The 52983-nt window shown below is 63.5% G+C and carries 68 protein-coding genes and 2 pseudogenes; 53 read left to right on the forward strand and 17 right to left on the reverse strand.

What is annotated here, in order from left to right:
- The 5 genes and pseudogenes from ACSC1W_RS05935 to ACSC1W_RS05955 all read left to right on the forward strand — a co-directional run.
- Positions 1-219, forward strand: a pseudogene (locus tag ACSC1W_RS05935) (hypothetical protein); the annotation flags it as partial.
- A 45-nt stretch (positions 220-264) separates the two neighbouring features.
- Positions 265-363, forward strand: a pseudogene (locus ACSC1W_RS05940) (hypothetical protein); the annotation flags it as partial.
- Positions 364-831, forward strand: coding sequence for a hypothetical protein (locus tag ACSC1W_RS05945; RefSeq protein ID WP_435347685.1), 468 nt, complete (start codon positions 364-366; stop codon positions 829-831).
- Entirely contained in the window at positions 815-2173 is a 1359-nt protein-coding gene (locus tag ACSC1W_RS05950; RefSeq protein WP_435346017.1) for a terminase large subunit domain-containing protein, read from the forward strand. Before ACSC1W_RS05945 ends, ACSC1W_RS05950 begins: the two co-directional genes overlap by 17 nt.
- Positions 2170-4080, forward strand: a complete 1911-nt coding sequence (locus tag ACSC1W_RS05955) for a phage portal protein (protein WP_435346018.1) — start codon at positions 2170-2172, stop codon at positions 4078-4080. The genes ACSC1W_RS05950 and ACSC1W_RS05955 overlap by 4 nt, the downstream gene beginning before the upstream one ends.
- Before the next feature lie 19 nt (positions 4081-4099).
- Here ACSC1W_RS05955 and ACSC1W_RS05960 read toward each other — a convergent pair whose 3' ends face one another.
- A complete protein-coding gene (locus ACSC1W_RS05960) occupies positions 4100-4306 on the reverse strand; it encodes a DUF7534 family protein (RefSeq protein WP_435346019.1) in 207 nt (68 codons plus the stop codon).
- A 168-nt stretch (positions 4307-4474) separates the two neighbouring features.
- Here ACSC1W_RS05960 and ACSC1W_RS05965 point away from each other — a divergent pair, with 168 nt between their 5' ends.
- The 17 genes from ACSC1W_RS05965 (at position 4475) to ACSC1W_RS06045 (ending at position 19059) form a co-directional block, all read left to right on the forward strand.
- Complete coding sequence (locus ACSC1W_RS05965; RefSeq protein WP_435346020.1) at positions 4475-4618, forward strand: hypothetical protein; 144 nt, start codon at positions 4475-4477, stop codon at positions 4616-4618.
- 3 nt (positions 4619-4621) lie between these two features.
- Positions 4622-6133, forward strand: coding sequence for an XkdF-like putative serine protease domain-containing protein (locus ACSC1W_RS05970; RefSeq protein WP_435346021.1), 1512 nt, complete (start codon positions 4622-4624; stop codon positions 6131-6133).
- Between the two features lie 15 nt (positions 6134-6148).
- Positions 6149-7201: a hypothetical protein gene (locus tag ACSC1W_RS05975; RefSeq protein ID WP_435346022.1), complete on the forward strand. Its 1053-nt coding sequence runs from the start codon at positions 6149-6151 to the stop codon at positions 7199-7201.
- Between the two features lie 6 nt (positions 7202-7207).
- The gene (locus ACSC1W_RS05980; protein WP_435346023.1) at positions 7208-7564 is read left to right on the forward strand and encodes a hypothetical protein; all 357 of its coding nucleotides are present in this window, start codon (positions 7208-7210) and stop codon (positions 7562-7564) included.
- Positions 7565-7570: 6 nt separating this feature from the next.
- On the forward strand, positions 7571-7942 hold the full coding sequence (locus ACSC1W_RS05985) for a hypothetical protein (protein ID WP_435346024.1): 372 nt from the start codon (positions 7571-7573) through the stop codon (positions 7940-7942).
- A 3-nt stretch (positions 7943-7945) separates the two neighbouring features.
- Positions 7946-8254, forward strand: coding sequence for a hypothetical protein (locus ACSC1W_RS05990; protein WP_435346025.1), 309 nt, complete (start codon positions 7946-7948; stop codon positions 8252-8254).
- Positions 8255-8260: 6 nt separating this feature from the next.
- Positions 8261-9112, forward strand: a complete 852-nt coding sequence (locus tag ACSC1W_RS05995) for a hypothetical protein (protein ID WP_435346026.1) — start codon at positions 8261-8263, stop codon at positions 9110-9112.
- The gene (locus ACSC1W_RS06000) at positions 9109-9582 is read left to right on the forward strand and encodes a hypothetical protein (protein ID WP_435346027.1); all 474 of its coding nucleotides are present in this window, start codon (positions 9109-9111) and stop codon (positions 9580-9582) included. The genes ACSC1W_RS05995 and ACSC1W_RS06000 overlap by 4 nt, the downstream gene beginning before the upstream one ends.
- On the forward strand, positions 9582-10124 hold the full coding sequence (locus ACSC1W_RS06005) for a hypothetical protein (RefSeq protein ID WP_435346028.1): 543 nt from the start codon (positions 9582-9584) through the stop codon (positions 10122-10124). The genes ACSC1W_RS06000 and ACSC1W_RS06005 overlap by 1 nt, the downstream gene beginning before the upstream one ends.
- Before the next feature lie 18 nt (positions 10125-10142).
- Positions 10143-10682, forward strand: a complete 540-nt coding sequence (locus ACSC1W_RS06010) for a hypothetical protein (RefSeq protein ID WP_435346029.1) — start codon at positions 10143-10145, stop codon at positions 10680-10682.
- A 113-nt stretch (positions 10683-10795) separates the two neighbouring features.
- The gene (locus ACSC1W_RS06015; RefSeq protein WP_435346030.1) at positions 10796-11962 is read left to right on the forward strand and encodes a hypothetical protein; all 1167 of its coding nucleotides are present in this window, start codon (positions 10796-10798) and stop codon (positions 11960-11962) included.
- A 90-nt stretch (positions 11963-12052) separates the two neighbouring features.
- On the forward strand, positions 12053-12952 hold the full coding sequence (locus tag ACSC1W_RS06020; protein WP_435346031.1) for a phage tail tube protein: 900 nt from the start codon (positions 12053-12055) through the stop codon (positions 12950-12952).
- Positions 12953-12955: 3 nt separating this feature from the next.
- Complete coding sequence (locus tag ACSC1W_RS06025) at positions 12956-13570, forward strand: hypothetical protein (protein ID WP_435346032.1); 615 nt, start codon at positions 12956-12958, stop codon at positions 13568-13570.
- 23 nt (positions 13571-13593) lie between these two features.
- Positions 13594-14724: a hypothetical protein gene (locus ACSC1W_RS06030; protein WP_435346033.1), complete on the forward strand. Its 1131-nt coding sequence runs from the start codon at positions 13594-13596 to the stop codon at positions 14722-14724.
- A gap of 3 nt (positions 14725-14727) precedes the next feature.
- Positions 14728-17172, forward strand: coding sequence for a fibronectin type III domain-containing protein (locus tag ACSC1W_RS06035; RefSeq protein WP_435346034.1), 2445 nt, complete (start codon positions 14728-14730; stop codon positions 17170-17172).
- A gap of 88 nt (positions 17173-17260) precedes the next feature.
- A complete protein-coding gene (locus ACSC1W_RS06040; protein WP_435346035.1) occupies positions 17261-18679 on the forward strand; it encodes a Kelch repeat-containing protein in 1419 nt (472 codons plus the stop codon).
- A 29-nt stretch (positions 18680-18708) separates the two neighbouring features.
- Positions 18709-19059 (forward strand): hypothetical protein, encoded by a 351-nt coding sequence (locus ACSC1W_RS06045; RefSeq protein WP_435346036.1) that lies wholly within the window; start codon positions 18709-18711, stop codon positions 19057-19059.
- A gap of 13 nt (positions 19060-19072) precedes the next feature.
- On the opposite strand, the gene ACSC1W_RS06050 is transcribed toward ACSC1W_RS06045, so the two are convergent.
- Positions 19073-20869 (reverse strand): hypothetical protein, encoded by a 1797-nt coding sequence (locus tag ACSC1W_RS06050; protein WP_435346037.1) that lies wholly within the window; start codon positions 20867-20869, stop codon positions 19073-19075.
- A gap of 43 nt (positions 20870-20912) precedes the next feature.
- Here ACSC1W_RS06050 and ACSC1W_RS06055 point away from each other — a divergent pair, with 43 nt between their 5' ends.
- Positions 20913-21095 carry a hypothetical protein gene (locus ACSC1W_RS06055; protein WP_435346038.1) on the forward strand — a complete coding sequence of 61 codons (183 nt, stop codon included), beginning with the start codon at positions 20913-20915 and terminating at the stop codon, positions 21093-21095.
- A gap of 46 nt (positions 21096-21141) precedes the next feature.
- On the opposite strand, the gene ACSC1W_RS06060 is transcribed toward ACSC1W_RS06055, so the two are convergent.
- The 4 genes from ACSC1W_RS06060 to ACSC1W_RS06075 form a co-directional block, all read right to left on the reverse strand.
- The gene (locus ACSC1W_RS06060) at positions 21142-21468 is read right to left on the reverse strand and encodes an HD domain-containing protein (protein WP_435347666.1); all 327 of its coding nucleotides are present in this window, start codon (positions 21466-21468) and stop codon (positions 21142-21144) included.
- Position 21469: 1 nt separating this feature from the next.
- Positions 21470-21964: a hypothetical protein gene (locus ACSC1W_RS06065; RefSeq protein ID WP_435346039.1), complete on the reverse strand. Its 495-nt coding sequence runs from the start codon at positions 21962-21964 to the stop codon at positions 21470-21472.
- Positions 21961-22209: a hypothetical protein gene (locus ACSC1W_RS06070; protein WP_435346040.1), complete on the reverse strand. Its 249-nt coding sequence runs from the start codon at positions 22207-22209 to the stop codon at positions 21961-21963. The genes ACSC1W_RS06065 and ACSC1W_RS06070 overlap by 4 nt, the downstream gene beginning before the upstream one ends.
- Before the next feature lie 135 nt (positions 22210-22344).
- The gene (locus ACSC1W_RS06075; protein ID WP_435346041.1) at positions 22345-22947 is read right to left on the reverse strand and encodes a DUF3267 domain-containing protein; all 603 of its coding nucleotides are present in this window, start codon (positions 22945-22947) and stop codon (positions 22345-22347) included.
- A gap of 105 nt (positions 22948-23052) precedes the next feature.
- On the opposite strand from ACSC1W_RS06075, the gene ACSC1W_RS06080 reads away from it, so the two are divergent.
- Positions 23053-23544, forward strand: coding sequence for a hypothetical protein (locus ACSC1W_RS06080; RefSeq protein ID WP_435346042.1), 492 nt, complete (start codon positions 23053-23055; stop codon positions 23542-23544).
- 146 nt (positions 23545-23690) lie between these two features.
- On the opposite strand, the gene ACSC1W_RS06085 is transcribed toward ACSC1W_RS06080, so the two are convergent.
- Positions 23691-24500, reverse strand: coding sequence for a hypothetical protein (locus ACSC1W_RS06085; RefSeq protein ID WP_435346043.1), 810 nt, complete (start codon positions 24498-24500; stop codon positions 23691-23693).
- A gap of 529 nt (positions 24501-25029) precedes the next feature.
- Here ACSC1W_RS06085 and ACSC1W_RS06090 point away from each other — a divergent pair.
- The gene (locus ACSC1W_RS06090) at positions 25030-25449 is read left to right on the forward strand and encodes a type IV pilin domain-containing protein (RefSeq protein WP_435346044.1); all 420 of its coding nucleotides are present in this window, start codon (positions 25030-25032) and stop codon (positions 25447-25449) included.
- A 2-nt stretch (positions 25450-25451) separates the two neighbouring features.
- Positions 25452-25949, forward strand: coding sequence for a type IV pilin domain-containing protein (locus ACSC1W_RS06095; RefSeq protein ID WP_435346045.1), 498 nt, complete (start codon positions 25452-25454; stop codon positions 25947-25949).
- 88 nt (positions 25950-26037) lie between these two features.
- Here the strand turns inward: ACSC1W_RS06095 and ACSC1W_RS06100 are convergent, their stop codons facing one another.
- Entirely contained in the window at positions 26038-26286 is a 249-nt protein-coding gene (locus ACSC1W_RS06100) for an ArsR family transcriptional regulator (RefSeq protein WP_435346046.1), read from the reverse strand.
- A gap of 284 nt (positions 26287-26570) precedes the next feature.
- Here ACSC1W_RS06100 and ACSC1W_RS06105 point away from each other — a divergent pair, with 284 nt between their 5' ends.
- From ACSC1W_RS06105 to ACSC1W_RS06145, 9 genes are all read left to right on the forward strand, one after another.
- Positions 26571-26762: a hypothetical protein gene (locus tag ACSC1W_RS06105; RefSeq protein ID WP_435346047.1), complete on the forward strand. Its 192-nt coding sequence runs from the start codon at positions 26571-26573 to the stop codon at positions 26760-26762.
- On the forward strand, positions 26762-26944 hold the full coding sequence (locus tag ACSC1W_RS06110) for a hypothetical protein (RefSeq protein WP_435346048.1): 183 nt from the start codon (positions 26762-26764) through the stop codon (positions 26942-26944). Before ACSC1W_RS06105 ends, ACSC1W_RS06110 begins: the two co-directional genes overlap by 1 nt.
- The gene (locus tag ACSC1W_RS06115; protein ID WP_435346049.1) at positions 26941-27183 is read left to right on the forward strand and encodes a hypothetical protein; all 243 of its coding nucleotides are present in this window, start codon (positions 26941-26943) and stop codon (positions 27181-27183) included. Before ACSC1W_RS06110 ends, ACSC1W_RS06115 begins: the two co-directional genes overlap by 4 nt.
- Positions 27180-27515: a hypothetical protein gene (locus tag ACSC1W_RS06120; RefSeq protein ID WP_435346050.1), complete on the forward strand. Its 336-nt coding sequence runs from the start codon at positions 27180-27182 to the stop codon at positions 27513-27515. The genes ACSC1W_RS06115 and ACSC1W_RS06120 overlap by 4 nt, the downstream gene beginning before the upstream one ends.
- The gene (locus tag ACSC1W_RS06125) at positions 27512-27697 is read left to right on the forward strand and encodes a hypothetical protein (RefSeq protein WP_435346051.1); all 186 of its coding nucleotides are present in this window, start codon (positions 27512-27514) and stop codon (positions 27695-27697) included. Before ACSC1W_RS06120 ends, ACSC1W_RS06125 begins: the two co-directional genes overlap by 4 nt.
- A gap of 242 nt (positions 27698-27939) precedes the next feature.
- Positions 27940-28851, forward strand: coding sequence for a hypothetical protein (locus ACSC1W_RS06130; RefSeq protein WP_435346052.1), 912 nt, complete (start codon positions 27940-27942; stop codon positions 28849-28851).
- 188 nt (positions 28852-29039) lie between these two features.
- Positions 29040-30095, forward strand: coding sequence for a Cdc6/Cdc18 family protein (locus tag ACSC1W_RS06135; protein WP_435346053.1), 1056 nt, complete (start codon positions 29040-29042; stop codon positions 30093-30095).
- Positions 30096-30466: 371 nt separating this feature from the next.
- Entirely contained in the window at positions 30467-31042 is a 576-nt protein-coding gene (locus ACSC1W_RS06140) for a hypothetical protein (RefSeq protein ID WP_435346054.1), read from the forward strand.
- A gap of 53 nt (positions 31043-31095) precedes the next feature.
- The gene (locus ACSC1W_RS06145; RefSeq protein ID WP_435346055.1) at positions 31096-31350 is read left to right on the forward strand and encodes a hypothetical protein; all 255 of its coding nucleotides are present in this window, start codon (positions 31096-31098) and stop codon (positions 31348-31350) included.
- 12 nt (positions 31351-31362) lie between these two features.
- Here the strand turns inward: ACSC1W_RS06145 and ACSC1W_RS06150 are convergent, their stop codons facing one another.
- A complete protein-coding gene (locus tag ACSC1W_RS06150; RefSeq protein ID WP_492764719.1) occupies positions 31363-31677 on the reverse strand; it encodes a hypothetical protein in 315 nt (104 codons plus the stop codon).
- A gap of 467 nt (positions 31678-32144) precedes the next feature.
- Between ACSC1W_RS06150 and ACSC1W_RS06155 the strand changes: the two genes are divergently transcribed.
- From ACSC1W_RS06155 to ACSC1W_RS06190, 8 genes are read left to right on the forward strand one after another with little or no spacing between them, the layout of a single operon-like run.
- On the forward strand, positions 32145-32543 hold the full coding sequence (locus tag ACSC1W_RS06155; RefSeq protein WP_435346057.1) for a DUF7344 domain-containing protein: 399 nt from the start codon (positions 32145-32147) through the stop codon (positions 32541-32543).
- Entirely contained in the window at positions 32543-32887 is a 345-nt protein-coding gene (locus tag ACSC1W_RS06160; RefSeq protein ID WP_435346058.1) for a hypothetical protein, read from the forward strand. Before ACSC1W_RS06155 ends, ACSC1W_RS06160 begins: the two co-directional genes overlap by 1 nt.
- Positions 32887-33228, forward strand: a complete 342-nt coding sequence (locus ACSC1W_RS06165) for a hypothetical protein (protein WP_435346059.1) — start codon at positions 32887-32889, stop codon at positions 33226-33228. Before ACSC1W_RS06160 ends, ACSC1W_RS06165 begins: the two co-directional genes overlap by 1 nt.
- Positions 33228-33437 carry a hypothetical protein gene (locus ACSC1W_RS06170; RefSeq protein WP_435346060.1) on the forward strand — a complete coding sequence of 70 codons (210 nt, stop codon included), beginning with the start codon at positions 33228-33230 and terminating at the stop codon, positions 33435-33437. The genes ACSC1W_RS06165 and ACSC1W_RS06170 overlap by 1 nt, the downstream gene beginning before the upstream one ends.
- Positions 33438-33439: 2 nt before the next feature.
- The gene (locus tag ACSC1W_RS06175) at positions 33440-34042 is read left to right on the forward strand and encodes a hypothetical protein (RefSeq protein WP_435346061.1); all 603 of its coding nucleotides are present in this window, start codon (positions 33440-33442) and stop codon (positions 34040-34042) included.
- A complete protein-coding gene (locus tag ACSC1W_RS06180; RefSeq protein ID WP_435346062.1) occupies positions 34039-34227 on the forward strand; it encodes a hypothetical protein in 189 nt (62 codons plus the stop codon). Before ACSC1W_RS06175 ends, ACSC1W_RS06180 begins: the two co-directional genes overlap by 4 nt.
- Positions 34224-34481: a hypothetical protein gene (locus ACSC1W_RS06185; RefSeq protein ID WP_435346063.1), complete on the forward strand. Its 258-nt coding sequence runs from the start codon at positions 34224-34226 to the stop codon at positions 34479-34481. The genes ACSC1W_RS06180 and ACSC1W_RS06185 overlap by 4 nt, the downstream gene beginning before the upstream one ends.
- On the forward strand, positions 34478-34642 hold the full coding sequence (locus tag ACSC1W_RS06190; RefSeq protein ID WP_435346064.1) for a hypothetical protein: 165 nt from the start codon (positions 34478-34480) through the stop codon (positions 34640-34642). The genes ACSC1W_RS06185 and ACSC1W_RS06190 overlap by 4 nt, the downstream gene beginning before the upstream one ends.
- A 1-nt stretch (position 34643) precedes the next feature.
- On the opposite strand, the gene ACSC1W_RS06195 is transcribed toward ACSC1W_RS06190, so the two are convergent.
- Positions 34644-35966: a site-specific integrase gene (locus ACSC1W_RS06195; RefSeq protein WP_435346065.1), complete on the reverse strand. Its 1323-nt coding sequence runs from the start codon at positions 35964-35966 to the stop codon at positions 34644-34646.
- Positions 35967-36250: 284 nt separating this feature from the next.
- Here ACSC1W_RS06195 and ACSC1W_RS06200 point away from each other — a divergent pair, with 284 nt between their 5' ends.
- From ACSC1W_RS06200 to ACSC1W_RS06210, 3 genes are all read left to right on the forward strand, one after another.
- Positions 36251-36910 carry a SatD family protein gene (locus tag ACSC1W_RS06200; RefSeq protein ID WP_435346066.1) on the forward strand — a complete coding sequence of 220 codons (660 nt, stop codon included), beginning with the start codon at positions 36251-36253 and terminating at the stop codon, positions 36908-36910.
- On the forward strand, positions 36907-37665 hold the full coding sequence (locus ACSC1W_RS06205) for a DUF3307 domain-containing protein (RefSeq protein WP_435346067.1): 759 nt from the start codon (positions 36907-36909) through the stop codon (positions 37663-37665). Before ACSC1W_RS06200 ends, ACSC1W_RS06205 begins: the two co-directional genes overlap by 4 nt.
- A 188-nt stretch (positions 37666-37853) precedes the next feature.
- Positions 37854-38591, forward strand: coding sequence for an ATP-grasp domain-containing protein (locus tag ACSC1W_RS06210; protein ID WP_435346068.1), 738 nt, complete (start codon positions 37854-37856; stop codon positions 38589-38591).
- A 34-nt stretch (positions 38592-38625) separates the two neighbouring features.
- Here ACSC1W_RS06210 and ACSC1W_RS06215 read toward each other — a convergent pair whose 3' ends face one another.
- The 3 genes from ACSC1W_RS06215 to ACSC1W_RS06225 all read right to left on the reverse strand — a co-directional run bounded on the left by ACSC1W_RS06215 (position 38626) and on the right by ACSC1W_RS06225 (position 40609).
- On the reverse strand, positions 38626-39342 hold the full coding sequence (locus ACSC1W_RS06215) for a hypothetical protein (RefSeq protein WP_435346069.1): 717 nt from the start codon (positions 39340-39342) through the stop codon (positions 38626-38628).
- Positions 39343-39470: 128 nt separating this feature from the next.
- The gene (locus tag ACSC1W_RS06220; RefSeq protein ID WP_435346070.1) at positions 39471-39728 is read right to left on the reverse strand and encodes a hypothetical protein; all 258 of its coding nucleotides are present in this window, start codon (positions 39726-39728) and stop codon (positions 39471-39473) included.
- Positions 39729-39841: 113 nt separating this feature from the next.
- Positions 39842-40609: a hypothetical protein gene (locus ACSC1W_RS06225; RefSeq protein ID WP_435346071.1), complete on the reverse strand. Its 768-nt coding sequence runs from the start codon at positions 40607-40609 to the stop codon at positions 39842-39844.
- A gap of 613 nt (positions 40610-41222) precedes the next feature.
- On the opposite strand from ACSC1W_RS06225, the gene ACSC1W_RS06230 reads away from it, so the two are divergent.
- From ACSC1W_RS06230 to ACSC1W_RS06240, 3 genes are all read left to right on the forward strand, one after another.
- Entirely contained in the window at positions 41223-41543 is a 321-nt protein-coding gene (locus ACSC1W_RS06230; RefSeq protein ID WP_435346072.1) for a hypothetical protein, read from the forward strand.
- 141 nt (positions 41544-41684) lie between these two features.
- A complete protein-coding gene (locus ACSC1W_RS06235) occupies positions 41685-41921 on the forward strand; it encodes an eS26 family ribosomal protein (protein ID WP_435346073.1) in 237 nt (78 codons plus the stop codon).
- A gap of 99 nt (positions 41922-42020) precedes the next feature.
- Positions 42021-44468 carry an amino acid permease gene (locus ACSC1W_RS06240; RefSeq protein WP_435346074.1) on the forward strand — a complete coding sequence of 816 codons (2448 nt, stop codon included), beginning with the start codon at positions 42021-42023 and terminating at the stop codon, positions 44466-44468.
- On the opposite strand, the gene ACSC1W_RS06245 is transcribed toward ACSC1W_RS06240, so the two are convergent.
- The 3 genes from ACSC1W_RS06245 to ACSC1W_RS06255 all read right to left on the reverse strand — a co-directional run bounded on the left by ACSC1W_RS06245 (position 44465) and on the right by ACSC1W_RS06255 (position 47658).
- Positions 44465-46705: an amino acid permease gene (locus ACSC1W_RS06245; RefSeq protein WP_435346075.1), complete on the reverse strand. Its 2241-nt coding sequence runs from the start codon at positions 46703-46705 to the stop codon at positions 44465-44467. The two genes, ACSC1W_RS06240 and ACSC1W_RS06245, sit on opposite strands and share 4 nt — an antisense overlap.
- A complete protein-coding gene (locus tag ACSC1W_RS06250) occupies positions 46702-47133 on the reverse strand; it encodes a universal stress protein (protein ID WP_435346076.1) in 432 nt (143 codons plus the stop codon). Before ACSC1W_RS06250 ends, ACSC1W_RS06245 begins: the two co-directional genes overlap by 4 nt.
- A 126-nt stretch (positions 47134-47259) precedes the next feature.
- A complete protein-coding gene (locus tag ACSC1W_RS06255; protein WP_435346077.1) occupies positions 47260-47658 on the reverse strand; it encodes a DUF7975 family protein in 399 nt (132 codons plus the stop codon).
- 110 nt (positions 47659-47768) lie between these two features.
- On the opposite strand from ACSC1W_RS06255, the gene gcvT reads away from it, so the two are divergent.
- The 4 genes from gcvT (at position 47769) to gcvPB (ending at position 52270) form a co-directional block, all read left to right on the forward strand.
- A complete protein-coding gene (gene gcvT / locus ACSC1W_RS06260; RefSeq protein WP_435346078.1) occupies positions 47769-48872 on the forward strand; it encodes a glycine cleavage system aminomethyltransferase GcvT in 1104 nt (367 codons plus the stop codon).
- A complete protein-coding gene (gene gcvH, locus ACSC1W_RS06265; RefSeq protein WP_435346079.1) occupies positions 48869-49252 on the forward strand; it encodes a glycine cleavage system protein GcvH in 384 nt (127 codons plus the stop codon). The genes gcvT and gcvH overlap by 4 nt, the downstream gene beginning before the upstream one ends.
- A gap of 259 nt (positions 49253-49511) precedes the next feature.
- Positions 49512-50852 carry an aminomethyl-transferring glycine dehydrogenase subunit GcvPA gene (gene gcvPA, locus ACSC1W_RS06270; RefSeq protein ID WP_435346080.1) on the forward strand — a complete coding sequence of 447 codons (1341 nt, stop codon included), beginning with the start codon at positions 49512-49514 and terminating at the stop codon, positions 50850-50852.
- The gene (gene gcvPB, locus ACSC1W_RS06275; RefSeq protein WP_435346081.1) at positions 50849-52270 is read left to right on the forward strand and encodes an aminomethyl-transferring glycine dehydrogenase subunit GcvPB; all 1422 of its coding nucleotides are present in this window, start codon (positions 50849-50851) and stop codon (positions 52268-52270) included. The genes gcvPA and gcvPB overlap by 4 nt, the downstream gene beginning before the upstream one ends.
- A gap of 45 nt (positions 52271-52315) precedes the next feature.
- Here the strand turns inward: gcvPB and sod are convergent, their stop codons facing one another.
- Positions 52316-52918: a superoxide dismutase [Mn] gene (sod, locus tag ACSC1W_RS06280; RefSeq protein WP_435346082.1), complete on the reverse strand. Its 603-nt coding sequence runs from the start codon at positions 52916-52918 to the stop codon at positions 52316-52318.
- Positions 52919-52983: the final 65 nt, after the last annotated feature.

Genomic DNA, 52983 nt, shown 5'->3' on the forward strand with positions numbered 1-52983 from the left:
TACTACGCGCCCGGCCGGGAGTACCCACACCGCCAGCTCCACATCCGCGCCTGGAGCAACCCCAGCACAGACACGGTCGACGTCGACGCCCACGACGAACCCAGCCCACTCCAGCACCCACGGGCACACCTCCAAGAGATCGACCTGCACGACGCCACCACCTGGGTCACCAGCGCGTACAACACCACCACCGGCCTCGACCCGCGCGGGTTTCGGTAGGTCGAACCGCCATGCACGACTGTTCGTGTCGAACCCCCATGCACGATGACGTCTGAAAACCCACTCCCCGACCGCTGCGGCGCCGAATGCCGGAGTGGTGGCTACTGTGAGAACTACCCTGTGGATGGCGCCGAGCGCTGCCGGATGCACGGCGGCACCCAACCGAAGGGCCTGGACTCACCGAACGCCGTCCACGGCCTCCGGTCGAAGTACCTCACCGACGAGGACCAGGAGATCTACGAGGAGGTCCGCGAGCACGACAACGCCGCGCTCATCCAGGAGGAGATCTGGTCGATCAAGACGAAACTGCTCCGGGCGGCCCGAGCCGCCGACGGTGACGCGGGCCACACGATGGCGACCGACCTCGTCGAGAAAATCGAACGCGGCCAGGCCGACGAAGACGTCGTTCACGCGTTGGCGAAGCTCCTCCAGACGTCCGAGGGCGCTGTCGACCGCGCCATCGGTCGATTGAACGATCTGGTGAAAACCCACCACAAGATCACGGAGGGCGACACGCTCAACGTAGACCACAGCGGCACGGTCGACGGCTCGTATTCGGTCAACATCACCCACCACCGCGTCACGGAGGCTGATGATGAGTCTGGCGAGTGACGGCGTCACGATCGACGCTCGCGACGACGGTCTCGACCTCGAGTGGGCGTTCTGGGATAAACAACTCGAGGCCATCGACGCACTCCGCGCCGGCGAGTACGACGTCGTCGTCTTCCGTGGGGGCTACGGCTCGGGCAAATCCATCCTTGGGAGTCGGTGGATCCATGAGACGGCGCTCGAAGTCCCCGAGAGCGACCTGTTGGTTCTCGCCCAGGACTCCGCGAAGGGCGGCCCGACGACGTACAAGGTGTTCTTCGAGCAACTCCCCGGCGAAGACACCGTCCCCGCGAAGGGTGGTGACCCGGAGAATTCGCCGGTCGTCGACTCGTACAAGCAGGACTACGGCGGCGGCACCGTCACCTACATCACTGGTGCGGTCGCCCGCCTCGGCTCTGCAGACAAGTGGAACCGGTACGCGGGCGGCGAGTTCAACGCCATCTGGTGCGACGAGGTCGCCCACTACGAAACGACTGACCTCTACAAACTCAACCGCATGCTCATCTCTCGACAACGCACCACCGCAGGCCCGAATATCACCCTGTGGACGTCGACCGGGAACGGGTTCAACCAGTTCTACCGGTTCGTCGAACGCCAGATCGACCCCGACGGCGACCCACTCCCGACTCGCATCCGGAACGTCGTGGCAGACTCTCGGGACAATCCGTTCCTCGCTGAGATGGACAAGCTCCGCCGGCAGTTCGAAGGCACGGCAGCCGAGAAGCAAGGCCTCGCCGGTGGGTTCGCCGCCCCGGAAGGCCTCGTGTACCCCCGGTTTTCCCGCGAACACCACGTCGTCGACGAAACGAACGCTGCCGACCTGATCCCAGACGGTGCCCGCCCGATCTACGGGTACGACGCGGGCTGGGACCACCCGCGCGTTCTGATCGAGTGGTACCCGACGCACTACGACCAGTGGCTTGCGACCGACTGCTACTACGCAGCTGAGAAACCGTTCGAGCACCTGTGCGATCCCGCCGATGAATCCGGCTGGGTGTACGACCAGGGCAAACCGCGGGCGACGGTTTACTGTGAGCACGAGCCCGAGCACATCCTGAAGTTCCGCCAGGCCGGGTTCCGTGCGGTAAAGGCGGAGAAGAGTCTCGACGAGGGCATCCCGTTCATCCGGGGGCTCCTCGAGCGCAAGGGCGACCCGCAGCGGCCGGGGTTGCTGGTTTCTGATCGGTGTGTCGAACTCGTTCAGGAGTTCCAGTCGTACAAGGAGGACCACGTCGGCAAGTCGGGTGACGTCCCCGACCACGCACTCGACGCAACCCGATACGCGCTCTTCTCGCACACGCCGACAGCGACCGATAGCGACTCCAGCGGGGTCTCCTACCTATGACCGACACAATTGACGACTCGAAGGTCGCGGTGAACGTCGAAGGACTCGGCGCAGACGGTAGCCTTTCGAAGGCCGAGCACAGCACCCAGCTGCCCGACCGTCGCATCCAGACGATTCGAACCGGCATCAAACCCCCGTACAACCCGGATCGGCTCGCCTCGTTCATCGAACTGAACGAAACCCTGGCGGCTGGCATTCGAAAGAAGGCCAGGTACGAGGTCGGGTACGGGTTCGAACTCGCCCCACACCGTGACGTCGACGCCGACGACGCCAGCGAGCAAGAGCGCGAGACGGTGCGTGAGTTCTGGCGTGGGTTCGACTCGCGCTGGCAGACCAAGTCACGCCGCTCCGCAGAGCCCACGACACCCACTGAAGTGCTTGAGCTCGCTCGGCAGGACTATCACCTCGTCGGGTGGTGTTGTCTCGAAATCCTCGTCGACCTCGAAGGCACGCCCATCGGGCTGGCACACGTCCCCGCCAACACCGTCCGGGTGCGAACCCCCCAGAGCCAGTACGACCAACCACGACACCCCGAGAACGGCCAGTTCGTCGACGGCGAGGACGCCGACCTCGCGAGCCGCGGGTACGTCCAGATTCGGGGTGGACGTCGGCGGTACTTCGGTGAGGCCGGCGACCGCTACCGCGGCCAGGGCGAAGACGACGACGGCGACCCGATCTTCGTCGACACCGAGACTGGCGACGTCGCACGTGGAAGCGCGGAGGCGCTGGAGAATGCGCCGGCGAACGAGCTCATCTTCATCACGAACCCGTCCCCGCTCACCGACGACTACGGCGTCCCCGACTGGGTATCGGCGATTCGCACCATCAGTGCGGACGAGGCCGCCAAAGACTACAACCGGACGTTCTTCGACAACGACACCATCCCGCGATTCGTCATCAAAGTCACTGGCGGCGAGCTCACCGAGGAGTCCAAGCGCGACCTCAAGCAGATGCTGCACGGGCTTCGCGAAGAATCCCACCGCACGGTCGTCCTCGAGGTCGAGAAGTTCCAGACCCAGATCGACGAAGAGGTCGAAATCGAACTGGAACCCCTGGGCCAGGGCATCAGTGAGGAGATGGACTTCCGGCTGTTCCGCGAGAAGAACGAACACGAGATCGCGAAAGTCCTGGAGGTCCCACCGATCAAAATCGGGAACACGGACACGTCGAATCGGTCGAACTCCGAAGCCCAGGACCGCGAGTTCGCCATCGAGGTCATCCAGCCCGAACAGCACAAGTTCGCCGAACGCCTCTACCAGATCCTGCACCAGCAGGCGTTCGGCGTGCGTGACTGGACACTCGAGTTCGAGCTGAAAGGCGCGGACCAGCCCAAGGAGGATGCGATGGTCGCCCGCCAGAAGATCCAGGCCGTCCGTGGCGCCATCCCCATCAATCGGGCCCTGGAGATGATCGGCGAAGACCCACTCCCCGACGACCACCCTGTCGACGGCGACACCCTCGTCGCCGACATCGGCACCGACACCCAACCCGGCGGCGGCCAGGAGTCATCTGCCGGCTCCGAGCAGGTGCGTGCCGAGCATGCGCCGCCAGCGGAGCACAAGCTAGGGGAGCGGGACTGGCTGGACGTCGAGGCGGCGCTCGCGAGCAAGGAGATCGAGCAGGCCCAGTTCGATTCGTCGAATCTCGACGAGGGCCTGTACGACTTCGACGCCCAGGAACTCTACCTATCCTTCGAACGCGAGGATGGTGCGAACTCGCTGTATGCGTACGTCGACGTCCCACCGACCGAATGGTCGGGGCTCACGAACGCGTCGAGCCACGGGAGCTATCACTACGACTCGATCCGGTTGGAGTACGCGTACGTGGAGATTACGAACTTCCACGACCGCCTCCCCGAGGGCCCGAGTCCGGACCCGGAGGACGTCCCCGACGACATCCCAGTGTAGCGCGGGCGGATGTGCGAGTCTATCGATTCACTCGCTTTGAAATGGACTTGAATCCGCCTCTGTAACTAAGGTGATACGCAATAGGGAGCGTGACGATGAGCAGTACTCCCAACGTGAGCAGTTGTGAAATCGGGTCGGGCGGAGTGAGGATCGCAGAGAGCAGGAGCATGACCATGGAAGCCACCACGACTGTGACCACGAAGCGATCGAACGGCGAGTTAAGCATGTCTCAGTAGTACAGGGCGTGAGACATATATTTTCTCTGTACTTATCACTGGGCCACTGACCCCAACACGTTCTACGAGGTTAACAGAGACCCACCGATGATGCAGGGAGCCCCGACTCCCCTGTTGAGGTTCGACCGGGACCAATGGACTACCGTTTTCGACCACACATGACTGATAAGACCACAGAGCGCGGCGAGAAGCGCGGCGTCCTCTCGACCGGTCGAGCCCAGAAGCTCGAGAAGACCAAGGGGGACGCCGACGCCGAATCCGACCGCGCCGACACCAACAGCGAAGACGAGGCGGAGGGCTGACGCATGCCACCGGTGACGAAAGCTGGTGGCGAGCAGTTCCGCAAGGACGTCTCGTTCGTCACGAAAGAGGACGACGCCGAGCAGGTTGCGGCTGGCATCGTGATGGTGCCGGACAAGGCTGACCTGCAGAACGATTTTGCTCGCGAGGAGACCATCCGTGGGTTCGCCAGCCAGTTCGAGGCGTTCGTCGAGGCCGGCGAAGCAGGCGGCGGCATCATGCACGCCGTCTTCCCCGACGACTGGATGACCCTCGAACGCAACGAGGTCCTCACTGAGTCCGAGGAGATCGGTGGCAACACCGTCGACGCCGGCGCCTGGGTCCAGGAGTGGCGCATCACCAACGCCGACCTCTGGAGCCTCATCGACGACGAAATTCTCGCAGGATACTCGATCGGGGCGATCCAGGTCGACTGGAACGGCCCCTTCGAGCAGGACGAGGTCGACAACGTCGCCATCCCCGACGCTCTCGGCGAGGACGAACTCGTCTGGGAGCTCACCGACGGCATCATCCGCGAGGTATCCGCGGTCGACATCCCCGCGGTCCCGGACGCCCAGATTCTCGACACGAAGGCGGATGCGGAAAAGCGCCTCAGCGACTACCTCGGTGATCAGGACGGGTTCATCGAGGAGGCCCTGCAGCGGGGGCACTCCGAGGCTGAAGCTGAACGCCTCTGGGACGTCCTCAACGAGGCGGTCGCTGTTGACGGCGCTGGCGAGCCCGGCAAGCAGTCGATGTTCGCCCGCGCCGGCAAAGCGTTCCTCTCGGCGCTGTCTGGATCCGACGACACGACCGCGTCCGACGAGGACCAGGACGCGGCGACCGTGAAGGAGGGCCGTACCCTGTCGACGGCGAACCGTGACTCGTTGTTCGCGACGATCGACGCCAGCCTAGATATCCTCCAGAACGCCGGCGTCGACCACGGCATGACGCGGTTCACCGACCGCGGCAGCGTCGACTTCGACCTCACCGAGCACCAGGCCCGCACCTGGAGCAACGACGACAACGACGATGGCGACGGCGAGGACGACGAGGAAGAAGACGACGAGGAGGAAGCGGGCGGGAAGGACGCCTCCGGTGGCGACAACCCGGACAACGACACTACAGACATGACCGACGACAACCCCGACGACCCGGAGGGGGACGACAAGTCCCTCGCGGAACAGAACGCAGAACAGATCAGTGAACTGACCCAGGCGGTCGAAAGTCTCACCGAGACAATCGCCGGACCCCAGCCGAAGACGGCCGAGTTCGAGATCGACGGCGAGACCTACGAGATTCCTGAGAGCTCGGCGAAGGCCGCCCTCGGTGTCGGCAAGGACGCCGACCACGAGGACATCGCAGCCGCAATCGCGTCGCTCAAGCAGGACGCCGAGCGCGTCGATGAACTCGAGGACCGCCTCGACACCATCACCCGCCAGAGCGGTGTCGGCAGCCAGCAGCTCGACGCAGCCGCCGAGGGTGGCGAAGAAGGCGACGAGACGGGCTTGGACAGTCTCGGGAAGGCGCTGTCCTAACGAGGTGACTTCTACATGAGTACGAACACCATCGATGCGGTCCGCCAGCAGAACCAGCACAGCCTGCACTACGACAAGGACGTCGACCTCGCGACGCTGGACGGCTTCCAGCTTCCGGTTGACGTCACCGAGGAGTTCCTCGACCGGATGCAGAAGGAGGTCAACATCCTCGGCATGGCCGACACCATGACGCTCCCGCGCCTGGAGATGCGGGTCCCCCAGTTCGGCGTCCCCCGGCTCTCGGGCAACACCCGAAACGAGGAGGGAACGCGCAACACCAACTCCGGGGTCGAATCGGGGTACGTCAAGTTCAACGCGACCGACAAGCAGTACTACATCCTCGTCGAGCCCACCCGGGACGCCCTCAAGAACACGCACTACGGGCCCGACCAGTTCGGGGACTACATCGTCGACGAGTTCGTCCAGCGCTGGGCGAACGACATCGGCCTCATCGGCATTCGCGCCGGCGCGAGCTCGCAGGACCTCCAGTCGTCGTTCGGCGGCGTCACCACGTCAGACCTCGACGACACGTGGGACGGCTGGATCGCCCGCGCCGAAGACGACACCCAGAGCGACGACGGGGCCTCCACCCGGATCGGGCTGGAAGATACGGACAGCGCCCAGCTCTCGTCGATGCCGGTGTACGACCAGGCCAGTGCGGCGCCGGACACGCAGATGTTCAACGACGCGATTCAGACGCTGGATTCGCGCTACCGCGACCCGGACAACGTGGTCTTCCTCGTGAGCCCGGACAAGGTCCAGGAGTACGTGTTCAACCTGACCCAGCGCGAGGACCCGCTCGGGAGTGCGGTCGTCATGGGGGATTCGGACGTCACGCCGTTCTCGTACGACGTCGTCGGCGTGAACGGGTGGCCCGACAGCTACGGGATGCTCACGGACCCGCGCAACCTCGCGGTCGGGCTGTTCGAGCAGATGGAGCTCGACCAGACCACGGACACCGACAAGGTCCACGAGAACCGCCTCCACAGTCGGAACTGGATGGAGGGCCAGCTCGACTTCCAGATCAAGGAACTGCAGGCGGGCGTCCTCATCACCAACATCGGGTGATCCTGGATGGACCCCACCACGAACGCCCGTGTCCGGGCGCACTTCGAAGGCGCCGATGCACCGTACGCGGCCACGGTCAGTCCGGGGAACGGGGCGGCTACGGCCGTCAGCGAAGACACCCGTGCGCACGTCGTCAACCCCGACGGCACCAACAGCGTCACGCTCGACGCCGCCGCGAAGAAGGGGCACGTTCTGACGGTCGTCCACAACGGGGGTGCGAACACGCCGACGCTGTCGTTCGCGGATGCGGACTTCGTCGGGACGGGCCCGGCGAACATGACCAGCGCCGGCGCGACCGCCACCCTGCTCAACACGGACGGCACGACCTCGGGCTGGGTCGTCGTCGCCACCGGGAGTGCCTGACCACCCATGCCTACTGTTCAGAAAACCAGCGGCGGCCGCGTCACCGTGCGCGACATCGGCGAGTTCACCGTCGGCGACCAAGCGGCGGTCTCCGACGCCGAGGCACAGTACCTCGTCGACGAACGCGGCGACTTTACGCTCGTCGACGGCGAGGACGAGGCCACTGCTGACGACCTCTCGAAGATGGAGAACCGCCTGGAGCAGAAACTCACCGACGACACGGAGGAAGAGGAAGAGGAAGAGGAGGACCTAGCGGCCATCATCGACGACGGCACCTGCCCGTGGTGTGCGGACTACGAGGGTGACGCAGTCGGCAAGCACGCCTCGAGCGCGCACTCCGAGGAGTGGAACGACTACAAGCAGCAGCGGGAGGGCTGACCGATGCCGAACTGGTACGCCAGCGCCATCATCGCGAACTCGAAGACGTTCACTGCTGGCGAGACCGCGACCGCATCGGTCGCCCAGTACCACACCCCGGCGGTGTGCGTTGCGCTGGAGAACCTCGAAGGGAACGCTGACGACACCATCACCATCGAGATCGTCGGCGACGCCGGCACGTACGAAGTCGACAGTCGGACGCTCTCGTCGACCGGCAGCTACGTCGTCGACGTCCCGCAGGCAGACACCGTCCAGGTGACGAGCGCGAACGGGACGACGCTCAGTACGGAAGCCCGGAACAACCCGAGGTAACACACCATGCCCACAGGGTACTGCACGGTCGACGACGTCCGCCGCGCCCTCCGCCAGGAGGCCGTCTCGGGTGACATCGCCCAGGACCGCCAGATCGTGCTCGACGCGATCACCGCCCAGACGGAGTGGCTGGAGAAGACGCTCCACAGACACTGGTACGAGCCTGGTGGCATCCAGGAGGACACGGATGATCTGATCCCGACCGGGGCGAACACGCGGGATGACGAACACGACATCCCCACCCACGCCGGATTCGTGCATGGGGCGAGCGAGCGCGACCACTATCGGTACCGCGAGAATAGTGACGCGCTCCTCGAGGCCGGCCCCCGGTACGAGCGCCGGCGCAAGCACTACGAGGAGCCGAAGCGTGAGATCCGGCTCGCGTTCGGTGACGTGTACGACCCCGAGACGGCCGACGAAACCATCCCCGCGTACACTCGCATCCGGCTCGCCCGAAAAGACGTCGAGACGGTCAACACGCTGTCGGTCGTAAACGCCCAGGGTGGGTTCGACGACTGGGTTGCCACCAGCGACTACACTGGCGGCGTCGGCAACACCCATCGCGGCGAGGACTACTGGGTGCGCGTCAACAACGGCGGCGTCTCGGAATTGTACCTGAACATCCACGCGATGGACGACGACATTCCATCGTTCGCGAACGCCGTCTACGTCGACTTCGACTACGGCCACGACGGCATCCCACGAAACGTTCGACGGGCGGTCGCGTTTCGCGCTGCCAGCGACCTCACCGAAGAGGCCGCCACCCAGATCCCCGACAACGCCAGGGTGTACAACGTCGACACCCTCGCCGACCAGCTGCGCGAAAAAGCCACCGAGCTGCTGGAGGTCTACCAGTGATTCCCCTCGACCCAGGCTTCGAGAGCCAGCTCCGCGAGGCCGTCCTGGACGACGCCCAGCACGAGTACGTCGGCAAGCAGAACAACCTCGTGTTCCAGACGGTCGAAGAGGCCCACAGCATCCTCCGGGAGTACGGGCAGGCGTTCGACTACGACGTCGAACCCATCATCGAGAGCTTCGGCCCGGTCGAGGTCGACCGCACCGACCAGCGTCTCACCGTTCGCTGGGGGTGGGAGCATCCTGCGAGCGTGTACATGGAGTTCGGGACGAGCGATCACACCGTCGACGGCGAGCCAGTGTTGTCGTTCGTCTGGAGTCGGGAGGATGCCCCGGACTGGGTCGCCCGCGAGTTCGAACCCGAGGGCGATGGCTATCGCGTGTTCCTGCCCGAGGTGGACGTCCGGGGGTTGCCGGAGTCGCGGTACGTGCGGCGGAGCCTGCATTGGCTTCGCCGGGAGGCCCAGCGCTGATGGCTGCGTACAACGGCCGGCTCGTTGACTGGGTCCTGGACACGATCGCCGAGAACTGGAACTCGGATACGTACAGTCCACGGCTCGTCGACCGAGACGACTCACAGGAGTTCGCGATCACGACCACGGGAACGGCGGTTGTGGGTGATGCGACGGTCGGGCAAACGGACGCCGGCCACGAACTCCTGGGCGACCTCACCACCGCGAACTACGTCGGCGTTTCCAGCGCCGACCGGACGACCGAGGTCTCGGGCTGGGAGTACGACGAGGACGTCGACGCCGTCGTCCCCATCCGCATCGAGGGCTACTCGGGGGGCTGGGGGCACGTCGACGACCACGCTGACTTTCGGGCGCTCACCAGGGAGGTCGAGCGCACGCTGAAAGTCGAGCGGCAGTGGCCGATCCGGCCCGACCCGGACCGGGACGGCGAGTACTACCACCGCCTCGAGTTCCGCAACCAAGTCGACCAGAGCAGCAACTGGTCGGACTACTGCCGATACGACGCTGACATCGTCCTCTTCGGTCACATCGACCTCCCTTGACCGCGTTTTCAGTACACTATGACAGATAGGAAGACCATCACCGCGCAGGTGGCGGCGGATCGACTCGACGACCAGCTCCAGGAGCTCGCCGAGGTGGTGAGTGACGGCCGCTCGCCGGATGCGAACCCGGCCGAAGTGGAGGCGCGTCGGAATGGCGCCCGGTACGTCGCTCGCGAGTACGGCTCGGACGCCGAGGTCGTGATCGAGGCGTTGCGGACTGGGGCGTTCGGGCTCGTCGAGGACTACGCGGCCGACGCCGCCCGCGAGAAGATGCAGTCCGGCGGTGGCGCGGCGTCGAACGGCCTCACCCGCCCGTTCTACGTCGCCCGTGGCTGTGTGGACGCACCGTTCTACGACGACGGCGTCCAGGACTACGAAGATAGGGTCGCGACCGTTCGCGGCCTGCCCGTGGAAGTCAGCAAGTGGCTGGAGTTCGAGATCGGCGAGCACACGGATGTGGATGCGGGAAACTCGAAGTCGTTCGCGGACTACTTAGCGGAGACCTCGACCGAGACGGAGGCGTCCAGCGGGGAGAGTGGCGGGACGCCGCCCGAGTAGCGCTCATGCACCAGGGCCACGACCCCCGAGCGGTGGACGACTACCCGCTCCGTGTGGTGAAACTCTACCTCATGACGCGAGACATCCTCACAACCCCATTCGGTGATTCATAGATGGCCGAGTTCAGCACGAGCACGCTCCTCGAGGTCAGCGTCAGCCAAAGATCATTGGCCGATGCCCGCCAGGAGATAGAGGATTCGATAGGGAGCGTCGACGTCGATGTCTCGACGAGCGGGCAGGCCGCCCGGGGCGCACGCCGGTCGGCGAACGTTCGCGGCCGGGAGCAAGCCATGAGTCGGCAGCTCCTGAGCGGCCAGCAGCAAGAACTGACGAGCATCGACTCCCGGTTGGACGAGAACGTCGAGTTGAACGAGCGGCGGAACGACCTGCTGGAGATGCTCGTCGACGCGACCGAAGAAGGCACCAGGGCTCGCGCTCGGTTCGGTGGGGCTGGTGGGGCGGTCGGGAGTTCGCTCGCCGTCGGCGGCGTGCTCATCGGGCTCGGCAGCCAGATCGGCGCCACGCTCGGCGGGGCGTTCCTCGACACCATCGACGACTGGACGTGGCCGGAGATCCCGATGCCGGACTGGTGGCCGTCCGGCGGCAGTGACTCGCCGAGCGGTGGTGGCATCGTCGACCGGACGCCGACGCCGAACACGCCGCCGGTGAACGTCCGCCACCCAGACTACTTCCCCACCGGGGGGACTGCCCCGACCGGCGCACCCACCGGGGACGGCTCACCCACGGTGACGGTGCCGCCGTGGGTGGGTGCTGTCGGCGCCGGTGCTGGACTCGGCGCGCTCGCGACCGGCGGGCTGTCCCTCCTCCGCGGCGGTGCAGGAGGCATCGCCAGTGGGGGTGGGAGTGCGGCCGCGGCGGGCGCGCCGCTGTTCACTGGCGGGATGTTCCCCGACGACGCCCCGAGCGGGTTCGACGCCGGTGGGGCGCCGGTCGCACTCCGGTGGCTGAACTCGCTCTCGACCAGCCAGAGCTTGTACACGGACGGCTCGGAGTTCGGCGAGAGCACACCCAGGGGTGTCGGGCCGTACGACGGCACGCTCACCCCACTGTCGGGTGGGAATCCGTCGCCGGGCGCTGGCCGGGGCGGCGGCCGCCGGTTCGACACCGGGACGACCGTACAGGACAACCGCACGTTCGACATCACCGCCCGCTTCGAGGGCCTCCAGGACACCCGCGAGACCGAGCAGGCCGTCGCGGACGAACTCTCGAAGATGGAGGAACGCCTGCGCCGCAAACTCAGCGACGACCGCTACTTCTGACCACCCCACGAGACACTCGTATCCACATCCATGACGCAACAGATCGTCTATCAGCACGAGCCGGAAGCATCGTACCTGGGTTCGCCCAGCATGTCGAACTACATTTATCCGGGGCAGAACACGACCCTGGAGGAGCTCACCCTGGAGAACGCGCTCGCCGAACTGCGGTGGCCGGACTCGAACGAGGTGGCCGATCAGATAGCGACCACGTTCTCCGGGGCGCTCTCGGTGTCGTTCGCGCCGACGAATCCGTGGTTTCTGAACCACGTCCTCGGCGACCCACCGACCGCTGGCGGCGAGGGCAGTCCACCGTACAGTTATACGTGGACGCCGGTCGGTGGCGGGGAGAACGTGCAGTCGAGCCGGTGGTTCATCGGGTTCGACCTCGCCTCCTCGACGACCGAGCGCGTCCTCGAGGGCGTGGTGTTCCCGCAGATGACCGTCGAGGCAGGGGTCGGCGAGATGCCCCGCGTCAGCCTCACGGGATTCTACGGCGACGAGTCCTCGGCCACCTCGCTGACGGACTACACGGGCTCGATCGTCGGTGACGAGGACCCGCTGGTGTTCCATCAGGGCGACCTCCAGATCCCGCAAGCAACCAGTCTGGCGCGCATGGACCAGTGCACGTTCACGGTGCAGACTGGTGCGCGGGCGCAGCGGGACTGGCAGCGCCACCCCCTCGACGCCGTCGCAGGCAGCGTCGAGACCCGGCTGTCGCCGTCAAAGGTGCCAACGGACCAGAACACGCTCGACCTCGCGTACGGCGGGAGTGCGGCTCCTGCGACCACCGTGAGTGGGGCGGCCGACGCCCGGCTCAAGTTCGGGTCGCCGGGCGACCACAGTCTGCAGATCGACGTCCAGGACGTCACGCCGAACACGTACGGGTGGCAGAACGTGCTCGACCAGGGCACCGACACCCTCGAGGACACCGAGTTGTACTGTGGCGCGCTCTCGATCACTGGCGAATCCAGCCAGAGCTCGGCGGTGTAACCCGTGACGTTCAGGCATCCAGCGCTGGAGATCGACGCCGACTTCGGGTCGGGCACGACCACTGGCATGTTCGAGTTCCCCGGCGGGCTCTCCGACGGCGGCGGGTTCGAGGTTGAACTCCAGGGCCGCACCGGGCCCTTGGTCAACAACCAGCTCTCCCAGGTCTATTCGTTCCTCACTGAGGTGACCGGGGTGGGAGAGAGCGGGCGGAAAGGCGTCACGGTCGACTTTGGTGGTGGCGAGTTCGCCGTCCAAATCAGTGGTGACCTGTGGGATGGCGAGATGTCGACGCGGTCGGGGACCGCCCAGTGGGGGAGTTCGACCGACCCCGGGACGTTGAACCAGTCAACTGCGACCGGGGCGTCGGCGGAGCAGAAGATGCAGGTGTTCATGGAGTACTGGCGCTACGCGAGTATCGGCAGTCTCACCCCCGCCCGGCTCACGCTCGGCGAGTACCACCCGAACGGTGTGCTGGAGAGCCCACTGGGGGTCGTCATCGAGCAGCCGCAGGTGGCAATCAACAGTCAGCGCGCGGGGGTCGCGGACATCCAGCTCTCGCTCGTCGAGACGGTCACGCTCGACGGCGCCCTGGACGCACTGAACCAGACCGGACAGTAACCCAGTTTTCATACACGATACTCATGACACTCCAACTCTACACACTCCCGCTGCCACGCGGCGGCGCACGGGGCGGGCAGGGCGCACGAGCGACGAGCGTCGCTGCGGCGGGGACGCTGTCGGGGTCGACGCCGGTCGTCGAGGACGTCGCGAGCCAGCCGGGCGACCTCACCCTCGAAGGCGTGTACCGCGGCACCTACGCCGCGAAGATGGCCAGGGAGCTCGACGAACTCGGGTCGTCCTCCGAGATCAACACCGTCGCACTGTTCGACCAGGACCAGAGTGTGCAGGCATCACAGGCGGGGTACTACGTGGTCGAGAGCGTGGACACGAACCCGGAGCGAGCTCTGTCTGACCGCCTGTACCGGTGGCGGCTCTCCCTCCGACGACAGGGCACCCAGGCGAGTCACTGGCGGGCCGTCCAGACGGCGGAGTCTCAGCCGCGGAACGACTTCGGGAACGACACCACCACCGCGTACATCGGCATCCCAGCGACCGCGAGCAAGGTCCGGTGGTACGACGCCGAAACCGGCGCTGTCGAGTCCGCCAGCGTAGCCACCACGCGGAACGCCGAGTACGGGGACGTCGACATGTACGATACGCTCGCCCCGTCGTTCTCGGCGCCCACCTTGTTGTTCGAGGTGCCGTACCGGGACGAGGAGGACACAGACCTGCGGGTGTGGGACACCCGCGGCAACACGTCGAAGACGGACGGGAACGGGTACGTGCAGTGGGCGAAGGTGTTCGACACCACGCACGACCCCAGTGGCAGCCTGGTCGTGGACAACGGCTTGCTGCGGCTCACGTTCGACGACGCCAACAACTCCCTCGGTGTCGAGCAGTGGGACGACTCGGGCGGCTCCTGGACGAGCGTGAGCCTCGGCACTTCGGACTGGCAGTTGTTCGACACGGACCTCCGTCGGATCGGCCAGTCGGATGTGCGTGGCCGGGTGGAGTTCGAGGACCCCGTCGGCGGATCGTTCTGCACGCTGACGATGAGCCTCCAGCGTGGGTTCGACACGGTGCGGTGGCTCGAACCGACGACCGAGCCGACGCCGTCGGGGTTGGTTAACCTCCTGTCGCCGATCGCGAACACGAGTTCGTACGAGCGGTCGCCGAGTCAGACCGTGACGGCTCGCGAGGAGGTGCAATAACGGATGGCGCCGACTGCGCCGTCGAATCCTACCATCGAGTCGGTGACGGCGACGTCGGTGACGGTGTCGTGGACGGACAACTCCACCACCGAAACCGAGTTCCGGCTCTTGCGTGAGGAGGACGTCGACGGGACGTGGAAGGCGGCGCAGGTAGTGGCGACGGTGGGCGCGGACGTCACGCAGGCGACCGACACCACGCCCAGGCCGGGGACGACGTACCGGTACTGGGTGCGCGCCGACGACGGCAGCTCCACCGCGGACAGCTCGAAGGTCGAAGCCACAACGACGAGTCTGGGTGTGCCCCAGACGGAGATTCCGAGCACGGGCTGGTACGTCGAAGTCGACCATCCGAGTGCGAGCGACCCCAGGACGCCGACGGTGCTCGACGACACCGCCGAAGTCCTCCCCCGGTTGAACGCACGGCCAGAGGTGCGGGTTCCCGTTCGGCGGGATGAGTCGTGGCTCGCTGCGGGGTACGAGAACACGGGGATGCGGGTGTGGAAGGACGGCCAGCAGCTCCCCATCGACGAACTGGCGGACGTCGAGATCACACCCGGGCAGACCGTGCTCGTCGGCCGTGGGGCGAGCGAGCTCGACCAGGACGTCACCGCCCAGTACTCCTCCCAGCCCGCCATGGACGCCTTCACCACCCTCGTCGAGTCGAACACCAGTCTGACGGTGAACGCGGATAGTGCGGACCCGGACCCAGCATCACAGATCACGGTCATCGACGAATCCACACCCAGCGGGCTCGAAACCCTGTTCGGGGCGGGCGACCCGACCGACCCGTTCGTCCAGACCGCGAGCGGGCTCGAACTCGCCCAGACGTGCTGGACGACCGAAGGCGAAGCCTACGACCGCAGTGTTGGGTCGGGGCTCCAGACGACTGACGCCGCGTTCAGTGGTGGGGCGGCCGGCTACATCAGTTCGAGCGGCGACACCCTGGAGTGGGACTTCACCACCCAGCACACGATCCCCGCCGAGGACCTGCAGGTGTACGTGCGGTACGGGAACTTCTCCGGCTCGGAGTTCTGCTCCCATACGTTCACGCTGGAGTTCGCCGGCGGCGGGTCGGATACGCTGGAGTCACTGTCGAACACGGGTGGGGACATCAATCTGGGGTGGCGGGACATGGCGACCAACCCACTCGGCGGGAACGGGTACGGGAGTGGCGACCTCCCACCCGGCACGCACACACTCAAGGTCGAAGCGACCGGGTCGACCGGCGAGTTGTTCGTCGACGTCATCGCCCCCGCCGACGGCCGCTTCTCCTACACGCTCGACGACGACAACGGCGGGAGTAGTGGGTATCTGGACGGCCCCGAACTCTACCCGGTGACGGATCGCCCGACGACCGAGGCGGGTGCTGGGCTCGCGACGGTTGGCGCGAGCGCGACGACGTCGTGGACGTCGACGGCGGGGAGCCAGCAGCTCGAACTGTCGAATGACAAGGGCGCGACCTACCCGATCTCGGGCGCGAACACCCAGTCGGTGTCGGGGTCGTTCCCGGATGCTGGTGCGAGCGTCCAGTTGCGGGCGACCTGGAGCGGGCACGGCTCGAGGTCGACCGCCACCCCGCAGACGGGGTATTTGACGATGAGCGTCGAGAGCGTGCAGGTGACCATCGACGGGAAAGACATTCCGGTGATCTCCGAGCAGCGCTACCGGGGCCGGCTCCGGGAGGTGCTCAGGGATATCGCGAGTACGCACGACCTCATCTACACCGTCGAACGCAACAGCGCTGGGGACCAGGTCATCGAACTCACCCGGCCCGGCCTCCGCCAGACCTCGGTGAGTCTGCCCACGAGCGCGTACTCGGTGGAGAAGCAGTCCACGCAGGTCCTCAAAGCGACCATCGAGGGCGTGGGCCGGGAGGCCTCGACGTCGATCACAGCGTCGCATGGCACTGGGGTGGTGTTGGGGGAGGCGCCGGTGATCACGGGCAGTGAGCGCGTGCTCGACCAGACCACTGGCACCCCGTACGACTACGGCGAGGACTACACGGTCGACTGGGCGGCCGGCGAGGTGACGGCGCTCTCGACCGGCGACATCACCGACGGCGAGACGGTGGACGTCGAGTACCGGTACAAGACCACCGGCACCTACCAGGACTCCTCGTACAGTGGCGACCCCAGTACGGCGATCACCAGGCGGGTGCCCGAACTCACGAGTGAGCGAGCGTGCGAAACGTTCGCGTTCCGGCTCGTCGACGAGTTGAAGACGCCGTTGTGGACGGCGTCGGTGGAACTGTCGAGCCTCCAGGACACCCCGGTGTCGCTGGTGGATGCGCTCACACTGGACGGTGTCCCCGCCGGCACACCCCTCGAAGTCTGGACGCTCGACAACACCCCGACTGGTGTCCGCCTCCAGTTGGGGAGTCGGGACGACATCGAGCAGACCGTGACGGACCTGCGGACGACCGTCGGCGCACTCAACCAGCACATCTAACCCACGAACCGGGTGCAGTGACCCCCAGTGCGGGGCGAGCACCCCTCCTCGCGGCACGCGACCTCACCGAGTTTTCAAGTGATACACTATGGCAGACCGAGTACTCTTTCAGGGCAACGACAAGCTGGACGAACCGAACCTCACTGGTGTCGCAGCGAAAAGCAACCAGACCGACTACGTCGAACGCGGGATCTCGCTCACCGCCGACTACACCAACCTCGAGCTCGACACGACGAGCGGGCACGCCGTCATCGCGACCAGCACCGGCGACCAGGCGTGGGACGTCTTCCCCGACGCCCGCACCGCGCTCACACTCACCGACAATGCGGTCAACGAGGTCTACCTCGTCGTCGACCCCAACGCCCAGGACGCCCTCACCGTCGACGTCCGCACCACGGGCACCCCGAGTGATCCGTACGTGAAGATCGGGGAGGTCGACACGAGCGCGGATACCACCAGTGAGGTGAACCGTGATCCGGCGGCGTCGTTCCGCGCGGCAGACATCAAGGACGTGTCTGTTACTGGGCAGCTCTCACGGAACCCCGGTGCTGACGGCTATATTTTCAGAGCCGGGGGCAATTCGATATATTCAGAGTCAGAAGTTGGGAATGATAACCGCTTCCAGGTATACGACGTGATGAAAGACGAGTGGGCGCAACTCCCACCAATGCAGAAGGGGCGTGGCAGTCATGCCATGTGCTACTACAATGGTGGGATTTGGGTGTTTGGCGGGAACAACGCCGAGGCCGAAACCCACGTCGAACGCTACGACGTGCGAACGAACCAGTGGCAAACGAAACCCTCACTCAATTACCCGCGGTTCAAACTATCGAAGAAGATGCCCGTGATAAACGGGAACGTCTACATCTGTGGTGGCCAGAACAGGGACACAGGAAACCGCTCGAACACGGTCGAAAAGTACGACCTGGACGCGGAAACGGTAACGGAGGTCACGTCGATGCCTGCAACGCATTCGTTCCCGATGCAGGCGTACTACAACGGGTATCTCTGGCTACTCACGGGCAACACTGATGATGCGGTTGAAACTGGCCTCGTACAGCGGTACGATCCAGACACTGACACGTGGGACGGCCCGTCGAATTTCACTCCTCACCCCGACAACGTGACTGACGGCGCGGGGACGCAGGTCGGTGACGAGTTCCACATGATCGGCGGGTGGACGCCAGACACGTCGGATAACCCCATTCCTGGAACACACCACGCGTACTCGTTCGACACTGACACCTGGACGAAAGTGCGCGACCTCCCGACTGGGTACAGCCACGGTTCGGCGGCCTACGACGGCACCTACATTTGGCGATTCATGGGTCGGTGCTGGCGTGGTGATGCCCCGAATGACCCTGACAAGAACGAAACGTCGTCGGTCTGGCGGTACCATCAGGATAGAGGAGTAGAGGCGTCGGTGCAACGTTGTTTCGAGCGCGTTTGGAACTTCACGCTACTCCACACGAACGATTCTGCGGCGCGACCTGTCGGGAGGGAATAACAATGCTACGAAATGCACTCAAACGCGGTATGGACTTCGTGTTCGGAGCACTGGACATCGACAACATTTCGATGAAAAAACAGGAACCTATAACGTGGGATGGTAGCTTCGTGAGCCACAATCTCATCGAAACCACTCCAAGCAGCGGCCCAGGAATCCTCATTGACACCCGTGACGACAACGGCTGGCTGAACGTCAAAGACGCGTCAACTGACGAGTTGATTTTCCGCGTTCACGTTGCCAGCGCCGGTGGTTATTCGAAAGGGGACGTACAGACGTTCGTCGACGGGGCGGGTACTGTCGTCACAACTCCTGACGGGGCTGCCGAGTATCGGATTGGAGTGGACAATTCGGGGAACGTCACGACTACGCAAATCTGAGTGATTCGAAGGACTACAGTCCAACCCTCGCAGACCTGTTCGTCACGTACCAAATTGTGAACTCGCCGTTCGAATAGGTTCGAGCTGCGGTCTCGTCTGCGCGCACCCTGCGCAGGTCGTCCTCTGTGATGTATAGGAGGCTCGGCCACCGGTTCGTGGGTTGGTTCCGATACCACACGGTGTCTCTGGTTTTGGTGATCATGTACCCACGGCTGTCGAACAACGACCCCACACTGCCGCTCTCGGTCGCTAACCGACGTGGAAGCTGGTACGTGGGGTCATGTCGACGAAACGCCCAACGCCGATAATTCGGTGACTTGTGGTCCCCCACGACGAACATGGTGAGCTGGTGCGACATCGCGAACGACCGCGTTTGAAACTCGCCGTTCTGATGAGTGACGTGAAATTCAGCTCCAGCCATCTCGGTGTCGACAACATGCCGCTGTTCGTCGTAGATCATGAACGGGGCCAGCACCGACGCCCCAACGACCCCGAACACGAGGACACCGCGAGCGAGAGCACGTAGGACTGGCCGCTGGGTGGACTGCTCGAGCCAGTACAATCCCAGACCGATGAGGACGATCGACGCGAGCAGCGTGACCTGGTTCATCCGGTACAGGTTCGATATGATGAGGCCAAAGAGAACCATCGCGACCGCGATCCCCACGCCAAATAGATACAGCCCGACGAGGATTGTTTCGCGCTCGCTTGCGGCTCCTCGACGATATCTGTACGCGATGTACATCGCGACCAGCAGCCCGAGCCCGGGGTAGATGAGGGCGACACCGTAGTCGAGTACGATGAAGCGCCAGAACAGTTGGGCGATGGTGTAGCTGGTCTCTCCTGCGCGAGCGGCTTTTGAACTGGCGCCGGGCTCTGCAGTCACAACCCCGACGATTGCGGTTGACAGTCTCCGCTGAAACCCGAGCTGGGCCATGTACCAGGCGAAGTGCGGGAGCAGCAGTATCGCACCCCACTCAAGGGGTGGTCGTCGAATCCGCGTCCCCGTTCGGACTTCGACAGCTTGTACGGCCAGGACACCAACCCCGAACGTTCCAACGACAACGAGTGACGTCATCGGATGGATGAATACTATCGAAACCGAGAGCACTATCCCGGCGAGAAGAACCGGCACTCGGTCAGTGGCCGCCCCGGTTCGTTCCCGTTCTGCCAGTACGAGTACCAATGGGACTAACGCGAAGGACGCGAACCACGGCATAATCGAGTGCACGTATTTCGAGTACACCAAGGGAGCCGCCGCGAACACAGTATAGCGTGCCACTCGAGTCCCGAACAATAGTTTTGAGAACGCATACACTCCCATGATGAACGCAGTGTAGTACACCGCGGTGACGGTGGGCTGGAGGAGTCCAAGCCGAAGTCCACTCACGCTCGCGAGGGTTGCGAGTAACCAGTGCAGGCCCGGGTACATATTCCCTGATGGGTTCTCTCCGGTGGCGAGAATCGCTTTGACCTTTCCAAAATGCCCGAGGAGGTCGCCACGGGGCGCACTCCAGAATCGAAGCCCTGCGATGGTCGGGAAGAACCAGAACACGAGATACGAACAGACGAGGAGCACGATCCCGTACCGCCAGGCTCGATGGTTTCCTTGTGCGCCGAGATACACGAGCCACAGCCCAGCCAGGAGCGAAGCGATGAACGCCACCCACACGAACGCTGGCACCACCAGATAGAGAAGGCGAACGTATTCGTCGTGCGGTGCATAGACGACAGATCCGAGCGCGAACACGGTCACCGAGAGAGCGCCGATGATCGCGATGAGCCGCCAGTTACGGAGTGCTGGCGTCACGTTGGAACCAGATTTATTACCGCGTGGCGCCACCCCATCACGCATGGCTGGTCTGTTACGAAGGAACCCCTACAAGTCTGTTGGTATCTGTATTCTCGGCGGTGCAGGCGCTCTCGTCGACTATCTGAACGGCGTTGAGTATGGAATCGGCCTCCTCGCCGCATTCGCTGTCCTCTCCGTTGTGATGCTGGTTGACGTCTTCACTTCCTACGAGTTCTGGGTCTGAGTCACAGTTCGGCTTCGGGGAGGCTCGGGTAGAGCTCTTGGATCTCTCAGGGTTTGCGGTACACACCCCAGGTGCCGTTCTTCGACGAGGCGGCCATGTCCGCTGCGTGCACGAGGTGCTCTAGGGGCGTGCTCGGACTGGGGCCCTCGTACCACGGTCCCATGTGGGCGGCGATGGCGTCACTGACGCGGTCGTCGAGCCCCGAGTGGTCGCGGACGAGCTGGGCGGCCTGGAGGTCGTGATCGCGGTCGGCCCGATCACTCTCGGTGTACTCCTGGCCGTACTTCTGGATGTCGTGCAGGAGGACGGCCGCCCGCCCGAGGTCGGTCTCGAACTCGGTGACGCGGTCATTCTTGATGTCCTCGACGAGTATGTCAGTCGTCGGTGTTGTCGTAGCAGTCGTCGCACAACCGTGGGGTGCCGTCGCGGTCCTGGCGGATTGCGAGCTGGCGGCCGGTCTGGACGTTCACGGTTCGACCGCACGTCTCGCAGGCGATGACGCGCTCGGCATACCTGTCGAGGAGGTCCTCGAGGCCGTCCCTGCAGTGCTCGGAGATCCACGCGACCAGCGGGTCGTCGGGGCCGCTGAGTGCGTCCTCGTCGACGGGCAAGGGCTGCCAATCAGCCGTGCCGTGGTAGGTGGACTGGGTGTTCAGGTGCACGCCGGACGTCACGACCTTCAACTGGTCGCGTCGCAGGGGGACCCCGCCGTCAGGGCCGGGGATGGCGTGGTATCGACGTGTGACCTTCCATGTGCCCAGTGGGTCGTGTTCGGCGTAGATCGTCGCACTCGCCGCCCACTCGTGCCCCCAGCGCCGGCCGTGATACTCGACCTCCGTGACGGTCTCGACAGTCTCGAGGCTGCTCATCCGCAGTGGTAGCCGGTGTCGAACGGGTCGAACAACTCCCGCATGTCCCCCATGTCGACGTGAATCTGCTTGAACACCGCCTCGGCGGTCTCGGCGAACGCCTGCATCGAGTCATCGGTCACCTGCACCTCGAACGCACCGTTCGTGCCGATGAACCGCACACTCTTGACATCCTCCGCATGATCGTGAATCTCCGTCTCCTCGAGAAAACCGATATCGAGGACTGGGTTGGGCTCGGACTCCATACCACCACGTCTGTGCCGGTGTGAGGTAAGCCTGAGCCGTCCACGGTGAAACTGAAAGTGAAAGAGGCACACTACATCAACTCAGATGATCATCTATCGGCAGAGGCCAGCGCAGAGCAAAGACGATTGACTTGATTACGAGGGAGGGTATACGTACGTCTCTATCTCGTCTGAATCTGCTACTGAGTACAGCATCGTTCCTGACGGCACGGAGAGCAGGAACAGGAAACCATAGATATCGGACCCCGAAGCACCTGTGTTCAGCATCAAGGCGAAGACTGCAGAATAGGTCAACAATGGTGAAACCTGCATCTGCAAGAGTCCGAGAGCCGCGATGTCGATTACGAGGAGAGGAGCAATCAACGAGATAGCACTGTGGTTTCGGTTCTTGAACTCCTGGAGGGTGACGACATACGGGTTGGGGAGCCCGAATTCAATGATGGGGTCGTACCCGAATAGACGATCTGCGAAGAAGTGAATGTACTCATGAACTCCAATCGTAAGCGTGACCGTTAGAATTGAGGCTACTCCGATTCCGGCCACTGCCACTGGAATACTGTGCTGATCAAGTACTGTCTCAAGAGAGGAATCTAAAGCACCGAGTATGGGAAAGGCGACAAAAAGGGCGACCAGTGCTAGGATACCCGACCCAATGCTGATATTCCTTTTCCGGGCCGAGTTCTCGTTATACGATTCCGGCTTTGCAAATCCCGTCGGCGGGTCGGGGGCTGAACTCATACAGTGTCACTACAAAATCTAACTATAATTTTGTAACTCTTCCTAATAATCACGTTCAAGAAGCTACATAGAATTTTTACCATATAGAGGAATCATCAAGCAACCATGTCAGAACCAGCTTGGGCGCAAGTACTCACAATCTTCTATGAGAAGGGCGATTCAATCGAAGTTCCAATAGACGTAGCAGATATTCCTGAGGACCATATCTTAATCTCAGAGACCACACTCGATAGTGGGGAAGTAGTTCAAGCATACAACTTTCTCGAAGAACAAGGATTAGTTAAGCGCGATTGGGAGCCGGAGTCTCAAAAGGGGGAGGATGTCTTTGAAGCGAGGACGGTATCGCTCAAACCCGAAGGTTTCAGTGTAGCTCACGATCGGGAACATGCACTTGAGAGTCAGAAGAATAGCTCAGCTGTGGCTCTGCTAACTGGCGTCTTAGCTTGGACAGCACTTGTTCAAGTCTTGATTGCGTGGACGGCAAGTAATCTCACGGGGATGGATGAAGTGGTGATTGGAGGAATCATAATGATTACAACGATTCTGTTGGCTTACTCCTGGTACAGAATCGGGGTTACAGGAGCTTTCGATATATAATATAGCACGGGCTGGGTGTGGAGATTACCCTTGTCTGACATAGGTGGTATACTAGCACAATTAGAATTTAGTCTACACTCACCGCCCGTGGTGGCATTGCAACGACTCGGTTCCAATTCTCGGATATAATCATGCGGAGATTTGGGTTAGTCGACGAGGTTGGAGATGGCGTGTTCTGAGAGAATGATGTTGCGGCCGTAGCGTGAGATGCCGTCGTCGCCGGCGAGCTGGGTGAGGAACTGGGTGAGGTCGTCGAGGTAGGTTTTGGAGCGGACTTCGCGGATGCCGTAGCGGTAGCTGGCGCTGTGGTCGCGTTCGGTGGCACGGTTCAGGAGGTAGATGCGGGCGAACTCGCGCTGGTGGAAGCGGTAGACGTCGTCGAGCCACCCTGGGAGGGTGAGGTCGTCCTGGTCGGCTTTTTCGCCGACGGGTGCGCCGGCGGCGGCGAGGACGCGCCCGACGAGTGTGGGGTTGCCCTCGACGCGGACTTCGACTGCACGGCCTTCCTCGCGCTGGATGACGGTCGGGGTGGCGCCGAATTCGTCGAAGGCGGTTTCGATAACGGTCAGGTCGATCGTGTCCGGGCCGGTGTCTGTGCGGCGGATGGCGAAGCTCGGGGTGTAGTTGGTGTCGGCGATGCTGCCGCCGGAGTAGATCCAGGCGACGAGTTTGATGAGGCCGCTGGCGGTGTCGGTGCCGGGGGCGATGTCGAGCCAGCCGTGCTTGCGGGCGCGGTCGATGGCACGGACGGGATCGGGTTTCCCATCGCTGTCGACCCATGAGCGGATGCGGCCGCGTGGGAGTTCGAGCGCGCTCGCGACGGCGCTACTGCCTTTGTCGGGGTGGCGGGAGGCGTAGGATTTGACTTCGCGGTATTGTTGGACGCGCTCCCAGGGTGTGAGGCCGCGCTGTGTCGCGAAGGTGTTGGCGAGGTCGCGCTCGGTGACGAGTGCCATGGGTGTTTTCAGTTTGAGTAAACGCCCGCAGGTGTTTATAGTGTCTGGCGGTCTCGCGACCTAGTTGGCAGGGTCGTTGATGCGACCTGCTACGCGGCTCTCACGCCAAGCTCGCGGCGCAAGCGTTCGGTGGTGGTTACCCGTGGGTTTCTGACTCGAGTGGTGGCGCGCGCGCGAGTCAATGGTAATCTCTCCCGGATAGGTAGTACATAATACTGTTGGCTGAAAAACTGGAATAATCTCTCATCTGACCATTGAACAAAGTGGTATCGGGGTATCGGTTCTGAACTAGTGGTTCTGTGAGTGTTGAAACGTCTCGCGGCGTTTCAATAGGGGCTTGACAGCACCCAAGTACGGTCAAAAATTGGTTTGTAACGTTGCATTATACTATGATAAATGAGGTATTGAGGTAGTTTTATGACAACCGGACATACTGGGTCGGGTAACGCCAGCAGGCGGACTCCGGCTCTACCGTGTGGGAAGGGCCCACCGCCTGGATGGTGTGGGAAACAACAACAAAGGCATACACATGGATCTGAAACAACTCTTCACAGACGACGACGCAGTATCACCAGTCATAGGGGTCATACTCATGGTCGCCATTACCGTCATCCTCGCCGCCGTCATCGGCGCATTCGTCCTCAATATCGGCGGTAATCAAGAAGCAGCACCACAAGTTCAATTTGGATTCGCCTACGATACATCCGGAACCACCAGCACTGTCGAAATCTCGCACGAGGGTGGCCAAACGGTGGATTCAAGCCAGCTCTCTGTCGGCGGTAATGGCGTAGATGTTTCCTCGTGTTCCACTGCTTCCGGAACGTATAGTGCAGGTGCTACGATATGGACCTGCGATCTAGCAGGAAGCCCCGGTGATGAGGTTATAGTCACGTGGACGGCAGAATCGGGCGACACGAGCCAGATAGTCGGTGAGTCGAATCGGCCATAACAATGCAAATTAGAAACCTGTTCACGGACGACGACGCAGTATCACCGGTCATAGGGGTCATACTCATGGTCGCCATTACCGTGATCCTCGCCGCCGTCATCGGCGCATTCGTCCTCAATATCGGCGACGGTCAGGAAACGGCTCCCCAGGCCAGTTGGGGCTACTCGTTTGAGGAGGGCTCAACAGATGGCTGGATGAACGACGCGGGCGAATCGGTCATCATCTCACATGAGGGAGGTGGCGTAGTTGATACGTCGACTCTCAATTACGTGGTCAGTGGTGAAGCCGTCGACAGTGCGGACGTTTCAACGTCTGCTGCCAGTTCCAGTCTAAATGCAGGTGGTACCATCACAATCGAGCTCGGTACTGCTACAAGCGCTGGGGGTAATGTGGATACCACCTACACGACTGCCCCAGCTGCGGGCGATGATGTTGAGGTCGTTTGGACCTCCAGTAGCGGCGACACGACTCAGATAATCGCGACGGGCACGCTACCCTGAGGTCCGGTAGATATTCCACTTCTTTTTTTAGTGCAGCACTAGCCCCAGTAGCTATATTCCTCGGTTGAGGCGGGTGGATATGGTCAGTTCATCCACGGCGTTCAGTCTCTCTGGGGTCGTCGACGAATTCGTAGAGGCCGCGTGATACCTTTCGAATCCATCCAGCATCGTTCAGTCGGCGGAGTTGGTACTCGACGTTTGGTTTTTCCATCCCGGTTTCGTCGATGACGTAGCGTGGGTTTGCTCGCCCCCACGGGTTGCCGGAGTCTCGTCCTTGTTTGAAGATGTCGAGGACGTTGTCGCAGGCCTCGGTGGGTTCGAAGTCTTCGTTTGGCATTGATATGCTACGCATAGTGAACCTCACACCGTAATTCACACCCATATGCAATAAGCTACGCCCCACAGTCTGATTAGCACTATGTAATACATAGTTTTATTATCCCAGCAGTTCTACTATCAGGTAGAGCACGAGCCCGCTGAGAAGCGGCCCGGCGTTGGCGCGCCGGACCAGTGCTCTGGGAATACAGAGCAATGAGCACTACGAACTCACGGACGCAAGAACGTACCGCTGTTCGACCACGCTATATCGCGCTCGGTATCGACGCCGAGGGATCACACCACGTGTACCGTACCCCCGACGAAACCGTGTTCGTCATCACCCCCACGGGCGACGTCGAGTTCCGCCAGTCTGTCCAGAACCGTGGCGTCGACGCCTGGATGGAGCACACCAGGGAAGCCCGCGGCTGGACTAGCCAGGAGTACTACACGACGCTCGGCCGTGCGCTCGCTGCCAACATCGAGGTGCAGGACTGATGACGCTGCGGTGCGCGCAGTGTGGGAGTTACGCGCTCTCGATCACCAGTCAGTCCTACACCGACACACGGGCATTCGAGTCCTACGAGTGCGACGACTGCGGCGCGACGGGGTCGCTCACCCACCACGACAACCCAGCCCGAACGAGCCTCTCAGGCAGTCTCGAGCGTGACCACCAATGAGACCGGACTCACTGTGGGTCGAATGGGAGACCACCGACGGCCGCCGCCGTCGAGAGCGGTTCGAGCCCGCCACGTCGGTGGCGGACGCCCACCCGGACGCAGAGATGGTGCGGTTCGCGGAAGTCTACGACGAGGACGCCGACGCCTGGCATCCGGTCGGCAACGAGGACGTCGTCGACTGCCGTGTGGACATGAACGGCGTTCCCCGCAGCGGTGTGGAGGTGTTCCGCGGCCCATGAGCACCGCCACGCACACCCCCGCGAGCAGTGGTGTGGTCGACCTCAGTACGCGCGAGGTGCGTGCGCTCACGCGGCCGATGATCGTCGTCGAGGACGACCCCCAGACCTGGGACGCGGACGAGGTCGTCGTGTACCATGAGGACCGCGCGCACGTCGTGAATCCCGTGCTGGGGTTCTGTGACTGTGCGGACGCCCACTACCGCAACGTGCGCTGCCAGCACCTCCACCGCGCCGACTACGCACTCGGCCGGAAGCAAGTCCCTGGCTGGGTGGACTACGACCAACTCGACGGCCTGCTCCGCCGGCGGCTCGACGTGGAGGGTGCCCGATGACGGTACACGTCGACGAAGACGGCGGTCGGTCGGTGACCGACCCCGACACGCACTTCACGATCTTGCGGACGAGTCGGAATCGGCCGACGAGCGAACTGCAGTGCGACGAATGCGACGCCACCGGACGCGGGCTCGAGGACATCGACCACGACCAGGACTGCAGTCAAGCGAATATCCGCTGACCAACTACGACCTGTTGGCCCTGTTGAAACCATCAGAACCTAACGAGAACCGCGTGCTGAGAGGGTGTATTCAGCAAACAGTCATCCATGACCCGTGTTGCTGAACAAGCTAACTGACCGGGACCACGAATAAATCACCGGCATTTCTTTCAATCCTTCGTATCACTCTCAATTTCTAAAAGCAATGTGACCACTCAAAGGGAACAAAGATAAGTTTCATCTCATCATACAACTGGGCTGACGTGATTGTTGAACTTCTCTCCAGCGTCGTCAGAGATCTACTTATTTTCAGCTTGTTCCTCTATTTTTTCCGCTACCGATTCTTCGTCGAGTCCGTCAATAAAATCCTGAGGCTAACAATTCTTGTTCTAATAGTCTCTGCAGGTGTCTTGGTTGGGACGATTCGTCTTGCACCCAAGGTAGTCAAAGGTCTGGTGAAAGGAGTCGGAACAGTCTTTCTTGCAGTGATCCTCGGAGCGGTCTATCTGTTAACATGGGTTGTTCCTTCTATCGGGGGGAGGATTCAACGAATTAGGTACTGGATAGATGATGGCCTGATTGTCTCTCATTTTGATTCAGAGGCCCGGAGACTCCGTGGAATACTAGTTGAGATTGCAGCGGAGAGTGATGACCGGGAAATTGAATTTGATGATCCGGAGCGGTACAGAACGGAACTCAGCGAGGTCAAAGAGGATGCGAAGACCCGACTTGAAGATGGGGAGACGGCTCTCTCGATTCTGCTAGGGGCAGTATTGATTACTGCAAAAGTAGCGGGGATACAGATTTTTGAAATCCGTCTTTACGGCATTCCAGCTTCACTATTGGTAGAAACGTGGTTGTTGGTGATCGCAGTTTCAATTATTTACCGAGTGTCGATAATGGATTTCTTAGCTTACTCTCCGAATCATGAGTTCAAGTCAGTCAAGGAGATGGATACAGCATTAGCATATCAAAAAGCAGTATGCATAGTCAGCGTTGTTCAAGGATTGACTCTGGTGATGATCTTCGTCTACAGTGTGTCGAATGTAAGGACTAGTATTGTAAAATCGGTTCTAAGAAACGTTTACTCCGACGGGATGGCGGCAAGAGATTGGCTTCCAATGGCTTGGAGGATGCTTAGAGAAAATGATGAAGAGGATGGGTCTGATGGATGAAGAAAGTCCTCGCCAGCAATAACGACCGTGTGACCGATTCGCCCCCTGTTTAGTCGGTACGCTCTTGTTCGCCTATCATCAGTTGATGGCCTCAACAGGGCTGACTCGTGTTATTCGACGGTGGTCTGCCTCGGCTGGCCGGAATTGCAGGGTGGGTTTATATGTTGTTGACACGTCGAGTCGAGAGCATGATAACCGACTCCCGGGTGTTCGACGACGAGCACATGCCCGCGATTCTCGAGCATCGCGACCAGGAGGTCGGCCAACTCAGCCGCGCCTGGACCCCCGTCTCCAGTGCAGACGACGTCCTCCTGTACGGCCCCAGCGGGGTCGGCAAAACCGTCCTCACCAAACACACCCTCGGCCGGCTCACCAAGGCCCGCACCACCCCGCACGCCCACGTCGAAACCATGGGTCAGACCACCGGGGACGTCCTCCGTGACCTCCTCGGCCAGATCGGCGGCCACCCCGTCGGGAACGAAACAGTTGAGGACCTCACGTGGACGGTGCGCAACCACCTCGACGAACCCGGCATCTGCGTTCTAGACGAAGCCGACGACCTCCCCGGCACCGACACCCTCGACGCCCTGACCAGCATCGACAACCTCTCACTGGTCGTGATTTGTCACGACGAGCAGCGCTGGCTCGGGTGTGCCGACCCTGCCGTTCAGCATCGGTTCTCCGTCGAGGGCACCGAGCTCGAACTCCGCCGGTACCACGTCGACGAACTCGCAGACATCCTCGAAGCCAGAGCCGAACTCGGCCTCCGCGACGACGTCTGGACACGCACCCAGCTCGAACGCATCGCTGACGACGTCGCCGGCGTCGCCCGTGTTGGCATCCAGGCGTTGTTCGCGGCGGCCGAACTCGCGACCAACCGCGGCCACGAACGCATCGAACCCGAAGACATCCGCGACTCCTACGACCGCGCCCGCCACCGCATCCGCCAAGAAAACCTCTCCTCACTCCCATACCACCACCACGTACTCTATGAATTGATTCGAAACGCTGGCGAAATGCGATCCGCCGTTCTTCACGACCGGTACAATCAGTTATCGGATTCCCTCTATCAGGATCGGGCCCAGACTCCGATTGGAGAGCGAAGTCGGCGAAACAAGCTTTCAAAACTCGCAAGCTACGACCTCGTTGAGGTCGTTGGGGAACGCGCTAATCGTCGCTATAGCGTCGTCGACCCAGGTGTGAAGTCCGCACTTGACATTCTCAGTGTGAAAAAACAGAACTGATCGAAATCGCCTTTCTGGAGCCTGTTAGTAACGGCTGGATTGTAGATAGACGACGATCGCGGTTATGCCCGCAACCAAGAGCATGAAGAAGGTGATTCCTGCAGATACAGAACCTGGCAGACTGCTTGTGATGAGGTTCCAGAGTGTGATGAACGCCAGGAAGACCAACGCACCTAACACTGCTGCTAATGCGTCAGCCATGACGTTCACCACACTGGACATCGGTTCTCGTTCGATGCGGTATTATTGTGCGCATCATTCATTTCATCGGCGGATAATTACTTAGTACGGGGACGAAAACGCCGATTCGTCGAATGGAGAACGGTGTTCCGCGAATGGAGAACTGCGTTCCAATGATGTGAAAATCCATTATGACTGTACCAGAAGGGGAACTTCCAGAAGAAATCGAATCACGGATTGAGGAGCCAAATTTTGATAAAGATTTGACTCAACGGCAGGTAGCTCTTGAGTTCTATCATGGCAATCGACCATACTATAATATCACGAAGATGAGGGCAGCTCTGGGGACCAGTAAAAGTCGCGATACTGTCGGGAATCGTCTTTCAGAACTCTACGATAGAGATGTGTTAGAAAAAGAAGAAATAAACAACGGCGATATTTATTGGCTCTCCAATGAAGACACCAGATGGCCATCTCCGCCAGACGCTGATCTTTCAGCGACCGATGACGGGATTTCCGTATCTGAATGGCGGAAATTAATTCATGTGAGAGTATCTGCCATTGCAATCGGGTGGGCGATTCTGGGAACTGCAATTACGCTGGTGGGTGTATTTCAAACTGGAGGACACTACCAACTACCCCTCACAGCAACCGAATTAATCTCGATTGGTCTTGGTTTGGGGATTTTCAGTTATCTAGGGTTGTTCTTAGCTGGAGTCGCCTGGGTCTTTGACATCGAGGAGATAGAGCAGCTGGACCCCTTCTAATCCCTCTCGGAAGTATAGCCCCATTCTTTTTATATGGGGATTGTGGTCATGGTATGGCCACGTCAACACAACAGGCCACAACAGTCGAGGTGTACGGCGGTCGCGAAGTCGAAGTCCGACGAGTCTGGCGAAGGGGCGACACCGTCCGACTCGACATTCGCTGTGGAGCCCGCTGGGTCGTCGACATCAGTCGATTCACGACCAGCGCAGACGACGTCGACGTCGTCACCACTTGGAACACGGACGGCCAGCTCGCAGACGTCCCGCTGCCCGAGTGGATCGATGACCTCCTGATGCGACTCCGATAGAAAATGCGGGGACTACTCGACGTCGTCGACGGGCTCGAGCGTGGAGGCGTCGACCTCTTCGTCGAGCCACCCGTGTCCCAGGTCTGTGATGCGATACAGGCCTCTGTCGACACGTTCGAGCAGGCCGTATTTGGTGAGTTCGCGACAGCGGTCTCCAGCGTAGTCTCTGGAGATGGGGAGACGCGGGATGTCGCCCTCTTTCGAGAGCGCTCGAGGCGTCATGTTCCCCTCGTCGCGAATCAGTTCCAGGATGCGGGCGTCGGTTGGCGACCGCATCCATTCGGCGTCTTTCCGCACTGTGGTACGCTCTGCGGGAGTTGCACTCATAGGGCCACCGGTATGGTTCACAGTTCACGCTACTCCCCTTTAGAAGTTCGGTCACTAGCTGGAGAATATCCAGCTACTCACGGGAAACTATTAGTGAATAGAGCCTGAACGTTGGGCTGGAAGTCACTCACCACTGGCGCTTCTCATGAAGGAAGTGCCCGGGTGTTGGAGCACCCGGACGGTGGCTTCCAACCCTGCAAGGGGAATTCGAAGCCATGACAAACAAGAACGAGCGGGGATTTAAACAATGCCCCACGACCAGCGGTATCGACATTGCTCGCCACTCGGGCGAGCGTGAGACTGGCGACGCCGTTGCTGGTGTCGGAAAAACGCAACCGCGCAAGGACGCGGCTGAAACGCAGAGAGGTTGTGCAGGCCGATCTGGTCCTGCAGTCGAAGACACGGACCCCGGTGCCATAACGACTCCCGGTTCGGGCACCCGCCTGGTCGCCGACGGTGGGCGTGTGGTGTCTGCGTTCGAGCGCGCCCGCGACGCCGTCACCGGCGACAACACGGGTACCAGCAGCGTCGACATCGGTGTCGACGATGCGCTCGGGTTGCTCGCGAACAGCCGGCGGCGTCACGTCATCCAGGCGCTCGCCGCCACGAGCGATGGCGAGCTCCACATCAGTGACGTCTCACGGCGGATCGCTGCCCACGAGTGCGACACCACCCCGGACGCGGTGACCGGTGAAGAGCGCAAGCGCGTGTACGTCGCGCTCTACCAGTCCCACCTCGACAAACTCGACAAGGCGGGTGCACTCGAGTACACCAAACGTAGCGGGAGCATCACGGCGACGCCCGCAACACACGTGCTCGCCAGCATCGTCCACGACGTCACCACCACCATCGGAGGTGACGTGTAATGGCGACTGAAGCGACCGACGAGGACGTCACCGAGAGTGTGCGCGCGCTCGCGTCGGACGGTGCGCTCGACCGGCTCGACGAGGGCGACACGGTCGACCTGCGGTACCGGCCGCGGGAGGTACGACCGTTCTCGGACGAGCGACTCATGGTGACCGGCGAGGTCACGGACCTGAGTTCGGCCGTCGACCCAACGCGCGAGCACAGCGGCGCCACCATCACTACTGACGACGCCCAGTACCGCGTCTGGTGGAATGGGACCGTCGGACACCGCGAAACCCAGAGTGGCCTGTGGACCGAGGTCGGCACCAACGCCCGCATCCACTACCAGCGAGGTGACGACTGATGGCGGCCGTCACGCCAACCACACGGTTGCACTACGCGAGCGGTCGCGGCGGCCACTCCGGGACCAACAGACGGCTGCACGTCGACCCCGAGTGCGCGGGCCTGAAACACACGCCGTGCGTGACCGAGTGCAGTCTCGACTCCCGGCCACGGGGGCTGTTGTGCTCGCTGTGCACACCACAGGACCTCGACATGGACAGCCTCCCCGAGGGCCTCGAGGTTGCGACCAACGAGTCCTACGACCGCGAGAAGAAATTCACCTGTCCGAAGTGCCACGAAGAGTGGGCAAACCTCCCCGTGCACATGCGTGCCTGCAGTGGAACCGACGGGGGTGAGGCGTAATGTGGCCGACGTACATCGACGCCGTCGTCACCCGCCTCACCAACACGCCACGACCCGAGCACCAGCTCGCAGCCATCCCGGCGCTGACCGACGAAACCACGTTCGCACCCCGGAGTGAGGCAGACCCCGAGTCTGCGCTCGCGACGAAGTACCGGACTGACGCCTGGATCACGAGCGACCAGGTCGTCGCCCTCGAGGAGGTGCGCTAGCGATGGCACGCGCGTACTGCGAGGTCTGTGACACCGAGCACACCGGGTCGCTCGTCGACGTCAGTGACTGGACGGACCGCCACCAGCGCAAAGAACAACACTACGACATCCAGATCGAACGCGCCGCCACCGACGGCGGCACCTCTGTCGTTCCGGGGCCGGCCCCGACCGCCTCCCGAGCCCCGGTGGCTGACGGCGGCTGGCCGACCGGCACGCCCTGCCCGGAGTGTGGCGAGCCCATGGACGTCGGCGCAGTCAGCACGCCCGGCGACTCGATCACGTGGCAGCAGTGCGACGAATGCGGGCTCGGCTGGGGCCCATTCACCGGCTACGTCACCCTCGACAGCGAGAACGACGACACGCCGGCTGTGACTGACGGCGGGGTCACGATCTGTGACGCGTGCCAGACGCCCATCACTGGGGCGGTGTACCGTGACCAGCGTGGTGAACCCATCCACCCGGACTGTGGCGGCCAGCTCCGAACCGACGGCGCTGGCACCGACTGGACCACCGAACACCACTGCGACATCTGCAACACCGGCTTCGACGACCTCACCGACCTCGTCACCCACGACTGCACCCCCACCAGGGGAGGTGACGCATGATGTCGGTCCGTTACACGACTGGCTGGCACGAACACGTCAACGTCCACACCGTCCGTGCGATGGCCGGCGTCGCCGACCAGGACTCCCGGTGCGAGAACGGCAGCGAAGGCTGCCCCGGCCCCAACTCGGACACTGGCGCAATCCCCTGCTGGCAGTGCATGGTCCAGGGAGGTGACTCATCGTGATTCCGCGCGTCCGTCGCGAGGCCCACCGTCTTCGCAACATCTGGCGGCCGTCGCGAGCGTCCTGGTCCTACCACTACCAGCTCGCAAGCCGGGCCGGTTCGGGCCCAATCAGTGCTATCGCCGACCTCGCGACGATGACCCACCACTGGCAGAACCATGCCCTCGCCGAAGGCGCCAGCATCCACGGCGAACCGATGATGAACCACGACGACCGCGAGGACCTCCCCACCACTACTGCAGGCGATTTCGCATGAGCACGACCGATCAGACCACGACGAGTACGACCGACACAAAGACACCCGAGGAGATCGTCGCCGACCACGGCCCGGCCATCCGAGAAATGGCGCGGGAGGACACCGCCATGGCCCCGGTCGCTCGAGCACTGCTCCACGCAGCAGGTGAGACCGATGACTGACTCAGTCCTCACCCAGCCGCTGGAGCTCGTCGACGAGCGCCTCCGCGAACTCCGGGTTGTGATTTGCGCTCTGCGCGATCTCCGACGCCGCCTGTCGCTTCGGCTGACTGTCCGCCTCGACCAGATACTCCAGGGTGCGGTCCTCAGCCTCACTCACGGCCTCCCGCAGTTGGTCCGCCAGCGGCACCGAACACCGCGGGCAGAAATACGCGGTGCTCTTGACTTGCTCTCTGCAGTTCGGGCACGGCGCCATCGTCACCTCCGGCTCACCGTCCTCGCCGACGGCGTCGGGGTCGATGAACCCGTGTGCGGCCATGATGGACTCGTTGTGCTCGTCGGCCGTCGAGTGGTCGTACACGTCGAGCATCCGCAACTGCTGGTCGGTCAGCATCGACATGTGCTGGATGTCCCGGTCGGTCAACTCGCTGTTCGCAACCCTGGTCATGAACACGTGCCGGAAGTGATGCGGATGGACGTCGACATCGATTCCAGCACGGTCGGCGTGCCGGCGCAGGCTGTCTCGAATGGTGTCCCCAGATGCCGCACACTGCTCGCGCTCGTCCGGGTCGTACCCGTTCACGACCGGCCACAAGGGGGCGTCCGGATGCGGGTCCGGATGGTGACGGTTGATCCACTCCCGGAGCTCCGCCCGCGAGAACAAGATGGGGTAATCCTTCGACTCGACGCCCTTGAGGTTGACCGCCTCACTGTTCGGGCGGAACGTCGGCGTCTTCGTGTCGATACCCGACACGTCACCGACACGCAGCGACAGCGCGAGCGAGATGCGGGCGCCGACGTCCGCAAGGAAGTCGATGAGCGCAGGGTCACGCGGATTCTTCGCCGCGGCCTTCATCGCCTCGATCTCGTCCTCCGTGAGGAGGTCCTCCCGAGCGATGGTTTCGTCCTCGTAGTTCTGACTCGGGAGCTCGAGTCGCTCGCCGAAGTCGTACTCGCCGTACCCGGGCTCTTCGTCGAGCCAGTTGAAGAACACTCTGAGCGCGCGCTTGTACCCGAACACACCACCACCCTCGGGCGTCAAGCCGTAGCCGCCCTCGCTCTTCGGGTCGGTGAGCCGGCTGATGAACCAGCGCGCGTCCCGGATGTCCATGTCAACCAGGGGTGTTTCCGCACGCAGCGACGCGCGACGCAGGTTCCCCAGGTCGGAGATCTGAGTGTTCATCGCGACGTCACCGAACTCGCGGCGATGCTCGACGAACGCCGTGATTGCGGCTCGGTCACGGTCGTCGATGTCGGCCTCTTCGAGGCTCTCCCACTCGTTTGCGAGTTTTCCCCTGGTGTTGTTCGTGTCGGTGACGTCGACCATACAACGACGTGTACCGCCCACATATTAGGAGTTTGGAGCCGAATATGCGCCAGATGTTCGGGAACTAGTCGCATCTCGTCTACACGGCCGGTCGTCCTGACCGGCCGTACACTTCTTGACAGAAAACTGTCCTCTGGTTAGTAGGACGCCCGGGAAGTTCGCCTTTAGAACCGAACCTGGTGTCTGTTCGGTCGAAAGACCGAACCACGCCCTCGGCCACAACGCTTATGAGCGTTAGCCTTTACTACCGAACACGACCGTAATTCGGCAATCGAGGCGAACCAATGAATCTGGATGGCTCTATCTTCGTCGCACTGATCGGTGACATCCGTGGGTCCCGGGAGCTAGAAGACCGCAAGGGAGCACAGGAGGAGTTCAAACGAGTCGTCGACTCCCTCAACGAACGCCTTCCGGACAGCTCCATCGCTTCGCGGTTCACCGTGACGACCGGGGACGAGTTTCAGGTACTCCTCACCGATGCCGCCGATGCCGTCGAAGCTGCAGTCTCTGCAAGCGATCTGTTCCACCCTGCGAGACTGCGATTCGGTATCGGCCGAGGACAACTGGACACCGAGGTCAATCCGGACCAGGCTATCGGCATGGATGGCCCGTGCTTCCACCGGGCCCGGGAAGCGATCAATTCAGCTAAGAAGGACGGGGCGTGGCTACGCGTGAGTGGCTGGTCGAACGATCTGGACAGGCGCATCAACTCGATGTTCGACCTGGTACAGTGCGTCCGCGAAGACTGGACTGACCGCCAGGCCCAGTTCGCGCGGGCGCTGAAGGAAATGGGTGCCCAGAAACGCGTCGCGGACCACTACGACGTCTCGAAATCGACCGTGAGTGAATCACTCAGCGCCGGACACGTCCAGGAGGTACGCAGTGCCGAGGCCTCGTTAGCGGAGTTATTACAGGACAACCTGTACGGAGATGATAGACGATGAACGGATGGTTGACCGCTCTCGGTCCGGAGGGTACTGCCCTCGCATTGCTCCTTCTGGGCCACGTCCTCGGCGATTTCGTCTTCCAGACGGACGAGCTAGCGAAGAACAAGCACCGACCTGGCCCCCTTCTGTCTCACAGCGTGATAGTACTCGCCGTCCACGGTATCACGTTCATCCCGCTATTGACTCGCCAGACTGCCCTGATCGTGGGTCTCATCGGTGTCTTTCACCTCCTGATAGACGCCGTCTCGGCCCGGTTACGACATCGGAAGCCAGCGTCCGCTGGCCTGTTTTTGGGTGACCAACTGGCCCATCTACTCGTCATCCTCGTCGGATGGTCCCTGATGGACCCCTCTGCCTGGACGGCCGCACCGGTAGTGAACGCCCTCGGTGGCGTGGACCGACTGCCCTGGTCCGAGATAACCGCTGGGGCGCTGTACGTCTCCGCGTTCGTTTTCGCTCACGAAGGTGGCAACGCCATCGTTCGCGGAGTACTCCCAGAGGACGGACCCGAGACCGAGGAGGAGGACGATCTAGAGGCGGGCTCTCTCATCGGGAGTCTGGAGAGGTGGATAATCCTTCTACTCGGGTTGGCTGGCCGGTGGGAATCGGTAGCGCTCGTCGTGGCGGCGAAGTCGATCGCCCGGTTCGAGGAACTGAAGAAACGGGCGTTCGCCGAGTACTTCCTCGTCGGAACCCTGGCCAGTGTTCTGGTCGCGATAGTCCTGGCAGTACTGGTGTCTGTCCTGGTCTGAGAGAACTTCGGCGCAGCTGCGTTCTACGGACGCCCCTCGCTTTCGAGAGCGTTCTCGTCGGTCGGTGACGGTCTCGACACACGCGACGCGAGGGACTCCATCGGGCCCCGTTCGACCGACGATGCGCCAATCCGCACGTGCTATCCGCTGCGACAGGCACATTATCTCCAGTCTCGTGACAACAGAGTATGACCGCCGGCGGCGAATCACGAATCGGAATCATCTGCCGACCGAACCATCACGTGTTCGAGACAGTCGGGCGTCGCCTCGGCGACCGGGGGCACGAAGTGACGTACTTCGAACCGGGCCGGGAACTGCCCCGGTCGGCGGTCGAGGGACTGTCGCTTCTGGTCTGCAAGAAGGTCCGTCCGGCGTCGGTCAGGGCACTGCGCCTGGCCGACCGCGCCGGGGTGGCCACCTGGAACGGCCAGTTGCCGACGACGATATTCGCCTCGCGGCTGGTGATGCTGGAGGCACTGTCGGCGGTCGGGTTCCGCGTTCCGCCGGTGACCTTCGACCCACCCGAGGGCCCGTACGTCGCCAAGCCACTGTATAGCTGGGACGGCGACCCGGAGATCGGCGGGACGGGTGGGTTCTACCAGCCGCTACTCGATACCGACGGCCGTGATCAGAAGTGCTACATCGTCGACGACGACGAGCAGTTGCACACCGCGACGGTCGTCTGTTCGTCGAAGCTGTTCGGGGAGCGACGGGTGCTGGGCCACGAATCGACGCCCGAACGGTACGTCGACCGGATGCGCCGGTTGCTGTCGCTGACGGACGCACAGGCGCTGGGCGTCGACGTCATCGACGCGGACGGGACCCACTACGCCGTCGACTGCAACGCCGCGCCGAGTTTCAGGGCCGCAGGACTGGAGTCGGCCCTGACCGAATCGATCCACCAGAAGGTCCCGGACACCGATTGACGTCCCCAGCAACCCACCCGCTCCTCGCACGCCGTCACGGCTCGGAGGGACCAACCGTGATGCGAACCTGTCCATCGGGCAAGATGTAGACGACCGTCGGCGAGGCGAAGTCGATTCGTTCCGAGGTGAACTGTGCAGTGGTCGTCGCGTCGTCGGTCCGGACGTGCATCTCTCTCGTCGTCCCGTACTCGAACTGCAGACCGATTTGGGCGACGCCGCTGTGCGGATCGATGGTGTAGTCGAGTCGGAGCGGCGACTCGGAGCCGTTCCGTTCTAGTTCGACGTGTACCGGGGTCGATTCGTTCGCGAGGTTCACCACGTCGAAACTCGTGAGGTTGGGACGGTAACTTCGATGCCGAACCGACCGGAAGTCGTCTCCATCGATACGGATAGTAGTGTTGTCGGAGACGTAGTAGTGTGTCGACACGGCGACGTCGATGTGCTGGCCGTTCGCCAGTGGGACACCGCCCATACATTGCACGCGGACGACGAACGCTGACTCGAGGGCGACTCGAGTATTGCTCCGACAGGTTATCTGGTTCTCCGTCGGGTTGGCGTCCAGATGCCGGTTGTAGGTCTTCGCTGCCTCGTACGTGGTCGTGTAGTTCGAGACCGTCTGTTCGGTGAGCGTGTCCGGTCGCTCGGGGAGGGGTTCCGGTGGTGCGGACCCGAGCGTCGGGACCATACCAGCCAGACAGCCAGAGACGAGGACGGTGAGGACGACGGCTGACACCGCGACGTTCGAGACCATAAATTAATGCACAGATGCGCCACCAAAATACGTTGGGTCCCTCGAAGCGTTACTTCGGGTCCGCCCGGGAATCTACGGCTCCTTCTCCAGACAGTTCGGCAAGGATCGGATGTGCGTCGTAACTCCCGTCAATCGAGCAGTGCGAGCACGGCCATACCGACGATGTATACGGTTAGCGCGCCCACTGCGGTCGCGCTGGCGCCGTAGAGGTCGTGATGCTCGAAAAACGTGATTCCTCGATGTGCGAGTACAGCCTGGAGATAGATACTCCCCCCACCACCGACAGCGAACAGGATCAGTCCCACCAGTTGCGCCCGTACCGGGTGATTCCACCCCGACCACGAAAAGCCGAGGCGAGACCGAATCTTCTCGTTTCTATTGACCATGCCAACAATAGTCAACAAACATATTTAAAAGTATTGGTAGTTTTGATGAGTACTTCTTCAAACCAATAAATTTCGAATGACTGTTCGAGCAAGAGCGGTGCGGCAGGGGTGGATTAGAGGTAGTCGACGATGTCCTCGCCGACTTCGATGTGTGGCCCACTGACTTTTTCGCTGTAGTTAGCGTACCACGGAGGGGCATCGGCCCAGTAACCGGGGGCGACCCCGTATCGAACCGCTTCCTCGTTGAGCCAGCCCACGTGGTCATCCCACATGAGGAGCGTAAGCCACCTCCCGGAAAGGTCGATGTGACTGAAGAACACCGAGTCGATCGCAATCCCGAGCAGTCCGCCGAGCGCGATTCCCCAGTATCCGCCGACACGGGCACCGACAAGCGCTCCTAAGGTGCCAGCGATTACGTCACTATAGGTGTTGAGGGATTCGCCGCTTTCGATTGCGAGCCCCCCAACGTAATGGTCGTCGTAGACGTATCCGCCGCAGTCTCCGACGACGTCGACGTGAAAATCCCAATCCGTAATCCAATCGTCGTGGGTCTGCACCCCGACGCTGGTTTCGGAAGGGTTCGTCAGTCCCTGTTCGCTGGCTGCTTTATCGACCAAGGAGACAGTGTGGTTCTCTTTATCAACCTGGAAGAGGTACGCACCGTTCTCATTGGCATCGGTATCGCCCACATTCGTGACCATCACGAGGGTGAACTGCTCGGTTTCTCTCACTACCTCCCACGTGATACCCTCGTTGGGGTTCGTTTCGTTACTGGTCGTCCCACTGGCAGCGACCGTGGACGATGCGGCGCCGAGCAAGCCGACACAGGCGCCGGTCGTTTTGAGGACGCTTCTCCGGTTCCTGCCCCGTTCAGTTGGCATTGTAAATCACCATTACAAACTACCACTGGTGGTAATTAGTATTAAACATTTGGTATACGGTGGATGTGAATAAATTATAGTATCGGTATAAATTTAACAATTACTGAACATGGACTATTCCTAAAGGAAGCTGATTTCCCGGGGAGTATCGCACGACTTCGTCCTGCTGGTGAACGTCATCGGTGCGACCGCCGACCCCAGGTACTGACACCCCCGAGGCATCTCGACGCACGTGGCTCCCACTCTGGAACGAGACCGTGCGCTGTTTCGAGGACCGGTCCACCGCCACCGTCGCCCAAATTCCCGGTGCACTCGGGACAAATCCTGTCGCCGTCGAAGAAATTATTACCACGGGTTCTCCGTTATCTAAAAATATAAATACCGTTGGTATAATTGGTAACTGCGGTACGGGGCTACAGCGGACTCCAGGAATTCGATGCCATGGTTGGGCCACCGCAGAATTCTCATCCCCCCTTCGGCTGTGGCCCCTTTTCGACTCTCGACCGCCGGCAGGTACCTCGGCGACGAACGACCGACTGGACGGTGTCTGAGTGCACGAATCGCGACAGCGTCAGTCATCATTTTTATCGTGCTGGCCCCTGGACGTCCTCCCATGGCGACACGTTCGTTCCCCCAGTCGTTCCGGCAGCGATTGCGATGGGCGATCCGCGAGAGCCTCCTCATCGCGGGTATCTTCCTGTTCTGGGTCGGGGTCGGCCTCGTGCTGATGGCGGTCCTGAGCATCGTCGCGTTCCTGATTCGAACGGCTCGACTCGATTCGTTGCGGTTCGTGTACGAGTTCGCTCGACGGAGCGCGTTCGTCTGGACCGTCCTGACGCCACCTGCGACGGCTACGGCAGGTCTGTACGTGCTCGTCAGGGCCGGGACGATACTGCTTGACCGGTACCAGTCACCCCCGGCGCCGGACGAATAGTGTGAAGCGAACGTCCGGTCCGCAGGCGATACCGACCGGTGTCGAAGAACGACGCCCGTGCGACGGCCCCTGTTCGAATCGACGGACCCGAAGTACCGAACTCCCGTAACTACTTACTCGTCCGTCCTCGTTCGCGGAGGTATGGACGACCCGTTCGTCGTCGCTGGCATCACCCTGATGGCGGGTGCCGGCGCCCTGTTCGTCGGGGGGCCACTCGGGATGCTCCTCCTGGGAGGTGTCCTCGTCACGGTCGGATTCTTCGGGCTGGAGAGGGACGAGACGCACGAACCGACGGTCAACTGTTCGTCGTGCGGTGCGGTGAATCCACGCGACAACGCCGTCTGCCACCACTGCGAGTCCCGCCTCGAAGGGGCGTGAACGGACCCCGGCCGAGGGTCCCCCTCCGGACTGCCCGATTCGATAGACGCGAGGCACGGTGACGTGAATTTATCCGTCTCTCGCCCGTCGGGACTGGCAATGAGCGCGAAGCGAACGGACGGGGGTGAAACCACCCAGTCCGCCGTCGAGACGGAGCTAGACCGCGACATCGGCATCGTCGGGGCGGTGGCACTCGGCGTCGGGACGATGATCGCCGCGGGCATCTTCGTCCTCTCCGGACTCGCCGTCTCGAACGTGGGCGCGATGGCCATCGTCTCCTTCCTCGTCGCCGCGGTCGTCGCGAGTTTCACCGCGTTCGCGTACGCCGAGTTCGCCTCCATCTATCCCGAGAGCGGCGGCGGGTACGCGTACGTCGCGAACACGTTCGACAGCGACCTGAGCTACATCGTCGGGTGGTCGATGATACTGGGCTACCCCGCCAGCGCGGCGTTCTACCTCGCGAGTTTCTCCGACTGGTTCTTCGAGTTCATCTACCCGGCGCTGGACGTCTCGCGGGCGATTCCGTTCTGGGTCTCTGGCGTGCTCGTCCTGCTGTTGCTCATCGGGGTGAACCTCAAGGGCACCGAAGAGACGGGGCTGTTCCAGATCGTCGTGACCGGCCTGAAGGTGCTCCTCATCGTCATCTTCCTCGCCGGCGGGCTGACGGCGTTCCAGACCGGCGTCGTCGCCGGTTCGTTCGCGGACAACCTGGACAACGTCGCCCAGATCGGTCTGACGAGCGCGCTCGTGTTCATCACGTTCTTCGGCTTCGAGGCCATCGCGACCAACGCCGAGGAGATAGAGGACCCCGGGGAGACGGTTCCACGGGCCATCTTCGTCAGCATGGGGCTGGTGACGGTCGTGTACGCGCTGGTCGTCACCGTCATCGTCCTCGCGGTGAACAACGGCGAGTTCCTCGCCTTCCTCGCCGAGCAGGTCGGCATCCCGCAGTCGCAGGCGACGAGTTACATCGCCGGTCACGGCGAGGTATCGATGGCGTACGCCGCCCAGCACTACCTCGGCGGCGCGGGTTTCTACGTCATCATCGTCGGCGCGCTGTTCTCGATGCTCTCGGCCGCGAACGCGACCATCCTCGCCGGGTCGCGGGTCAAACTCGCGATGAGTCGCCGCGACCACCTGCCCCGCCAGTTCGAGGACCTCCACGACTCGCTGAACACGCCGTGGGCGTCCGTGCTGTTCACCGGCACGCTCATCCTCCTGTTCATCGGCCTGTTCAGCGTGCTCCTGCGGGCGTCGGGGGAGGGTGCACACCACGCCAAGAGCGCGTTCGAGACGTTCTTCCCGGCCCTGGCCTCGGGCGAGGGCGGGAGCAGTCGGCCCCTCGTGGAGGCGGTGACACAGCCACAGCTCGGCATCTCGGCCATCGCGCACTTCGCGGACTTCATGCTCCTGACGGGGCTCATCGCGGTGAACGTCGCCGTCGTCAGGTCCCGGCGGACGAACCAGGACCTCGACCGGCGGTTCACGGTGCCACTGGTGCCGTGGGTGCCCATCGTCGCGGTGCTCGCGAACCTGGTCCTCGTCGGGAACATCCCGCTCGACATCGTCGTCTTCGGCCTGGTCGCGGAGGTCGTCGGCGTCGGCTTCTGGTTCGGCTGGCGCACCCTCCGGTCGGAGTCGGCCGTCGCCGAGCGCGAGGCACCGACGGTCGTCCACGAACGCCACGAACCCGAACGGGACTACCAGTTGCTGGTCCCCGTCGCGAACCCGGCCCACGTCGACCAGTTGATGAACACGGCGACGGACGTCGCGGCCGCGAACGACGGCGAGGTGATCGCGATGACGGTCGCCAGACTCCCCGAGCAGACGCCCCTCTCGGAGGGACGGGACCTCGCCGAGGAGCGCAGCGAGGTCACCCGGCGCGCCATGGCCGCCGTCGATAGCGACGAGGTACCGGTCAGCGGCGTCGTCCGCGTGGGCCACCACGTCGACGCCGCCATCCTGCACACCATCGACCAGTTCGACGTCGACGCGGTGTTGCTCGGCTGGAAGGGCCGACGGAAGCGTCGTCGCGACCACGTCCTCGGGAGCACCGTCGACGAGGTCGTCGTCGAGGCACCCTGTGACGTGCTCGTCGAACGCGTCGGGCCGGCGAGCGACGAGACGGTCGAGTCGGTGCTGTTGCCGACGGCCGGCGGGCCGCACGCCGAGTACGCCGCCTCGGTCGCACGAGCCGTCGCCGTAGCGAACGACGCGACCGTCGAGGTGCTCCACGTCAGGACGGACGAGGAGTCACGGGGGAGCGCCGAGTCGTCCATCGAGGTGACCGCCGAGGGACTCGACGGCGTCGCGGTCGAGACGCAGGTCGTGGACTCGAACGACGTGGTCGGCACCATCGTCGACCGGTCCGGAGACCACGACTGCACCGTCATCGGGGCGACCCGCGAGGGGCTCCTCCAGCAGTTCGTCTTCGGGTCGATTCCGGAGGCGGTCGGCGAACGGGCCGCGGGCGCCGTCATAATGGCGAAACGAGGGCTCGGCCTCCAGTCGAGGCTACAGACGCTCCTCGGCCAGCGAGAGCGCTAGTCCCGCCCGAACAGCCGTTCTCGCAGGCTGGTCTCGCGTTTCTTCTCGGCCAGCAGCACCGAGCACTCGACGTCGTCGACGACGTCCATGACGAGCGACCCGGAGAGGAGTCGCGAGAGCAACCCGCGCTCGGTCGCACCGACGATGAGCATGGACGCGTCTCTCGAGTGGGTCTCGATGGCCGCCTCGACGTCGCCGCTGTCGTCGACGATGTACGTCGCGTCGGTGAGGTCGTGCTCTGCGGCCCAGTCGGCGAGGAACGCCTCGGCCTCCTGGTGGGACTGCTCGTCCGGGTCGCGGACGTAGAGGAGCGCGACCTCGGTGTCGTACTGCGCTTGCAACGCGTTCGCGACCCCGGCGGAGAGGTCGGAGTCCGGGCCACCGGCGGTCGGGACGAGGACCCGTTCCGGGTCGAACCCGCGGTCCTTCAGCACGAGGAAGTCACACGGCACGTCCTGCGTGAGTTCGTCGACGCGGGACTCCGCGCGACCGTGTGAGTGCTTGCCCCAGCCCATCACCACGAGGTCGGCGTCGTGCGTCCGGGCCGCGTCGAACACCTCCTCGAACGACCGGTGCGAGAGGATGGTGTGGGTCTCGACGGGCACGTCGAACGCCGCCGCGTGTTCGCGGGCCCGTTCGAGCAGTCCCTGGCCGGTCGCGTCGAGTTCGTCGACGTGGTCGCGGGCGTACTCGAGCGACGTCTGGTCCGGCACCTGCACGATGTGGGTCGCCACGACGGTCCCGTCCCGTTGCTTCGCGATGGCGCTTCCCAGCGAGACGAGGTCCTGCTCGTGTTCCGGGTTGGCAAGCGGGACCATCACGCGGTACTCGCCGCCGTCCGGGGCGACCGTGGTCGCGGCGGTGACCGCGGGTTCGGGCATCTCGTCGGCACGCGAGAGGATCCAGTCCGAGAGGACGCCCTGGTCCGTCGTCTTCGACCGGGCGTAGACGAGGTACCAGACCGTGGCGAAGGCGACGAAGCCGAGGCCCAGCCACTGCACCTCCGTCGTGATGAAGTAGATGAGCGCGAACGAGGATAGCGCGCCCATGATGGGCGTGACGGGATACAGCGGGACGGTGTACGAGGGGTCGTAGTCCTCGACGTCCGCCTCGCGCATCACGACGAGTGCCAGGTTGAGCAACCCGTAGATGACGAGGTGCAGGACGCTCCCCAGTTCGGCGAGCATCTTGATGGGGGCGACGACGATGAACACGAGGATGAGGCCACCCGTGATGCCGATGGAGCGATACGGCGTCCCGAACCGGTCGTGTATCTCGTTGAGCGACGGCGTGACGATGCGGTCCCGCCCCATGGCGAAGTTGATGCGCGAGGAGGCGAGGATGCTCGCGTTCGCGCTGGAGGCCGTCGCCAGCAACCCGCCGAACAGGAGTGCGCCGGCGAGCAGGCCACCCTGCAGGGTGCGTCCCACCTCGACGACCGCTATCTTGCCGGCGGAGAGGCCGTCGATGAACCCGGCGGGGACGGCCGCGCTCATCACGACCAGCACCAGCGCGTAGATGGCGGTGACGATGACGACGCTCCCGATGACCGCCCGCGGGAGGTTGCGGTCGGGGTCCTTTATCTCCTCGGCGACGCTGGTGATCTGGACGAACCCGAGGTACGAGACGAAGATGAGGCCCGTCGTCTCTATCATCGGAAGCGTCCCCTTGCTCCCGGGCAGGTTCACCGGGTCGGCGTGGAGCGACCCGATGGCCGTGAACACCGTGAGGATGGCGACGAGGATGAGGACGATGACGTTCTGGAGTCGTCCCGTCTCCTTCGCGCCGACGTAGTTGACGGCGACGAACAGGCTCGCACCCGCGAGTGCGACGAGTTTGAGCGTCGGAACGGTCACCCCGAACAGGGCGTACCCCTCGGCCAGTCCGAAGATGTTCCTGATGTACTCGCCGAAGCCGACCATGTAGAACGCGGAGGCGAAGGCCAGGCCCAGCCAGTTCGACCACCCGGCGACCGACCCGAACAGCGGCCCGAGCGCCCGGTTCACGTAGTAGTACGCGCCGCCGGACTTCGGCATCGCGGTGCCCAGTTCGGAGGCGGAGAACGCCGTCAGTATGGCGATGACGCCGCCGAGGACGAACGACCCCGCCGCGAGCGACCCGGCGTCGCTGATGGCGTCGCCCGGCAGGACGAAGATGCCCGCACCGATCATCGTCCCGACGCCGATGGTCAACGCGGCGAGCGGGCCGAGGTCCTTGGCGAGTTCCTCGTCGCTCATTCGCTCCCTCCGGGCAGTGCGACGACTGGCCGGTCGGTGTCGGTGATGAGGTCGAGGGCGGTGTCACCCGTCAGGAACTGGACGAGTCGACTCCCGCCACGGGGGACGAACGCGATGGCGGAGGCGTCGATCTCGGCGGCGAGGTCGAAGATGGTCTCCGAGACGTCCGTCCCGAAGGCGACTCGCGTCTCGACGGTGACGCCTGCGTCGGCACACCGGTCGCGGACGAGTTCGAACGCCTCCTCGGCGTACTCCTCGCGCTGTTCGACGGACGCCTTGTCGGGCGCACCGCCGGCCTTCTCGACGACGTGGACGACGGTCAGACTGGCGTCTGGGGCGAGGTACGGGAGGAGTGAGTCGAGTGTTTCGGCGGCGTCGTCGGGACTTGCGATCGGGACGAGGGGATGCGAGAGCAGCGGGTCGACCATCACCCGCCACCTCCGCCGGGTACCGAGTAGTGGCATCGGTGGTGCGGTTCGACGGTCTGGGCTCTCCGTGGGTGTCTCATAGTCGGTCGTAATGGGCCGCTACTCAAATAGTTCTCTGTCTCGGCCTCACACCTCGACAGCCCACAACCGGTACCCCGCCGGCCTGTCGAACACCGTCTGGAACGCCTCGTCGACGAACTGGGCGACCCGTTCGTCGTCGGTCCGGACCGACAGTCGGGCGTGCGTTCCCTCGCTCTCCTCGGGCCTGACGAGGTCCTCGACGGTTATCGCCGGGTACTCGCCGGCGAGCGCCTTCAGGCGGTCGAGTTCGTCGTCCGTGCAGTCGAGCGCCATCGTCGTCTCGAAGAACTGGACCCACGGCGCGCCGTGTCCCTGCTCCCGGTCGGCGTCGTCCGGGTCGGTCGTCAGGGTGACGTAGGGGCTGGCGCGCTCGCGGTGGGCGGCGAGGGCGTCGACGACCAGCGCGCGTCGTCCCTCGGGGTCGGTCGCGGCGAAGCGCGTCATGCCGCACGCTTCGTCCGAGTGCGCCATCAGGGTGACGGACCTGCGGCGTCGCGTGGTCCGGACGGTCCGGGATACGAAAACATTACTTGCCGGCGATAGACGTTCCCGGTATGGCCCTCAGGACACCGCCGTTGCGCGGACACCACGACGAGGCAGGCGCGACGTTCACGGACTTCGGCGGGTGGGAGATGCCCGTCGAGTTCGAGGGTATCCGTGCCGAACACGAGGCCGTCCGCGAGGCCGCGGGCATCTTCGACGTCTCGCACATGGGCGAAATCGAGGTGTCCGGGCCGGACGCGCCCCGACTGATGCAGCGCCTGACGACGAACGACGTCGGGGCACTGTCGCCCGGCGACTCCCAGTACTCCTGCATCACCGACGAGGACGGCGACATCATCGACGACACCGTCGTCTACCGCCGGCCCGACGAGGGCGACGAACCGACGTACCTGTTCGTCCCGAACGCGGGTCACGAGGACCTGCTGCACTCGCGCTGGACCAACTACCGCGACGACTGGGGCCTCGACGCGACCGTCGACGACCGCACCGAGGACTACGCGATGTTCGCGGTGCAGGGCCCCGACGCCGTCGACCACGTGTCGTCGGCCGCCAGCGACTCGGTCAGCGGCCTGTCGCGGTTCACGGCGACGACGACCGACGTCTCGGGGGCCGAGTGTCTGGTCGCCAGGACCGGCTACACCGGCGAGGACGGGTTCGAACTCGTCGTCCCGTGGGACGCCGCCGCCGACGTGTGGACGGCGTTCGACGACGTCCAGCCGTGCGGGCTTGGCGCCCGCGACACCCTGCGACTGGAGGCCGGCCTGCTCCTCTCGGGGCAGGACTTCGACCACGAGGCGAACCCGCGGAACCCCTACGAGGCCGGCATCGGCTTCACGGTCAAACTCGACACGGAGTTCGTCGGCCGGGACGCCCTCGAGGCGGTGAAAGAGGAGGGCGTTGAGGAGAAACTCGTGGGCATCCGCCTCATCGACAGGGGCGTCCCGCGACACGGCTACGACATCACGGACACGGACGGGACCGTCGTCGGGACGGTCACGAGCGGTACGATGAGTCCGACGCTCTCCGAACCGATCGGACTGGGCTACGTCCCGGCCGAACTCTCGGAACCGGACACGCTCCTCCGGGTCGTGGTCCGCGAGGACCCGAAGAAAGCCTGCGTCGAACCACTCCCCTTCTACGAACGAGACCAATGAGCTTCGAAACACCAGACGACCGGAAGTACAACGAATCGCACGAATGGGCACTGCGCGACGGCGACACCGTCCGCGTCGGCATCACCGACTTCGCCCAGGACGAACTCGGCGACGTGGTCTTCGTCGAACTCCCCGACGTGGGCGAGTCGGTCACGCAGGACGAGGCCTTCGGCGTCATCGAGTCCATCAAGGCCGTCTCGGACCTGTACGCGCCCGTCTCGGGCGAGGTCACCGCGGTCAACGAGGACCTGTTCGACGCGCCGGAACTCGTCAACGACGACCCCTTCGGCGAGGGCTGGATGCTGGAGATCGCTCTCGACGACGAGTCCGAACTGGACGACCTGTCGAGTGCCGACGAGTACGCCGACCAGGTCGCCTGAGTCCCCGTTCTCGCCGCCGCGTACTCGTTGCCCGGACCCGGCCACGTAGCGTCGGCGTCGCGGTGGAAAATTTCGCCGCCGAGTATGCAGAAACGAGTGTATCGAACCCAGAGCGCCCCCGGTTGTGTACACCGACGTGCACATCTTTCGCGGGGGAACCACGGCAATCATATGCGAGTAGTCCCAATCGCGCTACTGTGAATCGAACCATCGGCCGTGGGCCCGCCGCGGGCGAACGCTCTCACACCGTAGTCACACCATGAGTGGACACGACACATCCCAGGGAAGCCCATTCGCGCCGCACACCCGAGCGGACACCGAGGCGATGCTCGAGGCCATCGGCGTCGACAGCGAGGACGACCTCTTCGACATCCCGGAGAGCGTCCGCTTCGACGGCGAGTTCGGCATCGAGGCACGCGACGAGCGCACCGTTCGGGCCGAAGTAGCAGCCACCCTCGACCGCAACGACGACCTGGTCGAACTGCTGGGGCGGGGCCACTACAGCCACTACGTCCCCTCGGTCGTCGACCACCTCTCGTTGCGCTCGGAGTTCCTCACCTCCTACACGCAGTACCAGCCAGAGGTCACGCAGGGCTTCCTGCAGGCGCTGTTCGAGTACCAGTCGATGCTGGTCGAGTTGACCGGACTCGGCGTCGCCAACTGCTCGATGTACGACGCCGCGACGGCGCTCGGCGAAGCCGCGACACTCGCCGACAGGCTCCGGTCGACGTCGGGGACGCGCGTGCTGGTCCCCGAACACCTCGCCGACGGACGGCGTGGGGTGCTCGAGAACTACGTCGCCGGCACCGACCTCACCGTCGAGTCGTACCCGATGGACGACGGGAACGCCGACGTGGCGGTGCTCGCGGACCGGGTCGACGACTCGGTCGTCATGCTGTACGCCGAGAACCCGACCGTCCGTGGCTGCGTCGAGGAGCGCCTGACCGACCTCGGCGACCTGGCACACGACGCCGACGCCGTCTTCTGTCTCGGCTCGGACCTCGTCTCGCTGGCACTGCTCGAAGAACCCGCGAGCGTCGGCGCCGACGTGGTCGTCGGGGCGGCCGACGTGCTCGGCCTGCCGACGAGTTACGGGATGGGACTGGGCCTGTTCGCCACGCGCGAGGAGTACGTCCGGCAGGTCCCGGGCCGACTCGTCGGCGCCAGCACGGACGACGGCGGCCGGCGCGCGTACACCCTGACGCTACAGACGCGCGAACAGCACATCCGCCGCGAGCGCGCCACCTCGAACATCTGTACGAACCAGGCGTGGGTCGCCCTGCGGGCGGCGATGCACGCCGCGTCGCTCGGTCCCGACGGACTGGCCGACCTCGCCGCCGAGTCGGTCCGGGCCGCCGAGGACCTCGCCGACCGCGTGACCGACATCGTCGGCGTGCGGGCACCCGTCCACGACCGCCATCACGTCCGCGAGTTCGTCGCCCACACCGACCAGCCCGCACCGGCCATCGGGAGCGACCTCGAGGACGAGGGCTACGCGGTCCACGTCCTCGGCGAGCACGAGATACAGCTCTGTGCGACGGGGGCGACCGACCCCGAACTCGACGAGTTCGTCGAGGTCTTCGCGGAGGTGGCACGATGAAGTACGACCAGGCGCGCTGGACCCACGACGAGGACCGGTACGAACCGCTGCTCAGCGAGAAGCACACCGCCGAGGCCGAACTCGACGACTCGCCGCTCCCGGCAGACCTGACCCGCGACTCCCTCGAACTGCCCGCGCCCTCGGAACCGGAGATCGCCCGGCACTACACCCGGCTCTCGGAGATGAACTACGGCGTCGACTCCGGGCCGTACCCGCTCGGGTCGTGTACGATGAAGTACAACCCGAAGTTCACCGAGGACGTAGCGGCCCTCGACGACGCCGCGGTCCACCCCGACCGCTCGCCGGAGTCGGTCCAGGGGACGCTCTCCCTGCTGTACGGCCTGCAGGACTACCTCGGTCGCATCGGTGGGATGGACGCGGTGACGCTCCAGCCACCCGCCGGCGCGGCGGGCGAGTTCACGGGCGTCCTCGTGGCGAGGGCGTACCACGAACACCACGGCGACGACCGGACGGAGATAATCGTCCCCGAGAGCGCACACGGCACCAACTTCGCCAGCGCGGCGCTGGCCGGGTTCGACGTGGTCGAACTGCCGGGTGGTGACGACGGCCGCGTCGACCTGGAGGCGCTCGACGCCGCGCTCTCGTCCGACACCGCACTCCTCATGCTCACCAACCCGAACACGCTCGGCCTGTTCGAGCGCGACATCGAGGAGATCGCGGAACTGGTCCACGACGCCGGTGGCCTGCTCTACTACGACGGCGCGAACCTGAACGCCCTGCTCGGCCGTGCCCGCCCCGGCGACATGGGCTTCGACATCATGCACTACAACGTCCACAAGACGTTCGCCACGCCACACGGCGGCGGCGGCCCGGGTGCCGGGCCCGTCGGCGTCGTCGAAGACCTCGCGCCGTTCCTCCCCAGTCCGCAGGTCGAACGGGGCGAGAACGGCACGTACGGTCTGTTCGACCCCGAGCACTCCATCGGGAAGGTACACGGTTACCTCGGCAACTGGCTGGTGCTCGTCAAGACCTACGCCTACATCGCCCGCCTCGGCGACCCCGGCCTCTCCGACGCCAGCGCCAAGGCGGTCCTCAACGCGAACTACCTCGCATCGCAGATCGAGTACGAGGTCCCCTACGGCCCGTTCCATCACGAGTTCGTCGCCAGTGCGGGCGACCAGGACGCGGCCGACGTGGCAAAGCGCATGCTCGACTACGGCGTCCACCCGCCGACGACGAAGTGGCCCGAGATAGTCAGCGAGGCGCTGATGACCGAACCGACCGAGATAGAGAACCGGACGACGCTCGACCAGCTGGCGGAGGCGTTCAACGCCGTCGCGGGCGAGGACGACGAGACGCTCCGCGCCGCCCCCGAGCGCACGACGGCCCGGCGCATCGACCAGACCTCGGCGGCGCGCGACCTCCGACTCTCCTGGCACGCGCTCGACGAGGCGTAGTCGGCACGCGCCCCGACCGGTGCTCCAGTCGGCGTTCCTCGTCCGTCACTCGAACAGTGCGATGGCCTGCCCGTAGCGACGGGTCGGTTCCTGCCAGTCGACCACCTCGAAGAAGGCGTCGACGAAGTCGCCCCGGGCGGGGCCGTAGTCGTGGTAGTACGAGTGCTCCCACACGTCGAGTGCGAGGATGGGGTGACTGCCCCAGACGGCACCCCGGTCGTGTGCGTCGACGACGACGTTCCGCAACCGGCCGCTGACGGAGTCGTAGACGAGCAACGCCCACCCGGAGGCGTCGCCGGCGGCGGCCTCGAACTCGCCCTTCCAGGCGTCGTAGGAGCCGAAGTCCGCCTCGATGCGCTCGCGGAGCGCGCCCTGGGGGTCGTCGCCGCCGGTCGGGGACATGCACCGCCAGAACAGGTCGTGGAGGACGTGCCCCGAGGAGTTGTGGGTCACGCTCCGGATGGCGTCGGCCGAGTCGTCGAACTCGTCGGCGGCGCGGTTCGCTTCGAGCGTCTCCTCTGCGGCGTTCCACCCGTCGACGTAGCCCTGGTGGTGGGTGTCGTGGTGCCAGCGCAGCACCTGCTCGCTGACGTGCGGTTCGAGTGCGTCGTAGTCGTACGGCAGTGGTTCGAGTTCGTAGTTCGTCATCGGTGTTCGACCACTCGCGACGAGGGACGCCCCGGAGAAATATGTTAGCTGAACTATATTTTTGT

Origin of the sequence: Haloarchaeobius marinus (genome assembly GCF_051207415.1) — an archaeon.
Lineage (GTDB): Archaea > Halobacteriota > Halobacteria > Halobacteriales > Natrialbaceae > Haloarchaeobius.

What these genes read in the sequence shown, in the direction of transcription:
- ACSC1W_RS05995 (WP_435346026.1), top strand. Translation starts at nt 8,261, where the DNA reads ATGCCCACAGGGTACTGCACGGTCGACGACGTCCGCCGCGCCCTCCGC.
- ACSC1W_RS06070 (WP_435346040.1), bottom strand. Translation starts at nt 22,209, where the DNA reads ATGGAGTCCGAGCCCAACCCAGTCCTCGATATCGGTTTTCTCGAGGAG.
- ACSC1W_RS06020 (WP_435346031.1), top strand. Translation starts at nt 12,053, where the DNA reads ATGTCGAACTACATTTATCCGGGGCAGAACACGACCCTGGAGGAGCTC.
- ACSC1W_RS06055 (WP_435346038.1), top strand. Translation starts at nt 20,913, where the DNA reads ATGGCTGGTCTGTTACGAAGGAACCCCTACAAGTCTGTTGGTATCTGT.
- ACSC1W_RS06160 (WP_435346058.1), top strand. Translation starts at nt 32,543, where the DNA reads ATGGCGACTGAAGCGACCGACGAGGACGTCACCGAGAGTGTGCGCGCG.
- ACSC1W_RS06170 (WP_435346060.1), top strand. Translation starts at nt 33,228, where the DNA reads ATGTGGCCGACGTACATCGACGCCGTCGTCACCCGCCTCACCAACACG.
- ACSC1W_RS06090 (WP_435346044.1), top strand. Translation starts at nt 25,030, where the DNA reads ATGGATCTGAAACAACTCTTCACAGACGACGACGCAGTATCACCAGTC.
- ACSC1W_RS06100 (WP_435346046.1), bottom strand. Translation starts at nt 26,286, where the DNA reads ATGCCAAACGAAGACTTCGAACCCACCGAGGCCTGCGACAACGTCCTC.
- ACSC1W_RS06045 (WP_435346036.1), top strand. Translation starts at nt 18,709, where the DNA reads ATGGACTTCGTGTTCGGAGCACTGGACATCGACAACATTTCGATGAAA.
- ACSC1W_RS06210 (WP_435346068.1), top strand. Translation starts at nt 37,854, where the DNA reads ATGACCGCCGGCGGCGAATCACGAATCGGAATCATCTGCCGACCGAAC.
- gcvPB (WP_435346081.1), top strand. Translation starts at nt 50,849, where the DNA reads ATGAAGTACGACCAGGCGCGCTGGACCCACGACGAGGACCGGTACGAA.
- ACSC1W_RS06140 (WP_435346054.1), top strand. Translation starts at nt 30,467, where the DNA reads ATGACTGTACCAGAAGGGGAACTTCCAGAAGAAATCGAATCACGGATT.
- ACSC1W_RS06240 (WP_435346074.1), top strand. Translation starts at nt 42,021, where the DNA reads ATGAGCGCGAAGCGAACGGACGGGGGTGAAACCACCCAGTCCGCCGTC.
- ACSC1W_RS06065 (WP_435346039.1), bottom strand. Translation starts at nt 21,964, where the DNA reads ATGAGCAGCCTCGAGACTGTCGAGACCGTCACGGAGGTCGAGTATCAC.
- ACSC1W_RS05945 (WP_435347685.1), top strand. Translation starts at nt 364, where the DNA reads ATGCACGGCGGCACCCAACCGAAGGGCCTGGACTCACCGAACGCCGTC.
- ACSC1W_RS06205 (WP_435346067.1), top strand. Translation starts at nt 36,907, where the DNA reads ATGAACGGATGGTTGACCGCTCTCGGTCCGGAGGGTACTGCCCTCGCA.
- ACSC1W_RS06075 (WP_435346041.1), bottom strand. Translation starts at nt 22,947, where the DNA reads ATGAGTTCAGCCCCCGACCCGCCGACGGGATTTGCAAAGCCGGAATCG.
- ACSC1W_RS05980 (WP_435346023.1), top strand. Translation starts at nt 7,208, where the DNA reads ATGGACCCCACCACGAACGCCCGTGTCCGGGCGCACTTCGAAGGCGCC.
- sod (WP_435346082.1), bottom strand. Translation starts at nt 52,918, where the DNA reads ATGACGAACTACGAACTCGAACCACTGCCGTACGACTACGACGCACTC.
- ACSC1W_RS06080 (WP_435346042.1), top strand. Translation starts at nt 23,053, where the DNA reads ATGTCAGAACCAGCTTGGGCGCAAGTACTCACAATCTTCTATGAGAAG.
- ACSC1W_RS05985 (WP_435346024.1), top strand. Translation starts at nt 7,571, where the DNA reads ATGCCTACTGTTCAGAAAACCAGCGGCGGCCGCGTCACCGTGCGCGAC.
- ACSC1W_RS06145 (WP_435346055.1), top strand. Translation starts at nt 31,096, where the DNA reads ATGGCCACGTCAACACAACAGGCCACAACAGTCGAGGTGTACGGCGGT.
- ACSC1W_RS06245 (WP_435346075.1), bottom strand. Translation starts at nt 46,705, where the DNA reads ATGAGCGACGAGGAACTCGCCAAGGACCTCGGCCCGCTCGCCGCGTTG.
- ACSC1W_RS06190 (WP_435346064.1), top strand. Translation starts at nt 34,478, where the DNA reads ATGAGCACGACCGATCAGACCACGACGAGTACGACCGACACAAAGACA.
- ACSC1W_RS06120 (WP_435346050.1), top strand. Translation starts at nt 27,180, where the DNA reads ATGAGCACCGCCACGCACACCCCCGCGAGCAGTGGTGTGGTCGACCTC.
- ACSC1W_RS06030 (WP_435346033.1), top strand. Translation starts at nt 13,594, where the DNA reads ATGACACTCCAACTCTACACACTCCCGCTGCCACGCGGCGGCGCACGG.
- ACSC1W_RS05975 (WP_435346022.1), top strand. Translation starts at nt 6,149, where the DNA reads ATGAGTACGAACACCATCGATGCGGTCCGCCAGCAGAACCAGCACAGC.
- ACSC1W_RS05960 (WP_435346019.1), bottom strand. Translation starts at nt 4,306, where the DNA reads ATGCTTAACTCGCCGTTCGATCGCTTCGTGGTCACAGTCGTGGTGGCT.
- gcvH (WP_435346079.1), top strand. Translation starts at nt 48,869, where the DNA reads ATGAGCTTCGAAACACCAGACGACCGGAAGTACAACGAATCGCACGAA.
- ACSC1W_RS06195 (WP_435346065.1), bottom strand. Translation starts at nt 35,966, where the DNA reads ATGGTCGACGTCACCGACACGAACAACACCAGGGGAAAACTCGCAAAC.
- ACSC1W_RS06255 (WP_435346077.1), bottom strand. Translation starts at nt 47,658, where the DNA reads ATGACGCGCTTCGCCGCGACCGACCCCGAGGGACGACGCGCGCTGGTC.
- gcvT (WP_435346078.1), top strand. Translation starts at nt 47,769, where the DNA reads ATGGCCCTCAGGACACCGCCGTTGCGCGGACACCACGACGAGGCAGGC.
- ACSC1W_RS05965 (WP_435346020.1), top strand. Translation starts at nt 4,475, where the DNA reads ATGACTGATAAGACCACAGAGCGCGGCGAGAAGCGCGGCGTCCTCTCG.
- ACSC1W_RS06200 (WP_435346066.1), top strand. Translation starts at nt 36,251, where the DNA reads ATGAATCTGGATGGCTCTATCTTCGTCGCACTGATCGGTGACATCCGT.
- ACSC1W_RS06215 (WP_435346069.1), bottom strand. Translation starts at nt 39,342, where the DNA reads ATGGTCTCGAACGTCGCGGTGTCAGCCGTCGTCCTCACCGTCCTCGTC.
- ACSC1W_RS06250 (WP_435346076.1), bottom strand. Translation starts at nt 47,133, where the DNA reads ATGGTCGACCCGCTGCTCTCGCATCCCCTCGTCCCGATCGCAAGTCCC.
- ACSC1W_RS06125 (WP_435346051.1), top strand. Translation starts at nt 27,512, where the DNA reads ATGACGGTACACGTCGACGAAGACGGCGGTCGGTCGGTGACCGACCCC.
- ACSC1W_RS06015 (WP_435346030.1), top strand. Translation starts at nt 10,796, where the DNA reads ATGGCCGAGTTCAGCACGAGCACGCTCCTCGAGGTCAGCGTCAGCCAA.
- ACSC1W_RS06235 (WP_435346073.1), top strand. Translation starts at nt 41,685, where the DNA reads ATGGACGACCCGTTCGTCGTCGCTGGCATCACCCTGATGGCGGGTGCC.
- ACSC1W_RS06230 (WP_435346072.1), top strand. Translation starts at nt 41,223, where the DNA reads ATGGCGACACGTTCGTTCCCCCAGTCGTTCCGGCAGCGATTGCGATGG.
- ACSC1W_RS06150 (WP_492764719.1), bottom strand. Translation starts at nt 31,677, where the DNA reads ATGAGTGCAACTCCCGCAGAGCGTACCACAGTGCGGAAAGACGCCGAA.
- ACSC1W_RS06110 (WP_435346048.1), top strand. Translation starts at nt 26,762, where the DNA reads ATGACGCTGCGGTGCGCGCAGTGTGGGAGTTACGCGCTCTCGATCACC.
- ACSC1W_RS06005 (WP_435346028.1), top strand. Translation starts at nt 9,582, where the DNA reads ATGGCTGCGTACAACGGCCGGCTCGTTGACTGGGTCCTGGACACGATC.
- ACSC1W_RS05950 (WP_435346017.1), top strand. Translation starts at nt 815, where the DNA reads ATGAGTCTGGCGAGTGACGGCGTCACGATCGACGCTCGCGACGACGGT.
- ACSC1W_RS05990 (WP_435346025.1), top strand. Translation starts at nt 7,946, where the DNA reads ATGCCGAACTGGTACGCCAGCGCCATCATCGCGAACTCGAAGACGTTC.
- gcvPA (WP_435346080.1), top strand. Translation starts at nt 49,512, where the DNA reads ATGAGTGGACACGACACATCCCAGGGAAGCCCATTCGCGCCGCACACC.
- ACSC1W_RS06040 (WP_435346035.1), top strand. Translation starts at nt 17,261, where the DNA reads ATGGCAGACCGAGTACTCTTTCAGGGCAACGACAAGCTGGACGAACCG.
- ACSC1W_RS06010 (WP_435346029.1), top strand. Translation starts at nt 10,143, where the DNA reads ATGACAGATAGGAAGACCATCACCGCGCAGGTGGCGGCGGATCGACTC.
- ACSC1W_RS06180 (WP_435346062.1), top strand. Translation starts at nt 34,039, where the DNA reads ATGATGTCGGTCCGTTACACGACTGGCTGGCACGAACACGTCAACGTC.
- ACSC1W_RS06220 (WP_435346070.1), bottom strand. Translation starts at nt 39,728, where the DNA reads ATGGTCAATAGAAACGAGAAGATTCGGTCTCGCCTCGGCTTTTCGTGG.
- ACSC1W_RS06035 (WP_435346034.1), top strand. Translation starts at nt 14,728, where the DNA reads ATGGCGCCGACTGCGCCGTCGAATCCTACCATCGAGTCGGTGACGGCG.
- ACSC1W_RS06175 (WP_435346061.1), top strand. Translation starts at nt 33,440, where the DNA reads ATGGCACGCGCGTACTGCGAGGTCTGTGACACCGAGCACACCGGGTCG.
- ACSC1W_RS05970 (WP_435346021.1), top strand. Translation starts at nt 4,622, where the DNA reads ATGCCACCGGTGACGAAAGCTGGTGGCGAGCAGTTCCGCAAGGACGTC.
- ACSC1W_RS05955 (WP_435346018.1), top strand. Translation starts at nt 2,170, where the DNA reads ATGACCGACACAATTGACGACTCGAAGGTCGCGGTGAACGTCGAAGGA.
- ACSC1W_RS06115 (WP_435346049.1), top strand. Translation starts at nt 26,941, where the DNA reads ATGAGACCGGACTCACTGTGGGTCGAATGGGAGACCACCGACGGCCGC.
- ACSC1W_RS06135 (WP_435346053.1), top strand. Translation starts at nt 29,040, where the DNA reads ATGATAACCGACTCCCGGGTGTTCGACGACGAGCACATGCCCGCGATT.
- ACSC1W_RS06165 (WP_435346059.1), top strand. Translation starts at nt 32,887, where the DNA reads ATGGCGGCCGTCACGCCAACCACACGGTTGCACTACGCGAGCGGTCGC.
- ACSC1W_RS06095 (WP_435346045.1), top strand. Translation starts at nt 25,452, where the DNA reads ATGCAAATTAGAAACCTGTTCACGGACGACGACGCAGTATCACCGGTC.
- ACSC1W_RS06085 (WP_435346043.1), bottom strand. Translation starts at nt 24,500, where the DNA reads ATGGCACTCGTCACCGAGCGCGACCTCGCCAACACCTTCGCGACACAG.
- ACSC1W_RS06225 (WP_435346071.1), bottom strand. Translation starts at nt 40,609, where the DNA reads ATGCCAACTGAACGGGGCAGGAACCGGAGAAGCGTCCTCAAAACGACC.